The 56,527-nt window shown below is 49.2% G+C and carries 62 protein-coding genes, 1 riboswitch and 1 other annotated feature (1 of these 64 cut by a window edge); of the genes, 10 read left to right on the forward strand and 52 right to left on the reverse strand.

The features are described 5' to 3' along the window. Positions 1-52 precede the first annotated feature (52 nt). The 6 genes from mtrB to ADA01nite_RS05890 form a co-directional block, all read right to left on the reverse strand. Positions 53-280 carry a trp RNA-binding attenuation protein MtrB gene (mtrB, locus tag ADA01nite_RS05865; RefSeq protein WP_146809028.1) on the reverse strand — a complete coding sequence of 76 codons (228 nt, stop codon included), beginning with the start codon at positions 278-280 and terminating at the stop codon, positions 53-55. 267 nt (positions 281-547) lie between these two features. Next, positions 548-1,111, reverse strand: coding sequence for a GTP cyclohydrolase I FolE (gene folE, locus ADA01nite_RS05870; protein ID WP_146809029.1), 564 nt, complete (start codon positions 1,109-1,111; stop codon positions 548-550). A gap of 126 nt (positions 1,112-1,237) precedes the next feature. Continuing rightward, positions 1,238-1,510: a non-specific DNA-binding protein Hbs gene (gene hbs, locus ADA01nite_RS05875; protein WP_146809030.1), complete on the reverse strand. Its 273-nt coding sequence runs from the start codon at positions 1,508-1,510 to the stop codon at positions 1,238-1,240. A 249-nt stretch (positions 1,511-1,759) separates the two neighbouring features. Continuing rightward, on the reverse strand, positions 1,760-3,238 hold the full coding sequence (gene spoIVA, locus ADA01nite_RS05880) for a stage IV sporulation protein A (RefSeq protein ID WP_146809031.1): 1,479 nt from the start codon (positions 3,236-3,238) through the stop codon (positions 1,760-1,762). A 237-nt stretch (positions 3,239-3,475) separates the two neighbouring features. Next, a complete protein-coding gene (locus ADA01nite_RS05885) occupies positions 3,476-4,198 on the reverse strand; it encodes a YphF family lipoprotein (protein WP_146809032.1) in 723 nt (240 codons plus the stop codon). Then, positions 4,192-4,536, reverse strand: coding sequence for a 2Fe-2S iron-sulfur cluster-binding protein (locus tag ADA01nite_RS05890; protein ID WP_146809033.1), 345 nt, complete (start codon positions 4,534-4,536; stop codon positions 4,192-4,194). The genes ADA01nite_RS05885 and ADA01nite_RS05890 overlap by 7 nt, the downstream gene beginning before the upstream one ends. A 97-nt stretch (positions 4,537-4,633) precedes the next feature. Between ADA01nite_RS05890 and ADA01nite_RS05895 the strand changes: the two genes are divergently transcribed. Beyond that, positions 4,634-4,849 (forward strand): hypothetical protein, encoded by a 216-nt coding sequence (locus ADA01nite_RS05895; RefSeq protein WP_146809034.1) that lies wholly within the window; start codon positions 4,634-4,636, stop codon positions 4,847-4,849. On the opposite strand, the gene ADA01nite_RS05900 is transcribed toward ADA01nite_RS05895, so the two are convergent. Beyond that, on the reverse strand, positions 4,839-5,015 hold the full coding sequence (locus ADA01nite_RS05900; protein WP_146809035.1) for a DUF2768 family protein: 177 nt from the start codon (positions 5,013-5,015) through the stop codon (positions 4,839-4,841). The genes ADA01nite_RS05895 and ADA01nite_RS05900 overlap by 11 nt on opposite strands. Positions 5,016-5,151: 136 nt before the next feature. On the opposite strand from ADA01nite_RS05900, the gene ADA01nite_RS05905 reads away from it, so the two are divergent. Then, positions 5,152-5,673 (forward strand): hypothetical protein, encoded by a 522-nt coding sequence (locus tag ADA01nite_RS05905; RefSeq protein WP_146809036.1) that lies wholly within the window; start codon positions 5,152-5,154, stop codon positions 5,671-5,673. Between the two features lie 296 nt (positions 5,674-5,969). Here ADA01nite_RS05905 and ADA01nite_RS05910 read toward each other — a convergent pair whose 3' ends face one another. The 29 genes from ADA01nite_RS05910 to ADA01nite_RS06040 all read right to left on the reverse strand — a co-directional run bounded on the left by ADA01nite_RS05910 (position 5,970) and on the right by ADA01nite_RS06040 (position 35,174). Then, positions 5,970-6,236, reverse strand: a complete 267-nt coding sequence (locus ADA01nite_RS05910) for a stage VI sporulation protein F (protein WP_170230159.1) — start codon at positions 6,234-6,236, stop codon at positions 5,970-5,972. Between the two features lie 93 nt (positions 6,237-6,329). After that, positions 6,330-7,373: an NAD(P)H-dependent glycerol-3-phosphate dehydrogenase gene (locus ADA01nite_RS05915; RefSeq protein ID WP_371863540.1), complete on the reverse strand. Its 1,044-nt coding sequence runs from the start codon at positions 7,371-7,373 to the stop codon at positions 6,330-6,332. Positions 7,374-7,378: 5 nt separating this feature from the next. Continuing rightward, positions 7,379-7,972, reverse strand: coding sequence for a glycerol-3-phosphate 1-O-acyltransferase PlsY (gene plsY / locus ADA01nite_RS05920; protein WP_146809039.1), 594 nt, complete (start codon positions 7,970-7,972; stop codon positions 7,379-7,381). A gap of 22 nt (positions 7,973-7,994) precedes the next feature. After that, entirely contained in the window at positions 7,995-9,311 is a 1,317-nt protein-coding gene (gene der / locus ADA01nite_RS05925) for a ribosome biogenesis GTPase Der (protein WP_146809040.1), read from the reverse strand. Positions 9,312-9,406: 95 nt separating this feature from the next. Next, positions 9,407-9,601 (reverse strand): capping complex subunit for YIEGIA, encoded by a 195-nt coding sequence (locus ADA01nite_RS05930; protein WP_146809041.1) that lies wholly within the window; start codon positions 9,599-9,601, stop codon positions 9,407-9,409. A 2-nt stretch (positions 9,602-9,603) separates the two neighbouring features. Beyond that, a complete protein-coding gene (locus ADA01nite_RS05935) occupies positions 9,604-10,500 on the reverse strand; it encodes a YIEGIA family protein (protein ID WP_146809091.1) in 897 nt (298 codons plus the stop codon). A gap of 3 nt (positions 10,501-10,503) precedes the next feature. Further along, complete coding sequence (locus tag ADA01nite_RS05940; protein WP_146809042.1) at positions 10,504-11,133, reverse strand: YphA family membrane protein; 630 nt, start codon at positions 11,131-11,133, stop codon at positions 10,504-10,506. Positions 11,134-11,290: 157 nt separating this feature from the next. Continuing rightward, a complete protein-coding gene (fni, locus tag ADA01nite_RS05945) occupies positions 11,291-12,340 on the reverse strand; it encodes a type 2 isopentenyl-diphosphate Delta-isomerase (RefSeq protein ID WP_146809043.1) in 1,050 nt (349 codons plus the stop codon). Positions 12,341-12,361: 21 nt separating this feature from the next. Next, positions 12,362-13,540 carry a 30S ribosomal protein S1 gene (gene rpsA / locus ADA01nite_RS05950; RefSeq protein WP_146809044.1) on the reverse strand — a complete coding sequence of 393 codons (1,179 nt, stop codon included), beginning with the start codon at positions 13,538-13,540 and terminating at the stop codon, positions 12,362-12,364. A 221-nt stretch (positions 13,541-13,761) separates the two neighbouring features. Continuing rightward, complete coding sequence (locus ADA01nite_RS05955; protein WP_146809045.1) at positions 13,762-14,367, reverse strand: lysophospholipid acyltransferase family protein; 606 nt, start codon at positions 14,365-14,367, stop codon at positions 13,762-13,764. Between the two features lie 5 nt (positions 14,368-14,372). After that, positions 14,373-15,044 (reverse strand): (d)CMP kinase, encoded by a 672-nt coding sequence (cmk, locus tag ADA01nite_RS05960; protein ID WP_146809046.1) that lies wholly within the window; start codon positions 15,042-15,044, stop codon positions 14,373-14,375. 231 nt (positions 15,045-15,275) lie between these two features. After that, positions 15,276-15,467 carry a hypothetical protein gene (locus ADA01nite_RS05965; RefSeq protein ID WP_146809047.1) on the reverse strand — a complete coding sequence of 64 codons (192 nt, stop codon included), beginning with the start codon at positions 15,465-15,467 and terminating at the stop codon, positions 15,276-15,278. A 58-nt stretch (positions 15,468-15,525) separates the two neighbouring features. Further along, entirely contained in the window at positions 15,526-16,881 is a 1,356-nt protein-coding gene (gene ypeB, locus ADA01nite_RS05970) for a germination protein YpeB (RefSeq protein WP_146809048.1), read from the reverse strand. A gap of 179 nt (positions 16,882-17,060) precedes the next feature. Continuing rightward, positions 17,061-17,228 carry a hypothetical protein gene (locus ADA01nite_RS21925; RefSeq protein WP_170230160.1) on the reverse strand — a complete coding sequence of 56 codons (168 nt, stop codon included), beginning with the start codon at positions 17,226-17,228 and terminating at the stop codon, positions 17,061-17,063. Beyond that, a complete protein-coding gene (gene prsW / locus ADA01nite_RS05975) occupies positions 17,225-17,923 on the reverse strand; it encodes a glutamic-type intramembrane protease PrsW (RefSeq protein ID WP_146809049.1) in 699 nt (232 codons plus the stop codon). Before prsW ends, ADA01nite_RS21925 begins: the two co-directional genes overlap by 4 nt. Positions 17,924-18,085: 162 nt before the next feature. Next, positions 18,086-19,045, reverse strand: a complete 960-nt coding sequence (locus tag ADA01nite_RS05980; RefSeq protein ID WP_146809050.1) for an asparaginase — start codon at positions 19,043-19,045, stop codon at positions 18,086-18,088. Positions 19,046-19,152: 107 nt separating this feature from the next. Next, positions 19,153-20,145, reverse strand: a complete 993-nt coding sequence (locus ADA01nite_RS05985) for a YpdA family putative bacillithiol disulfide reductase (protein WP_146809051.1) — start codon at positions 20,143-20,145, stop codon at positions 19,153-19,155. A gap of 127 nt (positions 20,146-20,272) precedes the next feature. Further along, positions 20,273-21,577 (reverse strand): Glu/Leu/Phe/Val family dehydrogenase, encoded by a 1,305-nt coding sequence (locus ADA01nite_RS05990; RefSeq protein ID WP_146809052.1) that lies wholly within the window; start codon positions 21,575-21,577, stop codon positions 20,273-20,275. A gap of 423 nt (positions 21,578-22,000) precedes the next feature. Beyond that, positions 22,001-22,597: a genetic competence negative regulator gene (locus ADA01nite_RS05995; protein ID WP_146809053.1), complete on the reverse strand. Its 597-nt coding sequence runs from the start codon at positions 22,595-22,597 to the stop codon at positions 22,001-22,003. Positions 22,598-22,802: 205 nt separating this feature from the next. Beyond that, positions 22,803-22,940 (reverse strand): hypothetical protein, encoded by a 138-nt coding sequence (locus ADA01nite_RS21930; RefSeq protein WP_170230161.1) that lies wholly within the window; start codon positions 22,938-22,940, stop codon positions 22,803-22,805. Positions 22,941-23,071: 131 nt separating this feature from the next. Beyond that, complete coding sequence (gene yjbM, locus ADA01nite_RS06000; protein WP_146809054.1) at positions 23,072-23,872, reverse strand: GTP diphosphokinase; 801 nt, start codon at positions 23,870-23,872, stop codon at positions 23,072-23,074. A gap of 456 nt (positions 23,873-24,328) precedes the next feature. Beyond that, positions 24,329-26,644, reverse strand: a complete 2,316-nt coding sequence (locus ADA01nite_RS06005; protein ID WP_146809055.1) for a thiamine pyrophosphate-dependent enzyme — start codon at positions 26,642-26,644, stop codon at positions 24,329-24,331. Positions 26,645-26,667: 23 nt separating this feature from the next. Continuing rightward, positions 26,668-27,672, reverse strand: coding sequence for a 2-oxoacid:acceptor oxidoreductase family protein (locus ADA01nite_RS06010; protein WP_146809056.1), 1,005 nt, complete (start codon positions 27,670-27,672; stop codon positions 26,668-26,670). Between the two features lie 490 nt (positions 27,673-28,162). Then, positions 28,163-29,068 carry an NAD(P)/FAD-dependent oxidoreductase gene (locus tag ADA01nite_RS06015; protein ID WP_146809057.1) on the reverse strand — a complete coding sequence of 302 codons (906 nt, stop codon included), beginning with the start codon at positions 29,066-29,068 and terminating at the stop codon, positions 28,163-28,165. A 149-nt stretch (positions 29,069-29,217) separates the two neighbouring features. Continuing rightward, positions 29,218-30,885 (reverse strand): DNA repair helicase XPB, encoded by a 1,668-nt coding sequence (locus ADA01nite_RS06020; RefSeq protein ID WP_146809058.1) that lies wholly within the window; start codon positions 30,883-30,885, stop codon positions 29,218-29,220. A gap of 277 nt (positions 30,886-31,162) precedes the next feature. After that, positions 31,163-31,876: a LysM peptidoglycan-binding domain-containing protein gene (locus tag ADA01nite_RS06025; protein ID WP_170230162.1), complete on the reverse strand. Its 714-nt coding sequence runs from the start codon at positions 31,874-31,876 to the stop codon at positions 31,163-31,165. Continuing rightward, positions 31,857-32,522, reverse strand: a complete 666-nt coding sequence (locus ADA01nite_RS06030) for a CPBP family intramembrane glutamic endopeptidase (protein ID WP_170230163.1) — start codon at positions 32,520-32,522, stop codon at positions 31,857-31,859. The genes ADA01nite_RS06025 and ADA01nite_RS06030 overlap by 20 nt, the downstream gene beginning before the upstream one ends. A 22-nt stretch (positions 32,523-32,544) precedes the next feature. Beyond that, positions 32,545-34,134, reverse strand: a complete 1,590-nt coding sequence (locus ADA01nite_RS06035; protein WP_146809061.1) for a RecQ family ATP-dependent DNA helicase — start codon at positions 34,132-34,134, stop codon at positions 32,545-32,547. Further along, a complete protein-coding gene (locus tag ADA01nite_RS06040; protein WP_146809062.1) occupies positions 34,098-35,174 on the reverse strand; it encodes a YpbB family protein in 1,077 nt (358 codons plus the stop codon). Before ADA01nite_RS06040 ends, ADA01nite_RS06035 begins: the two co-directional genes overlap by 37 nt. 207 nt (positions 35,175-35,381) lie before the next feature. On the opposite strand from ADA01nite_RS06040, the gene ADA01nite_RS06045 reads away from it, so the two are divergent. The 3 genes from ADA01nite_RS06045 to ADA01nite_RS22815 all read left to right on the forward strand — a co-directional run bounded on the left by ADA01nite_RS06045 (position 35,382) and on the right by ADA01nite_RS22815 (position 37,606). Continuing rightward, positions 35,382-35,591: a ferredoxin gene (locus tag ADA01nite_RS06045; RefSeq protein WP_027417451.1), complete on the forward strand. Its 210-nt coding sequence runs from the start codon at positions 35,382-35,384 to the stop codon at positions 35,589-35,591. Positions 35,592-35,923: 332 nt separating this feature from the next. Beyond that, a riboswitch (M-box (ykoK) riboswitch) is annotated at positions 35,924-36,089 on the forward strand. Positions 36,090-36,373: 284 nt separating this feature from the next. Continuing rightward, a complete protein-coding gene (locus ADA01nite_RS06050) occupies positions 36,374-37,342 on the forward strand; it encodes a magnesium transporter CorA family protein (protein WP_146809063.1) in 969 nt (322 codons plus the stop codon). Between the two features lie 141 nt (positions 37,343-37,483). Beyond that, positions 37,484-37,606: a hypothetical protein gene (locus tag ADA01nite_RS22815; protein ID WP_281285989.1), complete on the forward strand. Its 123-nt coding sequence runs from the start codon at positions 37,484-37,486 to the stop codon at positions 37,604-37,606. A 45-nt stretch (positions 37,607-37,651) separates the two neighbouring features. Here the strand turns inward: ADA01nite_RS22815 and ADA01nite_RS06055 are convergent, their stop codons facing one another. Next, positions 37,652-38,443 (reverse strand): DUF92 domain-containing protein, encoded by a 792-nt coding sequence (locus ADA01nite_RS06055; RefSeq protein WP_146809064.1) that lies wholly within the window; start codon positions 38,441-38,443, stop codon positions 37,652-37,654. Positions 38,444-38,552: 109 nt separating this feature from the next. Here ADA01nite_RS06055 and ADA01nite_RS06060 point away from each other — a divergent pair, with 109 nt between their 5' ends. After that, entirely contained in the window at positions 38,553-39,050 is a 498-nt protein-coding gene (locus tag ADA01nite_RS06060) for an inorganic diphosphatase (RefSeq protein ID WP_146809065.1), read from the forward strand. Positions 39,051-39,150: 100 nt separating this feature from the next. Here the strand turns inward: ADA01nite_RS06060 and ADA01nite_RS06065 are convergent, their stop codons facing one another. After that, positions 39,151-39,639 (reverse strand): DUF1284 domain-containing protein, encoded by a 489-nt coding sequence (locus ADA01nite_RS06065; protein ID WP_371863541.1) that lies wholly within the window; start codon positions 39,637-39,639, stop codon positions 39,151-39,153. A gap of 275 nt (positions 39,640-39,914) precedes the next feature. Then, positions 39,915-40,157: a binding site (T-box leader), on the forward strand. A 100-nt stretch (positions 40,158-40,257) separates the two neighbouring features. Here ADA01nite_RS06065 and serA point away from each other — a divergent pair. Then, positions 40,258-41,841 carry a phosphoglycerate dehydrogenase gene (gene serA / locus ADA01nite_RS06070; RefSeq protein ID WP_146809067.1) on the forward strand — a complete coding sequence of 528 codons (1,584 nt, stop codon included), beginning with the start codon at positions 40,258-40,260 and terminating at the stop codon, positions 41,839-41,841. 109 nt (positions 41,842-41,950) lie between these two features. On the opposite strand, the gene ADA01nite_RS06075 is transcribed toward serA, so the two are convergent. After that, positions 41,951-43,078, reverse strand: coding sequence for an HAD family hydrolase (locus tag ADA01nite_RS06075; RefSeq protein WP_146809068.1), 1,128 nt, complete (start codon positions 43,076-43,078; stop codon positions 41,951-41,953). 159 nt (positions 43,079-43,237) lie between these two features. On the opposite strand from ADA01nite_RS06075, the gene ADA01nite_RS06080 reads away from it, so the two are divergent. Then, on the forward strand, positions 43,238-43,966 hold the full coding sequence (locus ADA01nite_RS06080) for an SDR family oxidoreductase (protein ID WP_146809069.1): 729 nt from the start codon (positions 43,238-43,240) through the stop codon (positions 43,964-43,966). A 27-nt stretch (positions 43,967-43,993) separates the two neighbouring features. Continuing rightward, positions 43,994-44,650: a peptidylprolyl isomerase gene (locus tag ADA01nite_RS06085; RefSeq protein WP_146809070.1), complete on the forward strand. Its 657-nt coding sequence runs from the start codon at positions 43,994-43,996 to the stop codon at positions 44,648-44,650. A 394-nt stretch (positions 44,651-45,044) separates the two neighbouring features. Here the strand turns inward: ADA01nite_RS06085 and ADA01nite_RS06090 are convergent, their stop codons facing one another. The 8 genes from ADA01nite_RS06090 to ADA01nite_RS06125 form a co-directional block, all read right to left on the reverse strand. Then, positions 45,045-45,323 (reverse strand): YgiT-type zinc finger protein, encoded by a 279-nt coding sequence (locus tag ADA01nite_RS06090; RefSeq protein WP_146809071.1) that lies wholly within the window; start codon positions 45,321-45,323, stop codon positions 45,045-45,047. 67 nt (positions 45,324-45,390) lie between these two features. Next, positions 45,391-46,002, reverse strand: coding sequence for a hypothetical protein (locus tag ADA01nite_RS06095; protein WP_146809072.1), 612 nt, complete (start codon positions 46,000-46,002; stop codon positions 45,391-45,393). A 138-nt stretch (positions 46,003-46,140) separates the two neighbouring features. After that, a complete protein-coding gene (locus ADA01nite_RS06100; RefSeq protein ID WP_146809073.1) occupies positions 46,141-46,374 on the reverse strand; it encodes a hypothetical protein in 234 nt (77 codons plus the stop codon). Between the two features lie 70 nt (positions 46,375-46,444). Then, a complete protein-coding gene (locus ADA01nite_RS06105; RefSeq protein ID WP_146809074.1) occupies positions 46,445-46,663 on the reverse strand; it encodes a hypothetical protein in 219 nt (72 codons plus the stop codon). A 257-nt stretch (positions 46,664-46,920) separates the two neighbouring features. Then, entirely contained in the window at positions 46,921-47,316 is a 396-nt protein-coding gene (locus ADA01nite_RS06110; protein ID WP_146809075.1) for a hotdog fold thioesterase, read from the reverse strand. Between the two features lie 13 nt (positions 47,317-47,329). Continuing rightward, positions 47,330-47,755 carry a MarR family winged helix-turn-helix transcriptional regulator gene (locus ADA01nite_RS06115; protein ID WP_246147240.1) on the reverse strand — a complete coding sequence of 142 codons (426 nt, stop codon included), beginning with the start codon at positions 47,753-47,755 and terminating at the stop codon, positions 47,330-47,332. A 235-nt stretch (positions 47,756-47,990) separates the two neighbouring features. Further along, positions 47,991-49,454: a sensor histidine kinase gene (locus ADA01nite_RS06120; protein ID WP_307724481.1), complete on the reverse strand. Its 1,464-nt coding sequence runs from the start codon at positions 49,452-49,454 to the stop codon at positions 47,991-47,993. Then, complete coding sequence (locus ADA01nite_RS06125; protein ID WP_146809077.1) at positions 49,442-50,155, reverse strand: response regulator transcription factor; 714 nt, start codon at positions 50,153-50,155, stop codon at positions 49,442-49,444. The genes ADA01nite_RS06120 and ADA01nite_RS06125 overlap by 13 nt, the downstream gene beginning before the upstream one ends. A 602-nt stretch (positions 50,156-50,757) precedes the next feature. On the opposite strand from ADA01nite_RS06125, the gene ADA01nite_RS06130 reads away from it, so the two are divergent. Beyond that, positions 50,758-51,162, forward strand: coding sequence for an acyl-CoA thioesterase (locus ADA01nite_RS06130; RefSeq protein ID WP_146809078.1), 405 nt, complete (start codon positions 50,758-50,760; stop codon positions 51,160-51,162). A gap of 234 nt (positions 51,163-51,396) precedes the next feature. Here the strand turns inward: ADA01nite_RS06130 and ADA01nite_RS06135 are convergent, their stop codons facing one another. From ADA01nite_RS06135 to ADA01nite_RS06155, 5 genes are all read right to left on the reverse strand, one after another. Then, positions 51,397-52,416, reverse strand: coding sequence for a Ger(x)C family spore germination protein (locus ADA01nite_RS06135; protein WP_146809079.1), 1,020 nt, complete (start codon positions 52,414-52,416; stop codon positions 51,397-51,399). A gap of 71 nt (positions 52,417-52,487) precedes the next feature. After that, positions 52,488-53,591 (reverse strand): GerAB/ArcD/ProY family transporter, encoded by a 1,104-nt coding sequence (locus ADA01nite_RS06140; RefSeq protein ID WP_170230164.1) that lies wholly within the window; start codon positions 53,589-53,591, stop codon positions 52,488-52,490. Between the two features lie 13 nt (positions 53,592-53,604). Continuing rightward, entirely contained in the window at positions 53,605-55,131 is a 1,527-nt protein-coding gene (locus tag ADA01nite_RS06145; protein ID WP_146809081.1) for a spore germination protein, read from the reverse strand. A 108-nt stretch (positions 55,132-55,239) separates the two neighbouring features. After that, positions 55,240-56,445 (reverse strand): DEAD/DEAH box helicase, encoded by a 1,206-nt coding sequence (locus ADA01nite_RS06150; protein WP_146809082.1) that lies wholly within the window; start codon positions 56,443-56,445, stop codon positions 55,240-55,242. After that, positions 56,442-56,527, reverse strand: partial view of an ATP-binding protein gene (locus ADA01nite_RS06155; protein WP_246147241.1) — the end only. The gene runs 1,741 nt beyond the window's last position; 86 of the gene's 1,827 nt are visible here — the last part of the coding sequence; the start codon falls outside the window, past its right edge; its stop codon occupies positions 56,442-56,444. The genes ADA01nite_RS06150 and ADA01nite_RS06155 overlap by 4 nt, the downstream gene beginning before the upstream one ends.

The raw sequence follows: 56,527 nt of genomic DNA on the forward strand, positions 1-56,527 counted from the left end.
TTTCCTCACAATTTTCACAGAAAAAAACAAGCAGATGCCTGCTTGTTTTTTTCTACTTGTCCACCAGCGTGTCAATCGTACCGTTGCTCGTCTGAATAACAGCCTTGCCGCGAACTTTAATCGCGGATGTATGCTCGGTGAACTGGGCGATCATAATCTCGCCCTTATCGAGTTTTTCAGAATGATGGAACCTTGTGGATTCACCGCGCGTCAATCCGATGACATTAACGCCATTCTCCAGTGCTTTGATGACAATAAATTCAGTCGACGTTCCGTTCATAAACGCTCCCCCTCTTTACTCTTCCCTAAGATGGCTACGGTTTTAACTATCGCGCAAAAAGGAAGCGCTGTCAACGTTTATCTATATAACCAAAAACTAATATACACGAGAGCAATGAGGAGTCCGATTGGCAAAAGCCACAACCAATACATTGTTTTCATCTTATTCACAGCGCATTCACCTCTGTTTTAACATGTGCGAAAGCGCTAGATTTTAAACACGTGCGCCGCCCACAAATACATGTGATTGACTTATTTTGTTCACAGATCACCCTTTGATTAAGCTGAATACTTCGGCACGTGAAGCAGGGTCCTGCGCAAAGATGCCGCGCACGGCTGAGGTTACTGTCTTGGACCCGGGCTTTTTGACACCGCGCATGGTCATGCACAGATGCTCTGCCTCCACGACCACCACAACACCATGCGGTTCAAGCGTCTCCATAATCGAATCGGCAACTGTTGAGGTAATTCGCTCCTGCAATTGAGGGCGTTTCGCTACCGCTTCTACGGCTCGAGCCAATTTGGATAGTCCCGTCACACGTCCGCCACGGGGAATATAGCCTACATGCGCTACGCCATAGAACGGCACCAAGTGATGCTCGCACATTGAATAAAACGGAATATCCTTGACGAGTACAAGCTCTTCGTGTTCTTCGCTAAACACGACCGAGAAATACTCTTTAGGGTCCTGTGAAAGACCCGTGAACACCTCTTCATACATACGGGCCACACGCGCCGGCGTATCGAGCAGACCTTCACGGCTCGGATTTTCACCTATCGCTTCTAGAATCATGCGTACCGCTTCTTCAATTTTTTTATGATTTACTTTCATAGCGAACCTCCGTAGCCCACAGGCAAAACTTTCGGACATAGATAGGAAAAAGAGCTGTACATTCGTACAGCTCCGTTTGCTTTGCCATAAATGGATAAATCAAGTCCAATGACGGTATGTACGCCACTATTGAATATCTTCCTTCAATGCTTTGCCCGGCTTGAAGGCAGGTACCTTGCTAGCAGCAATTTCGATTTCCTGGCCGGTTTGCGGGTTGCGGCCTTTGCGAGCAGCACGCTCACGCACCTCAAAGTTACCAAATCCGATCAATTGTACTTTGTCCCCGTTTTTCAAAGCTTCCGTAATCGCATCGAATACCGCTTCCACTGCTCTTGTTGCATCTTTCTTCGTAAGTTCGGTCGCTTCGGATACTTTCGTGATTAATTCTGTCTTATTCATGTCATTCACCTCCTCCCAAAGGGAGTTTTCTTGTTATACGTTGTTAACCAATTATAGGATAATTATACACAACTTAAGTATTTTTAAAGGTGGACAAGCTAATATTAATATAGAAAACGCTGTAATTCAAGGGATTTCACCCAATCTTCTCCTATTGTGTCCCCAGGCTTCCCTAAAAGAGAAAAGGCTTCTGCCTAATAAGGAGAAGCCGGTGTTCGTCTCGTTTACCTTATTCTTTTTCTGTCCCGTCTATAAGATAATCGCGATAAGTCCACCCGAACCCTCATTAATGATACGTTCCAGTGTCTCCTGCAGCTTGTAACGCGCGTTATCCGGCATCATGGACAGCTTGGCGGAAATGCCTTCATTTACAATCGAATTGAGCGAGCGGCCGAAAATATCCGAGTTCCAGATGCTTAGCGGGTTCTCTTCAAAATCCTGCATTAGATACCGCACCAGCTCCTCACTTTGCTTCTCCGTACCGATAATCGGCGCAAATTCGGATTCCACATCGACCCGAATCATATGAATCGACGGTGCCGTCGCTTTCAGACGAACACCGAAGCGCGATCCATGGCGGATAATCTCCGGCTCGTCGAGCTTCATCTCTTCGAGTGAAGGAGGAGCGATACCGTACCCGGTCTGACGTACCATATTGAGTGCACTTGAAATCTTATCATACTCCTTCTTTGCGAGACTGAACTCCTGCATAAGCTGGAGCAGATGATCCTTGCCGCGGATTTCTACGCCAACAATCTCCATAAGAATGCGGTCGTACAGCTCGTCATGGGCGTACAAATCGATTTCTGCCACTCCCTGGCCCATATTCATATCGGCCAGCGCAGCACGGTCGATGAATTCATATTCGCCGAAATAGCCAACCACACGATCCACGTCTCGCAGACGGCGGATGTCTTTCACCGTCTCCCGTACCGCTTCTTCGAAATTCTGGCGAAGCCAGTGGTCTTCGTGCAGTACCATCACCCAGGATGGAAGGTTGACATTAACTTCATGGACCGGGAACTCGAACAACACTTCGCGAAGGACGGCGAGTCCTTCCCGTTCATCCATTAAATCGACGCTCATCACAAGGACCGGCACATCGTATTTTTCCTCAAGAGCAGCGCGCAGAGCTACAGTTTCAGGACGACCCGGGTACAGGGAATTTACAATGATAACAAACGGTTTGCCCACTTCCTTCAATTCATTTATGACGCGCTCCTCTGCTTCTTCGTAACCGACGCGCGGAATTTCAGCAATCGTACCGTCCGAGGTGACAACCACGCCAAGCGTTGAGTGTTCCTGGATAACTTTGCGCGTGCCCAGCTCAGCGGCTTCTTCGAATGGAACCGGCTCATCATACCATGGTGTCGTTACCATGCGCGGACCGTTCTCGTCTTCATATCCCCGGGCACCTTCCACCGTATACCCTACACAATCGACAAGACGCACATTGATATCAAGTCCGTCGGTCACATGAATGGCAACCGCGTTGTTCGGCACGAACTTCGGTTCGGTCGTCATAATCGTTTTTCCTGCCGCGCTCTGCGGTAGTTCGTCCACGGCACGGACCCGCTCCGCTTCATACGGAATGTTGGGAATAACGATGGATTCCATAAAGCGTTTAATGAATGTTGATTTTCCGGTGCGAACAGGGCCGACCACGCCGATATAGATGTCTCCCCCCGTGCGCTCCGCAATGTCTTTGAAAATATCTACACGTTCCACCTGGATACCTCCTCGCGTTTCTTTCCCATCTACTTCTTGTACTATAAGGACACTACTCATCTTATGAGGGCGACGGAAAAAATAGACCTCGACTCGGCCTGAACGAGTACCACGAGAACGGTGCCGGGTCCCGCCATTATCGTCTGTGCACCCCACCCTGTCCTGCTTTGTACAAGATATGGTAAAGCGAGATAAGATATACCAGAATTATTTCAGGAAGAAAAGAAAAAGAAGTCATCATTCGCTCGGAGCAAGTTTTGGTTCTCCGTTGATAAGACGGTATGGAAACGATTTCACCGGCGCAAGTGGAGAGACATCGGCCAGTACATAACGAATATCTCCGGCCTGCTTCGGTTTTTCCGGCGCATTCTTCAATGCTAGCGCCAAATCAACGGAATAATCTACGCCCACTTGACCGCGCTCGTTGATAATGTAGGACATTGGCTGCCCGCTGAAATGGCTGAGGATCGACTCCTCGCCCGTGTGCAGTTTATCAAAATCAATCAAGTAATATCCGTCCCCCACTTTCGGACCAAGCGGAAACTCTTTTTTGTCGGCAAAATAACGGCTTACTTTCTCCTGCATGCTCTGAACGCCCTGGGATACGGTTAAATCGATCAAGCGAACTTCCGGCTTCGTCTCCGCATTCAGCAGGACGAACATGTAGTTTCCACCCGCTTCAAACGCAGCCCCGGGAATATACGGAATGTATTTTGGCACAATTTTTGAGAAATCGACCGGATACCGTTCGAATTCCGGCGTATCGGCGTCTTTCGTTACAATAGGCAGAACACCTGTTTCTTTCTGGTACTGATCTACTGCATCCTGTACCATCTTAATTTGCTGAACCGGCGGTGCCGCATTCTGCAGCATCTGAGCGCGCGGATACGCGCATCCGGAAAGCGCCAGCAAACACAGGGCCATAAGCCCCGTCATCCGTAACTTCCACTTCCTTACCATTCGCCTCTCTCCTGCCGCTGTTTTTCCAACTGGGTGCGCACAACGGACGCAAGCCGGCTTTCCGCAAGCTCCACTTGCGCTTCTCCCTGCACTCTTGCCTGACAGGCAAGCCGCATGCCGCATGCCAGATGCTCTTCGCCAATCATTCGCTTCTCTTTCTCCTGCGGAGGTGAAACAAAACTACCTGGAGTAACCCGCACTTTGCACATTGTGCAGGCCCCCTTGCCGCCGCAGCGCTGGGAGATGGCGATCCTTGCCCTGGATGCGGCTCGCAATATGGTTTCTCCGACACGGACCTGTATATGACGGTTCGCCGGCGCAAATGTAATTTTCACCATGGTAACATCCCCTGCTTCTTTATTGTTTTGCGGATAACAAGCATCGTTTTGGCCTACACTAAGCTTGATTCCATGCATACAAGGAGGCTTGAACATCATGCTAATGAGCCGCGAATGGATTAAGGTGGCGCTCGAAGGGACCTTCTTCTTCGGTATTGTGCTATTTACACCCGTATTCCTTCTCGCCAACACTGAAAATACGGCCGATGTCGTACTGTGGGCGGGAATTGGAATTGGCGTGTTGTACATTGTGCTCCTCATGCTTCACAAATACATCAAAGCCCGCAATACGGGACCGGGAACTAGAAAGTAATCAACACGGCCACCATAAGAAAAAACGCCACAATTAAGCTTGCATAGGCGACGGTAGACAGTGCGAATCTGAGCAGCCGCCGCTGCAGTTTACGCGCGAATACAATCGTAACGCTGGCAACAATCATCAAGCCGATTGCACTCAGCGCATAGAACATTAAATGCATGAGCACTCCCTCTTTGTCTGTAAAAATGATCCTGTAAATCGGATACTCACATTATAGCACAAACCGGGGACAATCGAACCTCTTACAGGACGAACGCATACTATAATGTTGACTATAGGATAAAGGGGGCGCAATCATGAACAGCCAGAAACGGCGAAGCCCGTATACGAAGAGATCCAGGCGCACGGCAGCGAGCGGGAAAAAGCGCAAAAAGGCCGCGCCCGTCGTTGCAAAAAAAGAAGCTGCAACGGCCATCGTGCCGGTTAAAAATAAAACGGACCTTCGGGCAGCTTCTGCCTTTATGAAAAATCTACCGTCCATTTTGACTAAATCTCCGGAAGAGATGCGCACATCCATTAATACTGTCAGAGAATGGTCAACCCAAATGCGCGGCACGATGGCCGAGATGGAGCAGACGCTCAGCACACTAACCAACCTTATTGGTATGTATGAGCGCTGGTCAAAGAGCAGTCAAAAGCGCGCGATGCTCAGGGCAGCAGAGCAGGGCAGCGGAGATACGGGAGAGAGGTCAGCACTCTCGTTTATCAAATCATTAAATAACGTCGATTTCCGCCAGATTATTTCCCTGCTGAACTCTCCGCTTGTGCAGGCATTATTGGAAATGGATGAAATTGCAACATCATCAGAGGAGGCCTGACCGTAGGGCCTCCTATTTTGCGGTACGAAGGAAAAGAGAGAAGAGAACGAGGGAATGATTTCAATGTGGAAAAAGGCGAATGCCTTTTTCTCCCCTGGATCTTATTTCCTCTTCCCTCTCCTTCTTTCCTCACAATTTTCACAGAAAAAGAAGGATAATGCCGGACAGCATTATCCCTCTTTTTTCCTTCTGTATCCTCGCGTCGTTTTCGAGAGCCCTTATTTTCGCGAATCATGCTATACTGTATGCTAATTTCAGCAAGCCTGTAACAGCGCGCCTCGCCTATTTCTCCAAGATTACAGTTTATTTTTCAGCAAGTTTGTCAACGTCTTCATATCTCCGCCCTGTACGTTATGTGTACGAATATACTTAATGATTTTTTCTTCCTTTTCCTTTGTTAAAGATACATTGGCGATCACGGCCAGCTGGCGAATCAGTTGAAGCAGCTTTTGATCATCATCCAGATCGCTTTTTTTCACGCCACCAGCCAGCTTTTCCAGCTTTGACGTGTCCACGTTTCTGCCCTGTAATTTATCAAGAAATTTTTTCGGGATGTTTACCATACCCTCCATCTCCCTCCTTTCATGATACAACAACAGTGTATGAGGAAGGGGAGGAAAAAGTGCGGCCTTCTGGCGTCATCGCCCATTTGTCCATCAATGATTATCAAAGTATTGAAGCGCCAACTCTTCTGTTTCGTGCCGGCGAACCCGTCCCATCAAATCGCTGACAGCGTCACGCGGTGCCTTTTGTCGGAATAGAAGCGCATGCAATTCCCGTGTAATCGGCATTTCTACACCAAGCTCACACGCTAACTGGTGGGCGGCTTTTGTCGTTTTAATCCCTTCTACGACCATGCCCATGCGCGCAACAATTTCGTCCGGTGCAAGCCCCTGAGCCAGCATCCTGCCCGCACGCCAATTGCGGCTGTGCTGACTGGTAGCCGTTACTACCAGGTCGCCCACCCCCGCAAGGCCGGTAAACGTCAGAGGATTGGCGCCAAGTTTAATCCCCAGGCGGCTGATTTCAGCCAGGCCACGCGTAAGCAGCGCAGCTTTTGCATTGTCTCCGAATTCAAGTCCATCGCTCACCCCGGCGCCCAGCGCGATAATATTTTTCAGCGCGCCGCCAATCTCTACACCGATGACGTCCGGATTGGTGTAGACCCGGAAACGGCTTGTAATGAACGCATCCTGTACTTCCTCAGCCACGCTCATTTTCTCGGCCGCAACTACAACAGTGGTCGGCGCTTTCATGCCGACTTCTTCGGCATGACTCGGCCCTGACAATACGGCAATCTGTTCATGAAACGAAGCAGAAACCTCTTCTTTGATCACTTCGCTCATCCGTTTAAGCGAATCGATTTCGAGTCCCTTTGCGGCATGCACAAGGATCGTATCTTTATGTAGATGCGGAGCAAGCGTACGGACAGTGTCCCTCATGGCATGGGAGGGAACAACGAGAACCACAAGCTCCTTGTCTCGTACTGCCCTCTCGAGCGATGTGTCCCCTTTGATACGTTCGGAAAGCGTAATACCGGGAAGGTACCGCTTATTCTCCCGTGTTTCGTTTATTTCCCGCGCAAGCTCTTCCCGTCTCGCCCAGAGTGAGACGTTTTCATGATTTTCCGCAAGCACTGTTGCCAGCGCAGTTCCCCAGCTCCCGGCTCCGATTACCGCAACGTTTCGCATTCTATCCATCCTCCCTACCGTTTCGACTGTCCAAGCTTCCGCTCCGTGCCCTGAAGCAGCCGTTTAATGTTTTCCGCATGGCGTATATAGCCAAGCGCCGCTATTATAAGCGTGCCTATAATATAGGCCAAAGAAGCCCCGGTAATAATGAGAATGACGGGAATCAACGTAAAAAAAACAAGCGAGCCAAGCGACACGTAGCGTGTTACTGCAATGACCGCAACGGTTACGACCACTGCAATCAGCGCCGGTACCGGTGTCAATGCCAGCAGCGTACCGATGGTAGTGGCAACCCCTTTACCGCCTCGAAATCCGAAAAATACCGGCCAATTATGCCCAAGAATTGCGGCAATACCGGAGAGTACGATCACCCAGTCGTTCCCTCCTGTTAACCAATGGGCTACCCCGACAGCGATAGCGCCTTTGGCCGCATCCAGAAGCAGCACCGCAATTCCCGGCCCTTTGCCAAGTACGCGCAGCGTGTTGGTCGCACCCGCATTGCCGCTTCCATGCTGCCGGATATCAATCTTTGCGATTTTTTTCGCGACAAGAATGCTGAAGCTAATCGACCCCAGCAAGTAAGACAGGATGATAACAACCGCTCCCATCCGGTCTCTCCCCTCTCCTTATTTATTCGGACTTGTTTCGCACGAGAATGCGAATCGGAGTCCCTTCCAGCGGAAAAGCTTCTCTAATTTTATTCTCTAAGTAGCGCTGGTAAGAAAAATGCATAAGCTCTGTATCATTGACAAACAAAACAAACGTCGGCGGTTTAACTGCAACCTGTGTCGCATAGTTGATGCGCAGGCGGCGACCTTTATCGCTCGGCGGTGGCGTCACCGTCGTTGCCTCGTGAATCAAATCGTTTAGCACCGGCGTCGCGATGCGCAGCGCATGCTGCTCTGCCACCTGGGCCACCTTTGGCAGAATCATTTGCACCCGCTGTTTCGTTTTGGCGGACACAAACAGAATCGGCGCATAAGAGAGATATTTAAATTCTTCGCGAATATCTGCAATGAATTTATTCATTGTGCGTTCATCTTTTTCTACCGCGTCCCACTTGTTGACGACAATGATAACACCCCGGCCCGCCTCATGCGCATAGCCGGCTACTTTCTTATCCTGCTCGATAACCCCCTCTTCACCATTGATAACGACCAGTACGACATCCGAGCGCTCCATGGCCCGCAGCGCCCGCATGACACTGTATTTCTCGGTCGACTCGTACACCTTGCCCCGTTTGCGCATCCCCGCCGTATCGATCAGCACATATTCCTGACCTTTGAACGTAAACGGCGTATCGATCGCATCACGAGTCGTGCCCGCAATGTCGCTTACGATAACGCGCTCTTCTCCGAGCAGCGCATTGACCAGCGACGATTTCCCTACATTCGGACGGCCGATAAGCGATACACGAATGACATCATCATCGTATTCATCATCATTATATTCCGGAAAATGCTTGATTACTTCATCCAGCAAATCGCCAATCCCTGTCGCATGCGCACCGGAAATCGGAAACGGATCACCCATGCCAAGCGAGTAAAATTCGTATACATCGTTTAAGCGCTGTGGATTGTCAATCTTGTTGACCGCAAGAATCACCGGCTTCTTCGAACGGAATAACATACGTGCTACGTCCTGGTCCTGATCGGTAATGCCGACGGTGCCGTCCACCACAAATATGATAACGTCCGCTTCATCTATCGCAAGCTCCGCCTGGTTGCGGATTGATTCAAGCAATTCATCATGATCATCAAAATCAATGCCGCCTGTATCAATTAAATGAAACGGTTTGCCGAGCCATTCCGCCTTGCTGTACAGACGATCTCTGGTTACACCCGGAACGTCTTCGACAATCGCCAATCGCTCTCCTACAATTCGATTGAATAGCGTCGACTTACCGACATTCGGACGGCCGACAATTGCTACTACAGGATTTGCCATAACATAACTTACCTCTCTTTTTCAATATCTCTACTATCATAGAATGAATTGTAAGGACAGGCAAGACAAACAAGGCGGAAGCGAGTCGCTTTCATTCAGGAGTGCTTCACGATAATCAGCGTGTCCGGAGTAATCTCATGGGCGATGCCGTCGAGAATTTTTTCAAGCGTAAAAGCAATTTGCTCCAATTCTTTTTCTTCGTCTGCATAAAAAACAGGGGCCCCTCCGCCGACCCGCTGTCGATTGATGGTGATGACCGCCAGAATGTATTTTTCTAATGAAACAGACATGGCTAACGTGTCCCCCTGGTCTGCTGATTGACGCTGGCTTCACGCGGCAGCCGAATGGCACTGTCCAGCACCGGCACCCGCTCTATTGTCTTAAGCACTTTACTCCTATCTTTCTCTTCCGGCAACAGGAAAATGCCTAACCTGCCGTTCTGCATATCACGTTTGATAAGCGGTACGAGGGCCGGCTCCCCCGAATCGCGATATACGCCGTGAATAGATGATACATCATGCAGAATGGCCTGACGCTGCCCGAGATTTGCAATGGTAACCAGACTATTGGGATTTTTCGGGGTTACCACGACGCCTATCCCATGTTCGCGAATTGCATCCCGATCAGATTGTAAGCCGATGTTCATAATATAGATATCATCGACGTACAGATTCGGGCCATCGAGAACAATATGTCCCTGTTTAATATCAGCGATTTGTCCGAGCACTTTGCCTGACATAAGCCACCTATTGACAGCAAACATGGCAATTCCGACTACAATCGCCCACCAGAAAGGGGCTCGAATAGCAACCAGTGTGACGATGAGTGAGGTGAGCATGACGAGATAATTGCGTCCTTCAAACACCTGGGCAATGCCTTCGATGTAAGAAACGCCGCGAGGAACAAGTTCCATGCTGTCGAGCTGCTGCAGCATATTCCGTTCCATATTCCGTACATCACGAAACTGTTGCGCCGCCAGGCCCAGGAACGTAACTGCTGTCCAATCCGGCTTCAAAATAGAAGGAATGACGACCGAGCCAATAAGCGCGGCAATGAAGCCAAGTGCAATATGAATAATCCGGCCATGGGGGTATGTGGGGTACTGTCGATAATCCGTACGAAGCATATACAGGCGGGCTGCTACGCCAAACATAACACCCATGACTACCGGGACGGTGTAGTTTCCCATCATTCATCGACTCCTTCTCACCAAAACTTTGCGTGCAAGTGCGCCGCTTGCATCTATACAGCGAAATACTGCGGCGTGCACCAAAAGACCTGTAAGCAGCGAAAAGACGAGCGCATCACGAAACGCAAATTCTCCCAGCGTAACAGCGTTAACAGATGAATAAACCAACACCTGCGTAACGATTTCCATCAGACACAGGCCAAGCCCCATGATGATCAATGCCTGGTCTGCCTGCCTGCTCATCACTACCGTGAGAACCACGGCAACGCCTGCAACAAGATAAACCTCATCCACAACGTGCAGTACAGGATCAAGCCTGATTATATAGCGGAGCAAGAATAGTGTAACGCCGGCCAACAATGCTGCCGCAAAACTGTAGTTCCGACTCTCTCGTTCCTGCCTGCCCCATAAGAAAAGGAAAAATACAATAGGAAGCAGAAACGTTCCCACACTTAGGGTTATATACGGACCGAATGGTATATACCAGCCGCTGGCCAGATAATGCGCAAAAAGCAAAGCATAGAATGTACGCAGTCGAATTTGTAAGCGGGAAAGTAAGCCGTCCAGTAAGCCCATCCACGCCAGTACGGCAATAAGCAGCAGACAAAAAGCCGATAAATATCCCGGATTCATAAGCACTATCTCCTTTTCGGTTTTTCTGTCAGTATTATTGCCGAAAAACCAGGCTGGCATAGCATATAAGTTTGCAAGATAGAAACGGGGAAGAGAACAAAGAAATGATTTCAATGAGGAAAAAGGCAGCCTCATAAAGCGAGAACTGCCTTTTTCTTTAGGAACGCTGCGCAAACACTTTGCAATTAATGCCCCGCTGCTCTGCCCAGTGATAGGTGTCTCCGGTAATGACAAGCGGGACTCGCTGCAGCGCGGCAATGGTCGGGGCACCAAGCGCAGTCATAATTACGCTCAACTCTTCATGCAGATTGTTCACGTACTCTATCGCTTCTTCCGTCCGTCCATCCACCGCATAGCGGAGAAAAACGCCTGCCATGCCGACGCAGGAGGCGCCCAGCGCCAGGCAGCGTGCAGTATCTAAGCCCGTCTGAATTCCGCCGGTCGCCATAATATCCGGACGCACCTCCAGTGTCGCAACTTCCAGCAGGCTTGCCGCCGTAGAGATGCCCCACTCGTTCAGCACGGCAAACGGCTGCGCGCGCCGCATGTTCTCAATCTGCGCAAAATTCGTTCCGCCACGTCCACCGATGTCAATTGCAGCCACTCCACAATCAGTCAACTTACACGCCGTTTCGCGCGATATGCCGAATCCGACTTCCTTGACAATCACCGGCACGTCCACCGCCTGAACAATCGCTTCAATACGCCGGAGCGCCCCGCTGAAATCCCGCTCTCCCTCCGGCATGATTAGCTCCTGCATCACATTCAAATGAATCTGTAGCCCATCCGCTTCAATCATCTCTACAGCACGACGAGCCATTTCTGGCGTCGCCTCTGCGCCCAGATTGCCGAACAGAATACCATGAGGATGCTCCCGGCGAGCTATCCGGTATGTCTCGACAAGCGACGAATCCCGAATCGCCGCCATCTGTGAGCCGACCGCCAGCGCAAGACCCGTCTCGCGTGCAATGATTCCTAACGATTGATTAATACTATATGTTTCGCTTGCCCCGCCTGTCATCGCATTTACAACAATCGGCGAACTCAATGCGAGTCCGCCGATACAAGTGCTCATATCCGTTTGTTCCATTGCGAGATCGGGCAAGCAATTGTGCACAAACTTCACATCCGACAGTCCGTGTGTGCCGGACTGTCCGGTTGTTAGCGCGTGCTCTACATGTTCGCGTTTTCGTGAAGTCCTCGACATTACGACCTCTCTATTATCAAATTAGGATTTAAACTTTTTGAGCAGATCGCCCATGCGATCGCCGATCGTTACGCCCATACCGACGTTGTTCTCATCCGCCTGGTATGCCGCAACTTCTTTCTTCGTTTCCTGCTTCTGCTTTTCATCCTGTACTTCACGAATGCTCAAGCTCATGCGCTCTTCTCCCGGATTGAAATCCAGAATCTTCACATTCACTTCTTCGCCTTCTTTCAACACTTCATCCGGTGTGCCGATGTGGCGATTGGCGATTTGAGAAATGTGAACAAGGCCTTCTACACCCGGAGCCACTTCGACAAACGCACCGAAGCTAACCAGGCGCTTCACTGTACCTTTCACAACATCACCGATTTTGAAATTATCTGCCGCCTGCTCCCACGGTCCGGCCAGCGTCGCTTTAATGCTCAAACTAATGCGTTCGTTCGCTTTGTCAACCTTCAGGACCTTCACGTTGACTTTATCGCCTTCCTTCAGAACGTCAGACGGCTTATCAACATGGGTCCAGGCAATCTCAGAAATGTGTACCAGGCCATCTACGCCGCCCACATCAACAAACGCGCCAAAATCAGTCAGACGCTGTACCGTGCCTTCGATGACCGCGCCCGGTTCCAAATTTTCAAGCACCGCTTGCTTTTGTTTGTTCGCTTCTTCTTCGAGTACGGCGCGATGAGAAAGAATCACTTTGTTCTTTTCTTTGTCGAGTTCAATTACTTTTACGGAAAGCGTTCTTCCTTTGTAGTCAGAGAAATCTTCCACAAAATGGCGCTCTACATGCGAAGCAGGAATGAAACCACGTACGCCGAGGTCAACCACAAGGCCGCCCTTTACGCTGTCAGCAATCACTGCATCGAAAACTTCGCCCGATTCGAACTTGCCCTGCAGTTCGTCCCACGCTTTTTCCGCATCGACCGCACGCTTGGAGACGATCATCTCGTCCTTCTCTTGATCAAGACGGATAACCTTTACCTGGATCTCCTGGCCTTCGGAAAGAACATCGGCTACTTTTTCGATATGAAGACTCGACACTTCGCTGATCGGAAGGATGCCCTCATACTTATAGCCCACATCAATCAAGGCTTGTTTCTCGTCTACACGGGAAACGGTGCCGGTTAACACCTGGTTAACCTCAACCCCTTCCAAACCCTGTTGACCATTCAATTCATTTTGATTTTCCTCTACCATAGACCATACCTCCTTGAAATAAAAGCCATTCAAACAATAAATGCTTCTTACCTCCTAAAAGAAACAACAAGCATTTATAGCAAACAGCAGCATATTTATCTTAGCTTACCAAAGTTGCATACACCATTGCTAGTGCCAAACCTGCTAAATTCTGGACTTCATACACACTCAGGTAAGCAAAATGCCTTATATTACAGGGAAAATAACACCGAAAGTTATGCTTACTTTTTATGTATATCCAACAGTTTTTGAATCTCATGCTGAATGATTTCGGCAGCATACTGGGTGCGCTCCGCATTTTCCTTGCCCGCTACCGCTTCGTTCAAATCAATCGGTTTTCCATAAATAATCGTTACACGTCCAAAAAGACGGTACGGACCGATGATTGCGACGGGTACGACCCGCGCCTTAGATTTGAGTGCAATCATCGCAGCTCCCGGCAGCATTTTGCCGACGGTCCCATCCCCTGACCGGTTACGCCTGCCTTCCGGGAAGATGCCGAGCACTTTCCCCTCGTCTACAATCTCAAGCGACTTGCGGATCGCCTGACGGTCTCCGGCACCACGCTTAACCGGAAAAGTTCCAAAGTCAGTAATAAGCCAGGAGATGACAGGAATCCGAAACAGCTCCGCCTTCGCCATGAAATGCACTTGACGGTGGGTACCACAGCCGAGCAGGATTGGATCCCAATTGCTAATATGATTCGCGCAGAGAACAAGTCCTTCCCCGTCCGGAATGTTCTCCTGTCCGATTACGCGCCAGCGGTACAGTCCTGCAAAGATGCCGCGGAATATGGCGCGAAAAAACGGATATGTTTTGCTTTCCATGCGACTTACGTCCTCTCCCCGATTTTTTCCCGATGCAGACAAACGATACGGTCTACCACCTCATCAATGCTACATCCGGTCGTATCAACCAGCACAGCGTCTTTCGCCTGTTTTAGCGGCGCTATCTCACGCTCACTGTCTTTACGATCTCTTTCTTCAATGTCACGCAGCAATTCACCGTATTCGGCCTTCACACCTTTCTGCTCAAGCTCCTGCAGACGCCGCCGTGCGCGTTCTTCGATAGAAGCGGTAAGAAAGACTTTCAGTTCGGCATCCGGCAGCACCGATGTGCCGATGTCCCGACCGTCCATTACGACGTTTTTACGGCTGGCAATCCGACGCTGCATATCCACCAGCTTCTCGCGCACAAGCGGATGCGCGGCTACCGTCGAGACACGCCGTGTAACCTCCAGGGAACGAATCGCTTCGGTCACATCTTCGCCGTCCACATATACACGCTGCATTCCGTCATGAATTTCAAGCGTTAAGTCAATCGTATCAAGCAAATCACGCAGACACTGCTCATCTTCAATCGAGCAGCCGCGCGTAAGGGCCGTAAGCGTTGCAGCCCGATACATCGCCCCGGTATCAACGTACAGCATGCCGAGCCGTTTCGCCACCCGCTGCGCTACGGTGCTTTTGCCGGCTCCGGCCGGTCCGTCAATTGCAATTTTCACAGTACTATCCCACCCTAACTAAGCAAAGAAGAAAGTAGAAGCTACAAGGATGGAACTTCCCCTCCAGCCTCTTGCTTCTTCATCTTTTATCTCTATTCATTTTCACAAAAAAAGCAGGACGTGCCTGCTTCTTTCCTTTTATTTGATTTGATGCGTAACTTTTTATTGCTATCATGCACTCACGTATGGTGATAACCATGCTATTCAATTATCTCCATAGTAACATAGGCCTTAAGGCGATGCAATGCCTTCCAGCCGTACCGTATCGACAAGCCAATAGCGGACCGAGTCATATGTGAGCAGAAACTGGCTTGCGACGAGCAACAACCACCCGGCCGCAATGGCTATAATAAGTCCTTTCTCCACCCAGGCGGCCAGGCGGGTGAAACGCTTCTCATAAGCTGTCTCTTCGGTTCGTTTCATCCGGACCCCTCCTTCCGTTTTCACCAGTATCGCCCGTCCCCCCGATCCCTATTCTTCCTTACAAGGCAACTGCCTTAATTTTCTCCGCTTTTACTTCATCTCCGGTCAGTGCATTAATATAGATGCGGTAGCGATCTTGTCCAAGACCGCCGTAGAATTCATAGGTGAACACTTCCTGCCCCCGATCGTCTTCAATGACGGCAAGACGCGTTTCCTCTATTTTCAAGCTCGGATTCACTTTCGCACGGGCCTGCGCCTCCGTAAGCTTTGGCTTTGGCAGCACACGCGCTTTATGATTTAGAAGATAACTTTCGCTCTGAAATCCCGGTACGCCGCCTTTATCAAGCGCTACCTTCACAGTGACCATATCCGGATACACGCGGATATCCCCTTGTTTGTAGACATACGTGAATACCGCAAGCCCTCCATATTCATCATAGGATACCGCCTCCATAGAAGGATAATTTCGCTCTTCAAGATACTTGTCCGCATAGTTCTTCGCCTGCTCGATGTTTAGCTTCTTTACGTTCGCATGAACGTCACGCTCGTCCAGTACCCAAACCACCTTACCGCCTTTCTTGGCCACTTCTACGTTAACCGGGGCAGGATCGGCTTTACGAACCATGTGCACGCTGAATGATTCGTACTCCCGCCCGCTCCCATTGTCCACCACGTTGATTTCTTTTAACTGTTCGGGCGTGATTCTGGTGAACGCCAATGCTTTTCGCTTCGCTTCTTCTGCAGTAATCGGCGTACCTTTAATGGCTTGAATCTTCATTTTGCGTGTCGCATTCAGGCTTCCGATGCCCGAACCGAAATCGACATCCTTATAGCCTTCAACGTTTTTATCGATAACTTTAAGGCCGTCGATAATGGTATTATCCTGAGGTCTTTCTTGCGTCGAAAGCGCCGATTCAACATCCATCCAGCGGAGCTGTTTGCTGAGAACCGCTGTCTGTACGGTCTGCAATTGGCTCTGAATTTCTTTGGAATGCCGATAAAGCGCCTGCAGCGTTTTGTACTCTTTGTTGCTTAACGGCTCTTTTTGAAGATCGCGAACTGCTGTCTGATAGCTGAAATCAGCCACATTGGCAAGAAACTTTTCCGTCTGGTTAAATGGCATAAGTGTCAGAGGGAGTTGTCCTACATCGCTTTGCGCAGAATAAGCAAGACGCCAGACATTCGTCAGACTCGGCGTTAGCTGTTGACGAGAATTAACGGCAATCGTTTTACCCAGCTCGTCCTGCAGCTTGTCTATATGATAGTTTAAATTGTGGAACGCACGCTGATACTGGTTTTCCGCTTTAATTAGCACCGAGTTTTTTTCCTGATTCTCCTGGTAACCCCACATACCGACACCGATAGCCCCTATGGCAAGAATCGGCGCCAGCACACCTGCGATTTTCCAATACATATCCGCATCACCTTTCCTAATTACGATCATTCTTGGTAATAGTGTGAGGAAAGAGATGCTTGTTTATACAAAAAACCACCATGGTTTTCAACGCAACCCCGTCATGAAAATCATGGGAAAGAGGGCTTAATTTTGTCGCACAAAAGAAAAGAGAGGAAAGAATTTCGCAGAAAAAAGCTTTACAGCGGTTCGGAATGAATATGGAAATTCCGGTCGTTGCTGCAGATGCATTGTTTAAACCCCGTCTCAATCTTCCCGTTGTTTTCGCGTATTCCGCGCAGCACATAGCGCTCGCCGCAGGTCAGGCAGTAAATGGTGACTTTATACCGTTCGTACTCGGTTGTCATATTTTTTCCGCCTCCTCTTGTTCATAGTGTCGCCCAAAAGCGGCAGCAATAGACCTGTCCAGCGCAGCACGGCTGCGGCGAATGGCAATCGCCCACAAAAACAGCATGAACGGAGCCATCAGCCACGGCCAAACCGTACCGCCTACCATCAAAATGAAATCGTACGTTCCGTGCAAAAGCACAGGAATCGCAAGGCTTAGTGCCAAATACATGCGCTTTCTGCGCGGAACAGACAAAAACTTCGCTTTGCCAAGGTAGTATCCCATCAATACACCGAACAATCCATGGCTCGATACCGGCAGCAGGGCCCGGTAAAATGCGGTAGACACACCATGCTCTAACAGATAGAAAAAGTTTTCAAGCGTCGCGAAACCGAGCGAAACCGCCACCGCATACACGATACCGTCATACGGCTCATCAAATTCCACATGCTTATATGCCGTATAATAAATAATGAACCATTTAAAAAACTCTTCGAGAAAGCCTGCCAAAAAATACGATTGCGAAAATACGCCGAGATGAAGTTCTTCCTGGAATCCGAACTGCACAACCATCACGGGAAAAACAAGCAGGATACCGATGATAAAACTTTTGACAACCATATGAAGCGGTTCCGTTTCATATTTGTCCTTTAGATAAAAATAACTCAAAATAGCAATACCAGGGGCCAGTGCTGCCCCCAAGGTGGATAACATAGCATTCGACTCCCTTTGTTCTCCGGATCTCCTTACCTCATCGTACCATGGAACATAGATGAAAGAAATATTATTGATGAAGGTTATCATGTCAAATATGCAGGACACAGCAAAAAAACAGCGCCTATGCTGGCAGGGTCTGTCGGACGATCTTTTGCCAGGTTAAAACGCACTTTTTATATCTTCTACATTGCTTGCCAGCATAACTGCTAACCGTATGCGGGCTTTCTTGCTGTCATAATCCTTGCCGAGTATCACACCTTTGCTGTACAGGTCATAGGCACTCCCTAAATAGTCGTATGTGGTGTGTACACGACCTTCTTCCGCGCTTGTGGTAATGACAATGTGAATGCCTTGGCGAACGGCTTCCTCGATTCCTTCCATCATCTTCGGCGCAACCTGACCACGGCCTACCCCTTCAAGTATGATACCTTTTGAACCTGCTTGAATGGCCGCATACACAAACTTACTGTCTGCATCAGCATAGCACTTGATAATGTCAACAGCAGGAATTGTCTTTGTAATCTTAAATATATCCCTGTTGATCGGCTTTTGGTATATGGATACACAATCATTGTCGATGATGCCGAAATAACCAAACCCGAATGAATGAAAACCCTGAATGTTGGATGCGTGGACTTTTTTCACGTAGCGAGCGGAGAAGATGCGTTCATTAAACACCACAACCGCTCCTGATCCGCGTAAATCGGCACTACAAGCCGTGTAAATAGCATGCCGTATATTTATGTAGACATCATTGCTTAAATCACTAAGAGAGCGCTGTGAGCCTGTCAGGACGACCGTACGTTCATCGTCTATGGTGAGGTCAAGAAAGTATGCCGTTTCTTCCATTGAATCTGTGCCGTGCGTTACCACGACACCATCGACGGACTGATCTGCAAGCACCTCTTCGATTTTTGCTTTTAATATCAAAAGCTCCATGAACCCAATGTGCATGGATGGAAGCTGAAATACGGATTCGACTTGCACTTCTATGTCGCCCGGCAGGTTGCATATCTCCGCTAACTCTTCACCGGTAATTTCACCCGATGCCAGCATGCCGCGCTCGTTTGGCTTACTGGCAATTGTACCGCCTGTTGTCAGCAAAACCACTTTTGGCATAAGTACCTCCACTTACTGTATGTATTGTGAAGCTATTCGTTTGTAAGTATACACAAAAAAGCCGACAAAAGCATCCGCTCTGTCGGTCCAGATAACTGTCTCGCTTTTTATTTAACCGTTAATCCCGCTGTCCGACGGGCAATTTCTTCGGCAAGGATACCGCCGTGGAAGCGACCGTTCTCGATAAAGATTACGTTCGCGTCGTTGCCCGCAGCAATAACGCCTGCAACAAACACGCCCGGCACGTTCGTCTCCATCGTCTCCGGATTGTGTTCCGGCTCTCCCGTTTCTTCACGAACCGTAACACCAAGCGCATGAAAGAATGTGCGATCCGGACGATACCCTGTCATCGCAAATACTGCATCATTTTCGAGTTTCATTTCCTGTCCGTCCTGCTCCACTATGATATGATCCTCATGGATACTTTTCACTTCTGTGCCAAACATCGCCTTTATCCAGCCTTTGTTCACCATCGATTCAAACACCGGACGCACCCAAGCTTTAATGGACGGTGAATATTCGCTGCCGCGATAAATCCAGGTTACATCGGCACCCGCACGATACAGATCCATCGCCGCATCAACCGATGAGTTCTTGCCGCCGATGACCGCCACCTTCATCCCCTGATACGGGTGCGCCTCTTTAAAGTAATGCGATACCTTCGGCAAATCCTCGCCCGGAATATTCATATAGTTGGGGTTGTCGTAGTAGCCGGTTGCAATAACAACGAAGCGGGTTCGGTACTCAGCGTGCTCTCCGTTCCTTTTGGTTGTCCGTACCGTAAATGTGCCGTCTTCTTGTTTGTCTACCGCATCCACTTTTTCGTACGTGTGAATGCGAAACTCCCGGCGCGCCGCCACTTCTCTATAATACGTAAGCGCCTCCTGACGGGTCGGCTTCTCATGCGAGATAACAAACGGGATTCCTCCGATCTCCAGCAGCTCCGGCGTGCTAAAGAAATTCATGAAAGTCGGATATCCGTAGATAGAATTAACGATACAGCCTTTCTCGATAATGAGCGGGTTTATCCCTTTATTCTGCAGCTCGGCCGCCGCTGACATGCCGCACGGTCCGGCTCCGATAATAATAACCTGTTCCATCTTTCCTCTCACTCCTATTTTCACAAAATGTGATATTTAAACTTCCTTACCTCTTCCTTTTTTCCTTCTCAATAAAAAATCCCCTACAATCCATATTGTAGAGGATTTTCTTCATCTATTTCAATTCTTATACCCAACCGCGGAACTGGCTCGCTTCCGCCATCTTGCGTACGCCTACCATGTAAGCGGCCAGACGCATGTTGACGCCGCGCGTCATATGCGTGTTGTACACATTGTCGAACGCGCGCACAAGTACTTCACGCAGGCGAGCTTCAACTTCTTCTTCCGTCCAGTAGTATCCCTGGTTGTTCTGCACCCATTCGAAGTACGATACCGTTACGCCACCGGAGCTTGCCAGTACATCCGGCACGAGCAGAATGCCGCGCTCAGTCAGGATGCGAGTTGCTTCCAGCGTTGTCGGACCGTTCGCCGCTTCCACTACGATGCTTGCTTTGATGTTATGCGCATTCGAAGCCGTAATCTGGTTCTCGATTGCAGCCGGCACAAGAATGTCGCAATCCAGCTCAAGCAACTCTTTGTTGCTGATCGTGTTGCTGAATAGCTTCGTTACCGTACCGAACGAATCACGGCGATCGAGCAGGTATTCAATGTCCAGGCCGTTTTCGTCATGAAGCGCGCCATATGCATCGGAAATCGCGATAACTTTTGCCCCGGCGTCATGCATGAATTTCGCCAGGAAGCTTCCTGCGTTACCGAATCCTTGCACAACAACACGTGCGCCTTTCAGTTCGATGCCTTTCTTTTTAGCCGCTTCTTCGATGCAAATAGTAACTCCTTTGGCTGTCGCGGTTTCACGCCCCTGCGATCCGCCCAGTACAATCGGCTTACCCGTGATGAAGCCCGGGGAATCAAATTCGCGAATCCGGCTGTATTCATCCATCATCCACGCCATAATCTGCGAGTTAGTGAATACGTCCGGTGCCGGAATGTCTTTCGTCGGCCCAACGATCTGGCTGATCGCACGTACATAACCGCGGCTTAAGCGTTCCAGCTCACGGAATGACATCTCACGCGGGTCGCAGATAATTCCGCCTTTACCGCCGCCATAGGGTAGATCAACAATGCCGCATTTTAAGCTCATCCAGATAGAAAGCGCTTTTACTTCATCTTCTGTTACTTCCGGGTGGAAACGAACGCCACCTTTCGTCGGCCCAACTGCGTCGTTATGCTGGGCCCGGTAACCGGTAAATATCCTTGTTTCGCCGTTGTCCATCCGCACCGGAATACGTACAGTCAACATGCGCATCGGTTCCTTCAAGAGTTCATACATCTCTTTCGGATACCCCAATTTGTCAAGGGCCTCAGCAATGACCGTCTGTGTAGACTGTAACACATCCAGATTCTCTTGCGGTTGCGCTGCGCTCCCATTCGCAGTCGCTGTTGATTCGGTTACCACGTCTTTTTCTCCCATGTTTTACCACCTCAAAAAATGTTCATCAGTCTGTCAAGACATAGCAAGTATACCTCTTTCTCTTACGTTTTGGAAGGTGTAAAGCTGGCTTTTTCTTTATTAAAATAAATGAGAAAAACTCGCGGGCGTTGCCGCTCGTCCTTTTTCCTCAAAGAAGCCAAACAGCCGCTTTGTGTCGCTCCGGTCGGACCGACAAAACATCCGGGTCGTTCAGGGAGGGAGACAGTTGCCGGTCTTTGTCTCCCTCCGCTTCACACGCTCCACAAGGAAAAAGGAACGTTTGGCACACGCCTCGCGAGTTTTTTCTCGCTTACGAATGGAGGGAAAGTATATTTTGCTTTATCACTGTAAAGCGAAATATACTTTCCTATACCACGAAAAAACGCACGGCTGAATACCATGCGCTCTATCTGTATACTTATATTAGTCAAAATAACGGCAGAGAACCTTTACCGCATCGCTCTCCACTACTGCTTTGCCGTACTCCTGCAGGACGTGCTTGGTCAGAGTTGAAGCCTCTCCGTATTCTGATAACACTGCAATAAAATCGTCATATTCTTCCTTTTCCATATCAACTTCTTCGAATACGAGGTAGTAGCGTCCGTTATATGCGTATGCGCTGCCCCCGTCAATCACCTTGGAGTTAATGCGGTGAGCCAGTTCAATCAAATGCTCGAAGTCCTGGAACACATACACCACATCATCGCTCTCCTCCAATGTGACTTGCATTTCATATATATCATCGTAGTCCAGATCCTCAGCGTCATCATGCGCCTCGGTCTTGCCGCGTGTTACGATTACGACCATGCCCTGAGCCGGCAGGGAGAATACTTCGACCGCTACAGGTCCATTCACTGTAAAGCCAACTTCATCTTGGGCCTGATCCATCATGTCATTGAAAAGTTCATGCACTTTTGGAATATCACGCCACATATCATCCTTTTCAATTCCCCGCTCGATCAGGTCATCGAATGTTAAGAAGATCCTTATTTTATCCTGATTCAAACGTTCAACGCGCATTATGACCCCTCCCTCCGCAAATTCGGTGGTAGTATTTAGAATACGTTGCAGGATTCTTTTTTGTTCAAAAAATAATAGGATTTTTTCTAATGATAACATGGAGTCAAAGCAAGGTACAAGGCCTTAGAAGACAAAAAAAGGCCGCCTCTTATCTCAGAATGCGCGGCCTTTCTTCTCTACACTCGCGTGGCGGCATTTTTTCGTCCTATAGTTCCAGCATAGAGATTCCCCATACCATCGCAATTGCAATTAAAGCCCCAAGAATGAAGGACAGCAGCATCCCCGCACCATAGGAATTCGGCTCGTCTTCGCAATATTTTCTCGTTTCATCTTGACTCAGCATCGGCTTATCCTCCTTGAATGAGTGCATCCTCTTCTTAGTATGGGCAGTCCGGCTCTATTCTATATCCTCCTCTCCGTCTTTGTACGTTTTTCCTTGATTACAACGGAGGAAAAGCAAAAGAACACTCGATATTAATCGAGTGTTCTCACCTCCTGAATCTTCGCCTGAATCGTACGGGAGAGCTGTCTCAGCTCGGCCACGTCACCTCGTGCCCGCATCTGGCGAAACCGGTTCTGAAATTCTGTCGCCTCTACAACGAACCCGCGCTGATATAAATTTTGGATTCCCTGCAGAATACGGGAAACGATATTTGATTTGTATTCGAACATCTGTTGGGCATCACGGATTTCATCGCGAATTTCGGACATTTCCGTATCCAAAAGATACGAAGCTTCAGCCGTTGTGCGCAGTCTCTCTCTTATATCCTCAGGAATATTGCCTTCGTATTTATAATTTAACGAATGTTCGATGGTTGCCCAGAAATTCATCGCCAATGTCCGTATTTGGATTTCGGCCAGTATTTCTTTTTCGCCCTGTGCAGTATGGACAGGGTACCTAATAATAATATGATGGCTACGGTAGCCGCTCGGCTTCTGGTTTTTTATGTAATCCTTCTCGTAGACGATCGTCATATCTTTGCCGTTGCGCTGGCGAACCAGTTCCACAACCCGGTCAATGTCCTGTACAAACTGGCACATAATCCGGATTCCGGTAATATCTTCCACTTCCTCAAGACGATCCAACGGAATACCCAGCTTGTTCGCTTTTTCTAAAATGCTTGAAATTTTTTTGATGCGACCTGTTACGAATTCGATAGGCGAATATTCATTTCTCTTTTTTAATTCTTTGCGAATACCCCTAAATTTCACTTTTAATTCCTCAACCGCTTGCTCATAAGGAATCAGGAATTCTTCCCAGCTTCTATCATCCACCAGACTGTCTTCCCCCTTCAACTGCCGCTATCCTTCTGTATTTTACCATATTCTCCTCAAAAAGAAATCGTGAAATTCAGCCTGCTCCCTCTCTATATACTATATAGATAAAACACGAAAAATATTACAGATAAACAAAACCACCATGGCGTCTCAGCCGCACCCCCGACATGAAAATCATGAGAAGGGACGGCTGACTTTTGGGGTATGAAAGAAAAGAGAGAAAAGACCGAGAGGATGATTTCAATGGGAAAAAGGCGAACGCCTTTTTCTTCCCTGGATCTTATTTCCTCTTCCCCTTCCTTCTTTTCTCATGATCTTCACAGAAAAAAGACCCGCCACTGTCTCTCTCTTCGAGAGGCCCAGATGTTTGGCGGGTGTTCAGGCAGCAAAACGCGAGCTTTTTCTCCTTCCCGGCGGAAAAAACAGCGAACCTTGCGCCTTGTCCTGACTTTCTTATAGATATTCGTTTTCGTGCTTGGCTTTCAGTCGATTCCAGCGGCGGTCGACTTCGTTAGCGAAGGAAGCAAGCATTTCCGCATACTCCGGCTTGGTGAGGTGCTTCGTCTTGCCCATCATTTTGAGCCAATCCTTCACTTCAATCCGTTTCTTTCTTGCGTCCGGGTCGTACGTAATGGTCGTCACACCCCTCTCCACTTCATACAGCGGGAAGAAGCAGGAATTGACGGCGGCCTCAACAATATTTCGACCCTGTTCATCGGCGGATTTCCAGTTGAGCGGACAGGCGATAAGAATTTTTCCGTATACCATGCCAACGTTCTGTGCATACCATTGGGCTTTGGCTGCCTTTTTTAGCAAATCCTGCGGGAATGCTTCCGTACCCGTGAATACGTACGGAATGTTAGTGGCCGCCATAATTTGCGCTGTGTCTTTATGGTGGAACGCTTTACCGCCCTGCATCTTGCCGACATTGGATGTCGACGTCATATGACCCATCGGAGTCGAATACGACAGCTGACTGCCGGTGTTCATATATCCCTCGTTATCATATTCAAGAATAATCATCTTATGGTTGCGTAGCGCCGTACCGATTGCCGGTCCCATTCCGATATCCATACCGCCGTCGCCGGTAACCATAACAAATGTAAAGTCATCCGCTACCTGGATTTCACCGCGACGTTTGCGCTCGTGGAACATCTCTACCACACCGGACAGCGTTGCCGCTCCGTTCTGGAACAGGTTATGAATGTATGTCTGCTTATGCGAGCTGTATGGATATCCAGTCGTTACAACCATTGCGCAACCGGTTTGGAACAGCACAACAATATCGCCTTCAATACCTTTAAAGAACAGTTCCAATCCCGGAAAAATCCCGCAGCCCGGGCAAGCGCCATGCCCCGGCGCAATGCGCTTCGGCTTCCCTGTGAGCGCACGCAGCGGCGGAATTTTCACGTCCAGCTTGCCAGTTTCTTCGTTCGGTGTCACGTGAATCAGTCCTGATTTGAACGCATCGCCGTGCAGCGGCTTTAATACCCGCTTCGGTGCTGCTTCCGGATTGCCCGGCGTATGTCCGAAGTAATCGAACGGAACCGGCGCATATCCCAGCTCGGCCGCCTCCATGGCCAGGGCGAAAAACGCCTCTGCATCATCATGGTAGAAGTCCTTGCCGCCGACACCGAAGATCCGGCTCACTACAATCGTTTCGTTGCCTTTGATTTCCTGCAGCGTCGCTTTTAATTCGTGTGTAAGATTGCCGCCATGTCCGCCGTAGGAATCGGCACGCTCCCCGATCATGATGGCCTTGAGGTTTTTACAAGCCTCTTGAATTTCTTTCGCCGGCCACGGACGAATCATGTTCGGACTGATAACCCCGGCTTTAATGCCTTTGGCACGCAGCTGATCAGCCACATCTTTCGCCGTCTCGGCCGCGGAGTTAAGCAGAAATACCGCTACTTCCGCATCTTCCATACGATAGAGATCGAGCACTTCGTATTTGCGCCCCGAAATCTTCTCATATTCTGCCGCTACCTGCTTAAACACTTCGCCGGCGCGGTACATTGCTTCAGATTGCTGATAGTTGTTGTTGATTAAATCAGGGTCATTCATGTACGGTCCGATGGTCACCGGATTTTCCGGGTCCAGTGCATGCACGTATCCGGACGGCACCTTGCCCACGAAATTCTGTACTGTCTTCCGGTCGGCAAAGTAGTTCACACGGCGCTTTTGGTGTGACGTGAAAAAGCCATCGTATGCTACCATTACCGGAAGGCGCACATCCGCATGCTCGGCTACGCGCAATGCCATGATGTTCATATCATATACCGCCTGCGGGTCACGCGCCAAAAGAATCGGCCAACCGATATTAAGCCCGTAATATAAATCCGAATGGTCGCCCCGGATGTCAAGCGGACCGCTGATTGCACGGGTAACCAGGTTCATTACCATCGGGAAGCGCGTACCGGACTGTACCGGAAGCTGCTCGATCATGTATAAGAAACCGTTTGCGCTGGTCGCGTTAAACACACGTCCGCCCGCTGCGGCCGCACCGTAACAAACCCCGGCTGAACCATGTTCCCCATCGGCCGGAATCAGCACGATATCATGCTCGCCGCGCGTCTTCATCGCGTCAAGAAACTGCGCCACTTCCGTAGACGGCGTAATCGGGAAATACCCCATTAAGTGATAATTGATTTGAGCGGCCGCCATCGCCGCCATTTCATTGCCGGATTCAAACGTCAGCTTCTGCTCCGGCATCGTTTCTTTCGCCGCACTATCCAATGCCATTTTTTCTGTATTATATTCGATTGCCATTCTAATCCATCCCCTCTTCCTGATTAATTAGCGGCCAGAATAAATTTTTGCGGTACACGATGCTCTTCGGCATAGCCAATTTCTTCTCGCATCTCGGTCAACGCTTCCACCGGACAGGCCTGCACACACTTCAGACAGCCTTTGCAGTACTGATAATCAATGCCTGACAAAAACATCTGGGGACGCCCTTTCTTGTCAGTGCCCTCTTCCCATACAAAACAAAAATCCGGGCAAACCGTATCGCAGGCTGCGCAATGAATACACTTCGAATCGTGATATTCCGGCAGGAAGCCCTGGCGGCTTGCGCTCAAATCTTTCAGGATACTGTTTCCGGGATTCACAATCACTCCGCCAATCGGCTGAGTTTCATAGCCAAGCAGCGGCTCGGGTCGGACGAATTCCTTGCCTGCCGATCCTTCCGGCACTTCATAGGATTTAAATGCTACTTCGTTATAGCCGCGGTCAAACGTGCGCAAGTTCGGCTCCACCAGGTGCGGATATTTCTTCTCGAACGTTTTGCGAATAACGGCGCGCATTGCTTCCGGATCAAGGAAGTCACAGATTCTGAACAGCGCACCGAGCATGGCGGTGTTGACCTTTGTTTTCTCTTCAACGGCAATGCCGAGCGCGTCGACGAGCGCCAGCGTACCGTATTCAAGATGCAGTTCTTCCCTTACTTCATCGAAATCACGTGTGGTATTAACCAGTACGATACCATGTGCGTCCAATCCGGACACGACATCTACCGTTTTGTACAGCGCTTCATGAAACACTCCGACCACGTGCGGCCGCTCGATCGGACTGGCGGCACGAATCTGCACGTCCGGATCGCTAAAGCGAATAAACGCTTTTACCGGCGAACCCTTTTTCTCCGAACCGTACGAAGAAAAGTTCATTCCGTTAAGCCCCAGTCCCAGCACACCGGCTTCCGCCAGCATTTTCCCCGCCAGGTTGGCTCCCAACCCTCCGATAGATTCCAGACGAATTTCATAAAAACCAAGTTCGTTCTTCTTTGGAAGTATCGACATTTCTATTCCTCCCCATCTCAACATACATAAACAGACAATCGCTCTGCCTGAAACACATCTTTCCCCCAGAAAAACCCATAGTCCGTATAACCAACTATAAAATTAGAATTGTCTTGCATTTTAGATTCAAATAAATTATAACAGGTGTATTTTTTTAAAGCAACAGTTTGTCATTGTTTTTCTCTAAACTCCCCTTATTATTTTTAAAGCGCTTACTTTATTGATAAAATTGAATTTATAATTCTCCCTCATATCGAGGTATTTATTTTACAGTTATAATACAGAACTAAAAAATATTATAAAACAGATATAAATTAACACTATTTATACGTTGTATAATTGACAAAAGAAAAAGTCCGGCGCTGCCGGACTCTGATTTTACCTGAATCTTCGAAAACTGTAATATAACAATGAAATAATGTACTTATACAGAAGCTGTTTTGACACTCCACACGACTAAAGGTGATGTGATGGTTCCGCGCCAAGCTTTTTATGCTTCCTGCAGGCTTTTATGAATCCATATCGCGGCCTGGGCACCATCACCAATCGCTACCGTCAGAAGTTGAGAATGCGCCGCCACATCTCCCGCAGCCCAGACGTGGCGCACATTTGTTTCTTTTGTTCGGCCATCCACCGGGATGTGCCCATTCTCCAATCGTTCTACGCCAAGCATGGCGGCAACGTCAGATTCGGCCTTATTGCCGCCAAATGCGATGAATCCCTTTTCCGCTTTGACGACTTGACCGTTCGCTATACGGATGCCGGATAGGACACCCTCTTCTTTGCTCTGCACCTCAAGCACGGGACCGCTGACTATATTCACGCCAGTCTTGGCACACTCCTCCTTCCAATGCTCTGATACAGACTTCCCTTCGGGCTCATGGTTGATATAGGTTAAGTCATCCGTCCAGTAACGAAGCGCGCAGGCCATGGCCGCTCCGGCGTTCCCTGCGCCCAATACGACGGCTTTCGTATCGCGAATTTCATACCCGTCACAGTCCGGACATACATAGATCGCCGTGCCGAGTACACGACGCAGCCCTTCGATATTATCCGGGATTCTATCAGTCAGGCCGGTGCTAATCAGCACCCGCTTGGCCGTTACTTCTTTTCCGTCTTCGAGTTTTAATTTAAACCCTTCCTCCCTTTTTCGTGCGCCGCTTACTCTTCCGTCCATAAATTCGACTCCGACCTTCTGGGCCTGAACGCGCCCTCTCTCCCGAAGTTCCGGACCGCTGACCCCGTCAGGAAACCCGAGAATATTACCATAGCGCCGTGCCAGGCTTGAACGTCCGCCTTCTGCGTCAATCACGATTACACGATGCATATAGCGGCCGAGCTGCAGGGCCGCCTGCAAACCGGCGATGCCTCCTCCAATAATCGCACAATCATACATAGGGTAGTTCTCTCCTCCTCATGGTACGCAATAAGTTCCTCCTTTTGGTTTGCCCATTCTGCACCGCTTTCACAAGGAGAATTCATCGAAAAATTTGTGACACAATGACGGGCAGAAGCATTTATCTCTTGCCCGTTTCTTTGCTCTGTTTATGAGGATGTTTGTTTGAGAACCTGCAAGCGATACTGGTATCCCTGTTCAACCAAAAACATCTGGCGCCTGTGCGCATACTGTTCTTCTTTTGATTCCGCCGAGACGAGCGAGTAGAAGTGAGCCGTCCGGCCATCCTTTTTCGGACGTAAAATCCTTCCCAGCCGCTGCGCCTCTTCCTGACGTGAACCGAACGTACCGGAGACCTGCACGGCCACACTTGCATCCGGCAAATCAATCGCGAAATTCGCAACACGTGATACGACGAGCGTCCTGATATCGCCGCGCCGAAACTTTCGGTACAGCACTTCTCGCTCTTCCTGGGATGTTTTTCCTGTAATCAACGGCACATCCAGCTCGCTCGCCAGCGCTTCCAATTGCGATACGTAGTGGCCGATAACAAGAACTTGTTCCCCTTCATGCCGTTTCAGCACATCTTTGACCACCGGAGTCTTGTCCGGGTTTTCGGCGGCGATACGAAACTTCCGCCGCTCGCTCACGCCCATGTACTCTGCCTTCAATAAGCCTGACAGCGGTACACGAATCTCGGTGCATACCGCACTTGCAATGAATCCCTGCTCCTCGAGCTGCCGCCATGGCAGTTCGTATTTTTTGGGACCGATGAGACTGAACACATCGTCAGCGCGGCCATCTTCACGCACCAGCGTAGCGGTCAAGCCAAGGCGGCGCTTCGCCTGGATATCAGCGGTCATGCGGAACACCGGGGCAGGCAGCAGATGCACTTCATCGTAAATAATCAACCCCCAGTCGCGTTCATGAAAGAGCGACAGATGCGGAAATTCTCCCGACTCCGCCGTCCGGTGTGTAATCATCTGGTATGTGCTAATGGTGACGGGACGTACCTGTTTTTCCTGTCCGGTATACATTCCGACCTGTTCTTCGGTCAGTGTGGTACGAGCCAGTATTTCGCTTTTCCATTGCTTCACCGATGTAGTACTGCTGGTAAGCACGAGTGTCGCCATGCCGAACCGTACCATCGTCTCAATGCCAACCAATGTTTTGCCGGCGCCGCAAGGGAGCACAATCACCCCGTTTCCTCCGGATGTACTGCCTCCTGCGTAGAATGCATCCACCGCTGCTACCTGATAATCACGAAGCGCAAAGCCCCTCTGTTTGCAAAGCTCCATCTCCACCCGCTCTCCGTCTGTGTAGCCTGCCATATCCTGAACCGGATAGCCGAGTTTTAACAGGGATTGCTTAATAACGCCACGCCAGGCAAACGGTACGATTACTTCGCGCTCGCACAGCCGACGCTCGATTAAGTTAGCGATCGATGCATAGCTTAGAATATCCTCCATGATTTGTGCTCCGGCCGCCGAAAGCACAAGCTCGCCCTCACGCACAAACAACTGCAGTTGACCGAAGCGCGACATTGTCCGGACAATCTCACTTTTTACGGGAGCGGGCACAGGGAATTTGGCATACCGCTCCAGCACATTAAGCACCGTGTCAGCATGCAGGCCAAGTGCGGCTGCGTTCCACAACGACAGCGGAGTTAGACGATAGGTATGAACATAATCAGGACTCTTGACCAATTCAGCGAACGGTGTCAGAGCATCGCGAACCTCACTGTACTTTGGATGGCGCACTTCCAAAAGCAGCGTGCGATCACCCTGGACAATTAGCGGATTTTCCATCTGCGACATATTCCATTCTCCTTCTCTTCCAGAACTTCCTTTTGGGTGTAGTGTATCCAAAAATATAACTACTATGGCTTTTTAGCCCAATCCCGACATGAAAATCATGAGAAGGGCGGCTGACTTTTGGGGTAGGAAGGAAAAGAGAGGAAAGAAGGAGGAGAGGATTTCAATGGGGAAAAAGGCGAACGCCTTTTTCTTCCTTAGCTCTTTTTTCCTCACTCTTCTCCTTCTTTCCTCACGATTTTCACAGAAAAAAACAGGCGCCAGACGGCGTCTGTTTCTCTTACCGGGGCGGGATTGGCACCTTTAGTACCGTACCGGCGTATAAATTCTGAATCCCGTTGTAACGCGCAAGATAAAATTGATATTTTCCCGTTCCGTAATACATGACAGAAATTTTATATAGTGTATCGCCTTTTTGTACCCTATGACGCAGAATTCGCTTTTGCGCCTTCGCCGGGGCTTTTTTTGCAACAGGCGCCGGTTTTGCTGCGGAACTCTGCGGTGCTGTCGCTTTGGCAGAAGATGTCTGCGGCGCAGCAGGAGGCTTTACGCTTCCCGAAGTCTGCGCCTGCGATCCGGCCGGATTCTGAGACGAACCCGGATTCGCCGGGGCCGGTTTGGCCTGCGGTGAAGGCGCAGGAGAAGACGGTGTCTTCGTCTGACCGTCTTTGGCCGGGGCTTGCTTTCCGGTTTCAGACGCTTTCGATTGGGTCTGCGGCTGGGCCGTGGAAGGCTCGCTTCGCGCCGCGTACCACAAGAAAACAAGGCCGCCTATCACGAGCAGCAGCAAAACGCCGGCAATATAATAATACGGTGTAAGATTTAAAGGCGGCTTTCTGTGCACGGTACTGCGCGGCGGCAGCGTACCGGTAGGTATTTTATTCGGCCGTTCTACCTGTGGCTCTATCGCGCTTTGTTCCGCTTCATTTTGCCGCTCTACCAGCTTTCGCAGCGCATCAGACTGATCCGAATGGTTACGTTGTTTCTCGCTCATCGGCATCCCCATTTTCTTTGTTTTCATTTCTCTCTTCTCTATTCGCTTTTTGTAAGGATTCTCCTTCCTTTGGCGAGAAAAACCATCCTTTTCTTACAAAACATCCAAGAATAAAATCAACTAAAAAGTGGGTCCACACTACAGCCCAGACGGTTCCCGTCTTATCAAACAGCCACCCGAACAGCATGCTGATTAAAAATACGACGGCCATCATCACCCACTTCTTGAGATAGCGCACATGTACAAGCGCAAATAACACGCTTGTCCACCATACGCCCAACCCCGGCTGGATAACAGCACGGAACAGAAATTCTTCCGCCAGCGCTACCACCAGGCATACCAGTGCGATGTGCCAGACAGGCAAATCACGGAACAACAGCTCGTTTAATCCTCCGTCATCAAACATCTCCGGCGGCAGCCAGACAATCAAGACAATCTCCACTGCCACCACCAAAAGCGCAAGCAGTGTACCGTACACAAATACATCTGCTATATGAGGGGCAAGAAATCGTCCTATCCAATCAACCCCCGGACGAATATAAAAAAAATACAGCCCTGCAAGTCCTATGACAAACAAAATCGCCTGGGAAATATATACGTTTAGCGCCAGCGTTCGACTATCCAAATGTGCATATCGCGGATCCATTTTGCTCTTCCCTTCTTTGGTGTCAGGAAACCGGAAGCAGAAGATCCAGCTCACGCCGCCAGTCCCATCGTTCCTGTGGCTGCACCGCATCCGGCATCTGTCGTTCATAGAGCTTCATATCAATACCGCACCGGTCACAACAACTGGCAAGCGCCGTCCGGTGCTCCTGAGAGAAGTACCTTCCCAGTGCTTCCCTGCGGCATGTCGCTTTCGAAAGCCAGTTCCGCATCTCCTCTAATTTATCATATCTTTCGTTACGGCGGCGGAAAACCGCACCGACAAGCTCCCCGCACTGTTCCGGGAATGACGAAGAGATTTCGAACTCCCACCCTTCTTTCGAGCGGCGGGGTCGATGTATCCATTCCATCCGTTCCATATGATAGAGCAGAATGGACAAATGCTGAACTTCAAGCGCCCACCGCTCCAGGGCTTCCTGTTCGGTTAGCTGTATAGTTTGGCCGCGATGAGGTTTAAGGAATGCTGTAAATCCACATATCTGCTTCTCGCCCGGATACTCTTCGGCGATAAGCTGCCCGGGCAGCACTCCGTCGTCAGGCGTCGATAAGAGGCAAGCATACCCAGGTGCGCCGTCCCTGCCTATACGCCCCACTTCTTGCAAGTACGATTCAATATCCGGCGGAACATGGTAATGCAATACAAAACGAATATCCGATTTGTCGATTCCCATGCCGAATGCGTTCGTGGCGAAAACGATATCCAGTTCATTATTTATGAATTGTTGCTGAATCAACATCCGGTCTTCCGCCCCCATGCCTCCATGATAAAACGCACAGCGCCCGATATTGTGCTCCTGTGCCTGCAAAAACGCGCGTTCCGTGCTGTTACGCGAACGGAAATATACCAGGCCCGGACCTTTCAACGTCCGCAATTTCTCAAACAGAACCGCTTCCTTCTCCCGTTCATCGGAGAGAAATGCTACATCATAGCAAATATTCTCTCTGTTGATCGACTGCAGCACAATATGGTCTGCAGGAATTGCAAGCTGACGGCAGATGTCCCGCTGCACCGCTTCGGTCGCCGTCGCCGTGAGCGCCAGCACCGGCGGATTTCCCAGCTGCCGAATACAGGCATGCAGCCGCTGGTAATCGGTGCGGAAATCATGGCCCCACTGAGAAATGCAGTGCGCTTCATCGACGACAAACAATGAAATTGGGATATGCACGAGCTGCTCCATGAACGCTTCCTGCTGCAGTTTTTCCGGGGACACGTATAAAATCTTCACTTTCCGTTCCATAACCTGGCGCATCTTCCAACGCTGTTCTCCTATCGAAAGTGTGCTGTTAATATATTCCGCATGCTGAATGCCCCTGCGCCGCAATTGGCGCACCTGATCCGCCATCAGCGAGATCAACGGCGAGATAACGACAGTCATCCCGGGGAACAGCAGTGCGGGCAATTGGTAGCACAGCGATTTGCCGCCACCGGTCGCAAGGATGCCGAGCGCATTCTCACCCACAAGCGGATAGCGCATAATATCAAGCTGTCCGGCCCGAAATGCATTATATCCAAAATAACGTTTAAGCGCTGCATGCAGCGCCTGTTCTTGTGCTTGTTCTATGGTTGTCCACCTCCCCTGGGCGCACGCACGGATGCAAGGCGAATCTCAAGATAGCTATATTCTTCACCCGCCTCCCGTCTGATTTCCCCGATTTTCTTTGTTCCCTTCTCCCGCATAATTGCGTGAATTCGATCCATCTTCTGCCGGGATACGAACCGACTAATATCGAAGGAGGGGTCGGCAATGGCAATTTCAACCAGATGATCCTCGATTGTGCCGGGTTTAAGCCTGCGCCGCTTTACAATCTCTTTAAATGAATAGCCCATATCGAGCAACGCCTTTGTCTGCTGTGCCGTCCGGGTCAACATCGCCTCGCCCGCCCGGCTGTCAGCAAGCTCCGACAACACCGGATAGGCACCGGAAGCCAGGCGCGCAAGCTGCTCTGCGGCCAATCTAATGATATGCAGAGCCGCGGCTCCTTCATCCGTTCCAATCGCGTCTGCCAGTTGCCTGTATGTCAGGCCTGCTCTCGCTTTTCCACTTAGGCGGCGCAGGATAATCTGACGCTCTTCCTCCTCTACTTCTCCCATCCAGCGAGCGATCTCTTGCTTCGTTTGTAATGCCAGGCTGCGCTTGTCCGCATATGACATAATAACCCGTTTTACTTCCTGCTGCAGCTCCCGCTGCTCCACTACAGGATAAAACAATGTCTCCTGGGCGATAAGATGTGAAAGCGTTTGAATAAAAAGGGAAAACTTCTTCCAAAAGCGCACCGCCCGCACTTTTTCATGGACGGAAGCAACCGCCGAGAGACAAGCCTCATACCGAAACTCAGCATTCAGCTTCCGCAACTCTTCTTTCCCTGTCATGGAACAGTAGACCTGCTCTTTTTCTCCCTGGTGCACCTCGATCCATCCGCGCTCGATAAGCGCATCCAAACGACTCCGCACAGCCTCGCCGGACACGTTTCTCATTATGCCGTACAGCATCGATGTGCCAAAAAGGGCCGCGTCGGCGATGACCTGGTTGTTTTTGCGTCCTCTGAGCAAATGTACGATGGCCTGCGATGTCCGCTCGCCGCGAAAACGTGCGGCGGCCACGAGAAACAGGCCTTCTTCAAATCGATTCTCCATCTCTATGTTTTCATTCCTTACATTCGGGTAAGTAGTTACTGTACCTATTTATAGTGTAGCGCTCTCCCGGGTGGAGAGGAAGAGATGTTTTTGCAGCCTGTTCATTATTTTTTCTTAACCATCTTGATATTCATAGGTACAATGTTTACAATGGGGGAGGAGAAGTAGACAACATCTTTTCTTAGTAATTGTGGAGGTGAAGATAGAATGACTACATGGGTTGACAAAGACACTTGTATCGCATGTGGAGCTTGTGGCGCAACAGCTCCAGATGTATTCGATTATGATGATGAAGGTCTGGCTTTCAACAAAATCGATGACAACTCTAACACTGCCGAAATTCCGGACATCTTGTTCGATGATGTTCGTGACGCAGCTGAAGGTTGCCCGACTGATTCCATTAAAGTTGAAGAATAGGAACCAGGCTGCTGCAAAGCCTGGGACTATCCGAAGTATTCATTCAAAGCCTAACCGGTCCGGTTAGGCTTTTTCGCTGCATGTCATCTCCTTATCTTTATGTTCTTCTACACTGACGAACATGCTCTTTTCCCCGTTTTACAACCGCGATGCCGCCCATAATCGTAGTCATCACAATCCCGCTGATTGTCACGAGAAATGCAATCTATCCGAAGATAAAGTACCCGACAAGTTCTCCCCAATCGATATCTCCTTTTAAACCGGTATACAAGAAAAGACAATTGACAACTCTTCTAATTGCCTATATCCTAAAGTATGTCATAAGTATTCATAAGCATTCTCGTTAGGCGAGGCTCCAGTTCAAACACAGGCCACTGCCCGGAAACGTCGAGAGACGCCAATGGGTAGAACAGGTATTGCCGGATTAAGGCTCTACTTAAGGTGGCTGAGTCATTACTCTACGTTGTTCTGTGCCGAAGCTCAACCAGGAGAATACGCGGAACGTACGGATTTTGTTTTCGTATGCGTTCCTTCTTTGCGTTTACGGCTTGAACGAATGAAGCCTCTCCTGGGCATACGGGAGAGGCTTTTTTGTGCAAATGAGGAGAAAAGAAAGAGGAGAAGAGGAAAGAAGAGCCAGGGAAGAAAAAGGCGTTCGTCTTTTTCTCCATTGAAATCATCCTCTCGTTCGCTTCTCTCTTTTCCTTCGTACCGCAAAAGTCAGCCGTCCTTCCCTGAAGTACAAGTAGTACTGACTATCATAAGGTTAAGGAGGGATACCCTTGATCAAAACCTATTTTTACAACCATTCTAGTCAGGAGATGCTCCATGATGTGGACTTAAATAAAATTGATGAATTTCTCCATTCCAATGAGGACTTGCTCTGGATTGATTTGTTTAATACAAGCAACCAAGAACTCCACTACGTCGCCAAGCTGTTTAGCTTTCACCCGCTGGCAATCGAAGACTGCCTGCAGCACAGCCCACGCGCAAAAGTAGATGACTACGAGGATTACCACTTCTTCGTGTTTCATGCGCTGCGCTATCATGAAGAAAGCGATAATGAGATTACGACACTTGAGCTGAACGTTTTTATGGGACCGAATTATATCGTAACCATTCATAAGCGGCCGATGCCGTCGATCGGACGTATTGCCGCCGCTTGTCTGCAAAGCAAAGAATACATGAACCGGGGGGCAGACTATTTGCTCTACTCTATCATTGACGGGATTACGGACGAATACTTCCCGATTCTTGATCGGATCAGTATCCGGATTGATGAGATTGAAGACGAGATGTATGAATACGACATGGAGCTTGTAACGGAAGAGTTCCTGGCGCTCAAGCGGACACTGATTCTCATCCGCCGCGTTATTCTGCCGCAGAAGCGGGTGTTCGCTACAATCAACGGTCAGTGGCTGTTCCCCATTCAAGAGGATAACGTACCGTTCTACATTGATTTGAAAGACCACCTGGAGCGGATCGCCGATTCCACGGAAACATTTAAGGACCTGGTAAACAGTGCGCTTGATACGTATTATTCGATTGTCAGCGCGAAAACGACAGAGAACCTGAACATCCTGACGATGATTTCCACCATCATGCTTCCGCTAACATTCGTGACCGGATTTTTCGGCATGAACGTGCCGTTGCCGTTTCAGGATTCACCGTATACGACGCTCGTAATCTTCGTCATGCTGACGGCGCTTTCGTGGTGGATGTGGTGGTACCTGCGCAAGAAATTTATGTAACATCCCCCTGCTATAAGATCGCCAAACGGTTAATAGAATTCATTTGTGTGATTTGCGTCTATTTTCAAAAAAATGTTGCGCAAAGTCAAAACTATTGAGTATAATAAAATTAACTAAATCCATCAGCCGGGAGGCATACGCATGAAGAAGCCACGAAGAACCGGACGCATTGAAAAAGTAACAGAATTGCTGTATCTGATGGGCGTCTTAACGCAGGAAGAACGGGAGCAAATCAAAAAAACATCAACCAGACAAACGAAATAATAAAAGGAGCGGAAAATTCCGCTCCTTATTTGTCTCCCTTCGCCTTTATCGCCACCAAACAGCGACCAAGCCGCCGATCAGGGACGCCATTAGGTTCACCATATCGTTCGTACACCATGCATACCCCCTCATTACACGTGTCGGCTGCTGACAATGCTCCGTCCGCTCCGTCCCTTTGCCGCACGCTTCACAGCGGTACATCTGCTGCCATGTTGCTCCGATTGCACTATCCACAAGGCTTCCGGTCAGGCCGCCCAATGCACCGCCCACAAGATACAGTAATGGAAACTCTCCTTCGGCAAGCCATGTAAACAAAATCGCCATCACGCCGATAAATATACCTCCCAGCAAGGAAGCAAAAAAACCCAGGCCGCTAATTCCGCCCGATGTTCCCGGCTCTACCTCGCGCCACGTGAAAATATGACGCGGTTTACGTCTGGCAAGCACGCCGATTTCCGTCGCCCACGTATCGCTTGTTACTGCTGCCATCACACCAATATAAAACGCATACCACATTTCTTCGCGACCAAGGAAAAATGCTCCCGATACCGCAACAAGCCCAAGTCCGCCGTTCGCCGCAACCTGCAGCCAGTCCCGTGTGCCTGTTTTCGCAAACAGGTTCTCTACTTCCCGCTTCGCCTCTTTCTTGCGGTGCGACAGCAGGCTGGATGAAACAAAAAACGCAATGAGCAGACCGTACCACCGAATATCGCCAAGCGCATACATCAGCGTACCGAGCAAGATTGCTGCGGCGGCCCCGCTTGCCGAAAGCGACCGCTTCCAATACGCCACACCGGAAATCAGCAGACTTCCTACAAATCCGATGAGAAAATCCATTCCCATCCTCCTCTCTTCTCAGGATGTGCTTTTCTTATGAAATGGAACTTGCTATAATGAAGCAGAATCCCCCACGGGACAAGAACGATTAAAAAGAGGAGGAGTCTTCATGGCTTTTGAAAACAAAGTTGTTGATGTATTCGTTGAAATTCCGGCCGGAAGCCAGAACAAATACGAATTCGATAAAGAAGCAGGCGTATTTCGTCTGGACCGCGTCCTGTTCTCTCCGATGCACTATCCGACCGAGTACGGCTATCTGGAAAACACGCTGGCGCTTGACGGCGATCCGCTGGATGCGCTTGTGCTGACCACATTCCCGACATTCCCGGGCTGCGTTATCTCTACCCGCATCATCGGTGTACTCATTATGTCTGATGACAAAGGTCAGGATGAGAAGCTGCTGGGCGTACCGGTTGACGACCCGCGCTGGAACGATGTGAAATCCCTCGATGATATCCCGGCTCATATCACGAAGGAAATTTCCCACTTCTTCGAGCGTTACAAAGACCTCGAGAACAAAGAAACAAAAATTGAAGGCTGGGAAGGTCCGGAGAAAGCGGCACAGCTTATCGACGAGTGCCTCGCCCGTTATGCGGAAAACAAATAAGCCTGATTGTACATACGAAAACCTCCCGGCCGGGAGGTTTTTCCGTGTGGAGCGTGGGGCCCGAAGGGGGAAAAAGAGCGGCAACGCCCGCGAATTTTTCTTATGCTCTATCCGCTTTCGTCTCCCCTGTAATTCCATGCGCTTCGCGCAGGCTCCGGATCCCCTCTTTGCATACGCCTTCGGCAAGCCATGAGCAATCCGCACATAACGTATCCAGATCGTCCGGCTCCACCATTCGTGCCGTACGCCGCACCAGCCATTCCTTACGGTAGGTTCCTTCCGGCTCCAATTCCAGATGGCGAATGACATTTGCATCCATTCGCTTGACAGAAAGGTCGGAATCCTCGTCCGCTTCGCATTTCGCCTCTCCCCTGTGTGGACAGGCGCTGCACGCTTCATCGAAACCGATCGTCACTTCAAGCCAAATATCGCATTCTGGATCGCGGACTTGCTCCACAATCTCCTGCATCTTCGCTATAAATGAAGGGCTGTATCCCATGCCCTGGAAACCATGCACGCATAATAGGTGGTGGCCACGCAGTTTTCTAATCTCCACTCCTTTGCCCTCCTTTACTCTGTATCTTATCATGGCATCTCCCTGTTGTACCACGCAAGGGAATTTTTCGCGCAATTTTTTGAAAGCGGATTCCCGTCCTTCCCCCTTACTTTCATAATTTTTTTACGATATAGGAATACAAATCAGCTTTACATCCTTGCAGCAACTTGATAGAATAAAAATAAAGATTTAAGCTAAACCCGAACATTGTTATGAATAAAAATAAAAATGTTAAGTTTTTAGCTGAAAAATGCTTGACCCAGTTTATTTTACATGTTAAATTATTATCAGACAACAAACAATATACATAAACAGCGAAGACGGAGAGAAACTGCGGTTGCGATTCTCCAGAGAGCCGGTGGTTGCTGCGAACCGGTGAATCCCCTGTCGTTTGAGCGCTCCTGAGCTGTCAGGCTGAACCGGAAGAAGTAGGTCTGAACGGAAGCCCCGTTATAGGCATCGGTCCGTCACCAGCGGACCGGTTGAGGCTGCTGTTGTGAAACAGCAGTGAATGAGGGTGGTACCGCGAAACGAAGCTTTTCGTCCCTCACTGCAAGTTGCAAGCTTGTAGTGAGCACGAAAGGCTTTTTTATTTACCAAAAAATATATTCCAGGGAAAAAGGCGCCATGCGCCGCGGAGGTGTAGATACTATGTTTAAAGTTTTAGTAAGCGATCCATTAAGCGAGTTTGGTATCCAGAAGTTGCTCGACGCAAAAGATGTTCAGGTGGACCGCAAGACCGGCCTCTCCGAAGCCGAATTAATCGACATTATCGGAGAATACGATGCGCTGCTCGTACGCAGCCAGACGAAAGTGACACCTGCTGTAATTGAAGCGGGCACAAAGCTCAAAGCGATTGGCCGCGCCGGTGTAGGTGTCGATAACATCGATCTGACTGCTGCTACCAATGCGGGTATTGTCGTAATTAACGCACCGGACGGAAACACAATCTCTACGGCCGAGCACTCTTTTGCGATGATCATGGCGCTCGCCCGCCGTATCCCACCGGCCTATAAGAAGCTGATCGAAGGCGAGTGGGACCGTAAATCGTTCACCGGAGTGGAATTGAACAACAAAACACTCGGCATTATCGGTCTCGGCCGTATCGGAGCCGAAGTAGCTAAACGCGCCAAGGCTTTCAATATGACCGTCATTGCCTACGATCCGTTCCTGACCCAGGAACGTGCCGATAAACTGGGCGTAAAATTCGGTACGCTCGATGACGTCGTAACACAGGCTGATTTCATTACTGTGCATACACCGCTGACAAAAGATACGAAATATATCATCAACACAAAAGAGTTTGAAAAGATGAAAGACGGCGTACGTATCGTAAACTGTGCACGCGGCGGCATCATCAACGAAAAAGCGCTCTATGAAGCGATCGTAAGCGGCAAAGTGGCCGGGGCGGCCCTTGACGTATTCGAACAGGAACCGCCGGTGGATAACCCGCTGCTTAAACTTCCGCAGGTTATCGTAACGCCGCACCTCGGCGCTTCCACCGTGGAAGCACAGGAGAACGTGGCGATTGACGTATCCGAAGAAATTCTGCACATTCTGCGTGATGAGCCGTTCAAAAATGCGGTGAATCTGCCGTCTATCCCGGCAAATGTGATGGAGAAAGTTAAACCGTACTTTGAATTGAACGAAAAGCTAGGATCTTTCATTGCGCAAATTGCAGTAGGCGGCCTGAAAGAAGTCGTCGTAACTTATTCCGGCGATTTGAATGACATCGATACGGCGGCGCTGACCCGCACAACGCTTAAAGGCATCCTGGCCTACCATTTAGGTGCGGCAGCTAACTATGTCAATGCGCCAATCCTTGCAAAAAACCGTGACATCCATGTAACAGAGCAAAAGTCCACATATGGCGGAGGCTTCAACAACCTTGTTACCGTCACGTTGAAAACAAGCCAGGAAGAAAGAACGGTTGCCGGTACGCTGCTGAACGGCTACGGCCCGCGCATCGTAAAAATCGACGGCTACTCCATCGACCTTGTACCGCAGGGCAATCTGCTGCTCGTACACCACAATGACCGTCCGGGCGCCATTGGCCGTGTCGGTACACTTCTCGGCAATAATGACGTCAACATCGCGACGATGCAGGTGGGACGCCGCGATGTGGGCGGTCAGGCAATTATGCTGCTAAGCGTGGATAAAGAAGTGAGCCCTGACGTTCTCGACACGTTAGGCGAGCTAAATGAAATTAAAAGTGTAACGCAAATCGAGTTGTAATTTACCTGGCAAAACTGCTCGATGTCTTCTTATATTAAGCGGCTCAACACTTAAGAAAGCAAAAACCCGGTATGTAGGCCTTCATGGACCTGCATGCCGGGTTTCATTTTTACAAAATAGTTAAAATCTGCGTCATGTCATCGAGGATGTAGTCGGCTTTTAGTTCTTCAAACTTGGCGCGCGCTTCCTGGCCGGTCAAACCGGTTAGCGTCGCCGCGAACTTGCAGCCAATGCTGCGGGCCGCCATATAATCCGCTACAGAGTCGCCCACCACAAGAATCTCTTCGCCGTTTTCAATCGGCAGCGCTAAACCGAAGCACTCGTCGTCATGGCAATCCATGCCGAGCATCCCTTTGATATAACAGTACGGCTGCGGTTTGGCGAGCGGTGCACGATCCGGATAGCGCTTCTCCGCATCCAATACGTCACTTGCGGTTACAACACGGTTCGGATTGAAATATTGAAGCAATCCCATCGCTTTAAGCGGCTCCACCGTTTCGATGCGCGGACGTCCTGTTCCGATGCCAAGCTCATAGCCGCGACTTTTCAACTCAGCCAGCACTTCGGCCATTTTTGCCGGCTCTACAATCGGAATTTCGTCGTCCAGGAAGCCTTTTTTACCTTTCTGGTAGGCTGCACGGCCAATCGAGTCGGCGACAAGACGATCGCCTAAGTACCATTCCTGGAATGTCTCCTGGCAGAGGTCCCACAGTTCGCTGTTGCGCGAGAAAATGGTCGTCTCGATGCCTGTCTTCTCACGCACCAGGTCATTCAGATACAGAAGCAGTGCCTGCTTCTCCGCCGTGCTCTTCTCAAAGTCCGCGACAAACGCGGCATAGTCCACCGTAAAATCTATCCCCTGCGCCAGCTCTTTCACCCTGGCAATGGCTTCACGGTGAATTTGTGACGTCAGGATGCCTCGTACTTCTTCAGACTTCGTTTTGTGCAACTCAGCCAGCAGACGTACTAATTGGTAGGAAAATGCCAGATACACCATATCCCAGTTAGCGTTAATCCCTCTTGTTTTAATGAAATTTAATACTTTATCGTGATCGAACACTTCGGCGCGTACACGGCGGATGACACTTTCTTCCGGCGCCGGCTCGAACGCATCACCGGCAAGGCCGATGTATTTGGGGCTGTACAGCATCTCCCACACCGTCAGCGCCGAAGCGTCAAAGTAACGCTCTTCACTTAATAAAACTCCGTCTACGTCAAATAAAATGGTACGAAACATTTTTTCTTCCCCAGCTCCTCCGACTTGTGTAATATGCAGTTGCTTGCTAATCGAACTCAACACGAACATTTTAACATATTTCTAATAAAATAATCGCCTTTTTCCGTAAATTTCGTTCAGATAAAACTATGGTAAAATAAAAGCCAGGAGGCGATAACAATGGAACTGCAATCCATACATAACAAAGTTGTGCTAATCACAGGCGCAAGCAAAGGTATCGGGCGGGCCATGAGCCTGCTGTTTGCGGACAAAGGGGCCACCGTCTATGCGATCGCACGCAGCGAATCGCAGCTGAAGGAGCTGGCAACTGAAGCCGATAATAAACAGGGGTGTATTATTCCTTCTCCGTGCGATATTAGAGACAGCAGCGCCATCGAACGTCTTATCGGACAGATCGTACACGAAGAAGGGCGAATTGATGCACTGGTTAACAATGCCGGACTCGGCCATTTCGGCCCGATACATGAACTGACAGAAGCGCAATGGGATGAAATGATGGACGTCAATTTGAAAGGCGTATTTCTCTGTACGAAGTACACCGTCCCCCACATGATTCAGCAGCAGGGCGGCCATATCGTCAACATCTCCAGCGTGGCCGGCACGGTTACGTTTCCGGGAGGCGGAGGATACTGTACGTCGAAATTCGGCTTAATGGCATTCACCGATGTACTGACGCAGGAGTTAAAACCGCACAACGTAAAGGTGTCCGTTATTTGCCCGGGTTCCGTACAGACGGAATTCGGCCAGAGCGCTCCGAAAGAGTACGCGCTTCGTCCGGAAGAGGTGGCGTACATGGCGTATCAGATGATTGCAGCCCCGGAACACGTGATTATGAATCAGTTGATTATGCGTCCGGTTGTGCCGCAGCATCTGCAAAAGGGAAAATAACATAGAGAAAGTTAGAGGACAAGAAAGATGAAAAGAAAGCACCTTGCATTACTCACCCTGGCGCTTGCAGCAGCGCTTACTACTACAGCATGTTCTTCCAATCAGGGGCAGCAAAGCTCCCCTGCCACCGGACAGGAACAGAAGCAGCCAGTCAAACAGTGGGACAAGGCTCCGGCCATGCAAATCGATCCAAACAAAACATACATTGCGCATGTGGAAACAAACAAAGGCAAGTTCTCGATTGAGCTGTTTGCAAAAGATGCGCCCAAAACCGTCAACAACTTCGTTTTTCTCTCCAAAGAGAATTTCTATGACGGCGTCATCTTTCACCGGATTATGAAAAATTTCATGATCCAAACAGGGGACCCGCTCGGCAATGGCATGGGTGGACCCGGCTATCAATTTGAAGATGAACTGCCGTCAAAACATAAATACGAAAAAGGCATTGTCGCCATGGCGAACTCCGGTCCGAATACGAATGGCAGCCAATTCTTCATCGGCAACGGTGAAGGCGTGGAAGGATTGAACAGTCAGCCGAAATATACCATATTCGGCAAAGTTATCGACGGAATGGACACGATCGAGGCTATCTCCAGCACGCCTGTCGCCCAAAACCCGCTCGGCGAATTCAGCTCACCTGTAGAGAAGGTGTTCATTAAAAGCATCAAGATTGAAGAGAAATAAAAGAAGATAAGGCTCTCTGCACGCGGGTTTCTTTTCCCTAAGGAGTAATGCTGTCCGCTTGGCCGGTCTCCGGGCTGACCTATCAAACATCTGGGCCTCTCGAAGAGGGAGACTGTGATAGGTCGTATCCGCCCTACAACCGGTAAAGCTAAGCGAGGAAAAGAAAAATGCTTAGCAGAGAGCCTTTATCTTCTTTAATTGCTTACTCTCAATTACTTGATGTCTTTTCATCATTTCCTCTTTACAATAGCTACTGTGCAGCGTGATACACAGATGGGCTTGTCTTCTTCGATGGTAGAATCGTATTTGAGTGTACTACATACGCATGCGGCGAGAAGGTATAGGGGATCAGGAGTAAGAAACACATAGCAAAACAGCGCCCGCAAAGGCGCTGTTATTGTTTAAACCTTCGAAAGTCAACCGTATCAGGTAAACGACCTTCTTCCATCAAATCAGCAATTGCAGAAAGCATCATTGAGATTTTTCCAGGTTCATATTCTTCATCACAATCCGGTTCATCACATTGATAAGTAGGGACGTTATGGATGACGTATGTTTGACCATCATTTCCGATCCATCTAACAACCTTTTCTTCTTTTTTCATAGACCCTCCGCACTCACATTCCATAGTTTGTCGTGCCTCCTGTCTCTTTCTAAAAGGTGCAACTGTCATAACGCATCCCTCCCTACAAAGTATTAATGCTTATATTCATATATACCACTACCTACATGGTATAAACTTATTCTTCGTTCTCTTCATAGTCCTTCAACAAAGCCAGTTTAAACGCTTCCAGTTGCTCCATCATTCCGGGCTTGTCCATTATCTGCTCCTTCAACGGCTGCAAATCGTCAGTCACAGTTACGACAACCACTTGTTTATGACCTCTTTTACGGAATGAAATAGAAATGTCGAAACGTTCCTCTTTGCTGTAAGTAACTGTGTACGTTAGCCTTGGATGACCTTTCCATTCCGCTTCCGGGTGTACCATGTCACTTTCTTTTATAAGGCTGATAATTTTATACATACTTTCAGATTTTGGACGCCTATTCTTGTCCGCGCTTCCGTCTATTCTTTCTGAAATGCGCTCTCTTGCGTGTTTGGTGAGTTCGACGATATTTTCATCATAAAGTGTTATCTCGTCCTTACCTATTGTTCTCGTATTTTTTTCATTTAATACATGATCGGGTTGGTCGTCTTCTAATTCTACCTTAATTCCGGTATCACGATTTCTCCATCCTCGCTGCGTATCTTGGGGCGCGGTATCTATGATTTTTCTTTTCTGAGCGTCCGATAGTTTAAATATATCTCTAAAATGTATTGTTTTATCGGCCATTGCAATAGGGAAACGCACACTTAGTTCCTCTTTTCTCTCCCGTGTACTACTTTATACTACTTTAAAATAACTTTACACATTGTACCTGTATTTGTAAATAATATTTTAATAGAATAACCATACCTATTTAAGCAAAACCGCATGTCTTTTGCGACACTAAAAGTCAATTTCATCCAATAACTTGTCGATTGATTCAATACGTTCGTTGTTCAATTGTTCTTTCTGTCTACACTTCGAACACAGGACGTTTGTACACTTTTTCCCGTCAAGCAGATAGTTCGGGTCTATATTCAATGTGTCCCACACTTGCATTTGTATTCGCCCATACGCGACATAGAAACGTAGTTGACTAACTCGCACCCGCGCTCTTGCAGCCATGCTGAGAAACAAGCTGCTTCCTCTTGCCTGATACGTTCCTAGCGGCAGGTCGGGTATTTCCCTTCACGCTGTTTGAAGTTGCCTATTGACGTATTCCAATCATGTCCGTTCGAGCATCGGATTGTGATTTTGCTCTGCTAATTGAGGTATAGCCCATCGACAAAGGTGAAACCACTGTTTCGATTCCGAAGTTTTTAAGCAGGTTGATATAGCGTTTGTAGTACCCTTGTTTGTATAATTTACCTACCTGTAAGAAACGGAACAGGTGGACCCGGCTATCAATTCGAAGATGAACTGCCATCAAATAAAACAATCACCATCCAAGAAAAGTAGACAGAGTGAAAGAAAGAATATAGATAGCGCAAGAAAAAAGGCTTCCCGCTAAGCATTTTTCTTTTCCTCGCTGAGCTTGGACGGTCGTAGGGCGGATACGACCTATCACTGTCTCCCTCTCTGAGTGACCGAGATGTTTGATAGGTCAGCCTGAAGACCGGCCAAGCGCTCATTTCAGCTTCTTTTGGAAAAGAAACCCGCGTGCGGGAAGCCTTTTTTTCTTCGTTACTTTTTCCGTTTCACCACGGCTATTGTACAGCGTGATACACAGATAAGCTTGCCTTCTTCGTCGGTAATCTTGATGTCCCAGACCATGGTGGTGCGGCCTTTGTGCAGCGGCGTCGCTACAGCGGTCACGATGCCGTCCCGCTTCGCCCGGATGTGATTGGCGTTAATCTCAAGTCCGACCGCTGTCTCATTCTCCTGGTCAATCAAATTCCACGTCCCCATGCTGGCCACCGTCTCCGCGAGTACGACTGAAGCTCCGCCATGCAGCAGGCCGAATGGCTGGTGCGTTTTGGCATTGACCGGCATCGTCGCCGTCACTCGCTCCGGTGTCATTTCCCCTATCTCGATTCCCAATGTGCCGACGAGTGTATCTTTTATGTCCTTCATCAACATTCTATCATCTCCCTCACTCATTCTTTTTTTCATTAAATCCCAGACGAACCAGCATGCTTTTTAACAATTGTGTTTCCTCTTCCGTAAAATCGGCGAGGATGTTCTGGTTGCTCTGTTTCATCGCCTCTGTAAGCGATTTCTCCAATGTGCGGCCACGCTCTGTTACGTAAATCCTGTTCACTCGCCGGTCTTTAGGATCCGGCTTTCTCTCCACCAGTCCCTGGTGAGCCAATCGATCCAAAAGGCCGGTTATTGTCGCCGAATCAAGCCTTAACCGTTCTCCCAACTCGGCCCCATGCTGCCCCTCTTTCTCCCAGAGCAAGTGCAGAAGTGCATACTGGACCGGTGTAACTCCGTACGGCTGCAGTATGGTTTTGCTTGTTTGATACGCGCGCTGCTGGGCTTTACTAAGCAAAAATACGATGCAGTCTTCAAGCACAATCTGACACCCCTCCTGAATTTTCTTCCTATTCAGAATATAACACATAGCAAGTATCTTGTATACAACTAATTTGCATAAAAACAACCATGGCGTTTCAACCGCAACCCCGACATGAACATGATGGGAAGGGCGGCCAACTTTTATGGTGCAAAGGAAACAACAGAAGAGAACGAGGGGATGATTGCTTTGAAGAAAGGGAGTATTTCACAAGTGTAATATTCCCTTTCTTGCTCTAGCTTTGCTCCGCTTTCGTTTCGGCAGGAAGCCATACGGTAAACGCCGTGCCTTCACCCGCTTTGCTTTTAACGGTAATCGTACCCTGATGAAGGGTTACCAGCTCTTTAACGATCGCAAGTCCAAGTCCCGTTCCCGTCTCTTTACGGGAACGCACCCGGTCCACTTTGAAGAAGCGATCCCAGATGAATTCCAAATCGTGCTCGGAAATGCCAATACCCGTATCTTCTACGGTCACCCCGATGCCGCCGTCCCGCTCTCTCGCTCTCAGCGTAATCGATCCCTGTTCCGTAAATTTTAAGGCATTGCCCACCAGGTTAATGAAAATCTGCTCAATCCGGTGCGGATCGGCGATAATTCCCGGCAGCGGCGCCGTCATATCCAGGCGCAACTCAAGATTGCGCTTGGCAGCCTCTTCTTTGAACATAAACACAATCCGCCGCAGGAATGAGTCCATATCGATCGGACGCTTCACCAGATTCACCTCATGTTTCTCAAGGCGCACCAACTCCAGCAAATCATTGACGAGCCGATTCATGTGCATGACTTCTTTGTACATGACATCATAATATTTCTGGCGTGACGCTTCGTCAACGACCAGCCCGTCCTGCAGCGCCTCAAGAAACCCCTGCATCGCCGTCAAAGGAGTCCTGAGTTCATGTGACACATTAGCGAGAAAGTCCTGACGGGTCTGTTCAAAGTCGGCACGCTCCGCCTCTACAAGCTCAAGAGTCCCGGCCATCCGGTTAATCGTCCGTGCCAAATCTCCGATTTCGTCCTGAGACTCCACTACGGCGCGCTGGCTGTAATTCCCTCGTTCAATCTGCAGCGCCACGTCATCAATCCGCTTCAGCGGACGGGAGATCGTCCAGGAGAGATACGAGACCATAGCTGTGGAGAGCAAAATTCCAAGCAGTGTCGCCCACAAAATCATCTCCCTCATATTGCCGACCGTTTCTTCGATACCTTCTACCGGTGCGTGCAATACGATGCCGCCAAATACCTTGTCTTTTTGGCCCCACGGTACAACCACCGACATCATCGGTTTACTCAAACCTTCAAATCGCAAATTCTGGACAACGTCCTTCCCCTCCATGACCTGCTCGACGATCGAGCGGGCTACGGATTTGCCGATAAACACTTCATCCTGTGTCGAAGTGGAAATAATCCGTCCCTGCTGATCAAATACCCAAATGCGCGTATCGAACGTCTGGTCAAGAAACGCCAGCATCGCCGTTGTCTGGTCAGCTTGAACCGGATAATCTTGAATGGCAAGGTTTACTTTTTTCGCTTTACGGAGCAATTCTTCCTTCGTTCCATTGTATATGTAATTTTTGGCCAGCACCGACATGGAGAGGCCAAGAGCGCCAAGCCCCAGCAGCACCGTTACCATGTAGCTGAGCAGGAGCTTACGAAAAATGCTTTTGTTAATGCCGAACCATTCTCTCATTAAGCGGAGCACGACGCTTCCACCTCGAACTTGTAGCCCACGCCCCACACCGTATGAATGCATTCATATGGCAGCCGCGCCAGATGCTGACGTATTTTTTTGACGTGAACGTCCACCGTGCGAATATCGCCGAAAAAGTCATAGCCCCAGATTTGCTCGAGTAACTGTTCCCTTGTAAATACACTGCCCTGTGAACGGGCCAGGAACACAAGCAAATCGAATTCTTTCGGACGGAACTGCACTCTTTCGCCCGCGACGGTCACCTGGCGTCCCTGCAGATCAATCTGAAGGTCCTGGAACTGAAGGACATTGCTTTGTGCCGCATCCTTCTCCTCCGTTCCCCGCGGCTGCATCCGTCGGAAAATCGCTTTAATTCTCGCGACAAGCTCCCGCGGACTGAACGGCTTTGTGACATAGTCATCCGCGCCCAGCTCAAGGCCGAGCACCCGGTCGAATTCTTCTCCTTTTGCTGATAACATAATAATAGGCGTATCCATCGTTTTGCGAATTTCCCGGCACGCCTCGTATCCATCCATTTTTGGCATCATTACATCAAGAATAATCGCGTCCGGCTTCTCCGCCTCGGCGAGCCGTACCGCTTCGTCTCCATCATGCGCTTCTACTAAATCAATTTGCTGCTGGGCAAAGTACAGACGAATAATCTCTAGTACGTTCGTATCATCGTCAGCAACAAGCACTTTCGTTCCGTTCATCGCTATCTTCCTCCTCCATTCCGCACGCGCACTTTATACGGAATACGGCATTGCAAACTTTATCTATTTGTTATTCCATTAGTATATCACATTTTCTGCGCATGTTTTGCAAGCCGAAGGCATCTATTTATATCATTCGCTACAGAAAAACCCGTCATGTCCGTGCTGGAGGAAGGAATTTATGTTTTTACTCATTAGAATAACCGGTACGTTTGTACCGGTTATTCATAGGAAGAAGAAGCGTGAAGCTTATATTGTTTTTTTAAGTTATTAACATGTAAGTAATTGGTTGGTTTCTTATGCTATAGACGGCAAAATTTTGCTGTGGTATCGTACAGGCGTTTTGCTCGTTTATTGGTCTTTTGATGTCATTCCATTTCCTTCAATTGCTTTAGCAGCATACCGTCCTTAAAGCTCTTGCTCACCTCCCGATAGCTATACTTTACTCAAAAATTGTAACCGTACCGTGTCTTTCTTAAGAACTTTTTTTGATAAAAATATGATCAATTTGTGTTCGTTCCCCGGGTAAGCAAAACCCGAGTTGGCATCTCTTTTGAAAGAAGGTATGATGAAGAGAAAACGGATACACAGGAGGAATGCATATGGATGCTTCATTGGAGATTGTTGTTCGTTCTACTGAAATTGACGTCAACGGCCATGTCAACAATGCCAAATACCTCGAATACCTGGAGTGGGGTCGGGAAGAATGGTACGAGCGGGCAAACCTTGCCTATGACAAGTTTCTCGACTTAGGGATCCAGACGGTCACCGTCAACATCAACATTAATTACCGAAAAGAGTGCCTACAAAATGACCGTCTTACGATTACGACCAGACCGGAGCGGCTCGGCCGGACAAGCTATGTGTTAAAGCAGGAAATACATAACCAGCGCGGCGAGCTGGTTGCAGATGCCCTTGTAACGAGTGTCACAATGGATAGCCATACGCGCACAAGCCGGCCTGTACCGGATGAACTGGCGCGCTTATTCGCTCATCTTGCTTCATAATCCGGCTTATATAAGAAAAACTCGCGGGCGGTGCCGCTCGTCCTTTTTCCACACAGAAGACAAGCGGCCGCTTTGTGGCCCTTCGGTCGGACCGGCAAAACATCCGGGTACCTCGAAGAGGGAGACAATTGCCGGTCTTTCCCTCCCTTCAGGCCACACGCTCCACACGGAAAAAGCAACGGTCGGCACACGCCTCGCGAGTTTTTCCTCGATTACAATGGAGGAAAAGTATTATTATCGAAGAAGCCCCAGGCGGGTCAGTTTAACTTCCATCTCGACGTTTACTTTGATATGCGGATATTGTGCCTGCCACCACTTCGGGCTATAGCTGGAATACACGTTTTTCGCTTGCACATAGTTGCCCAGTCCCAGAGCATCCGAATTTGCCTTTTGCAGAATACGCATGGTTTCCTCTCCCTGTTGCTCCAGATGGCGGGCCACTTTTTCCTCCAGGTTCCGTAGCTGCTTCCTTGTTTTCACCTGAACTCCTTCATATTCCAATACCTGCCCTTTGACTTTCGCTTTAATATGCAGCGTGAGCTTTTTGGTCTGCGGATTGTAAGAAACGCTTCTTATGCGTGAGTTTTTCACGAACGACAAGGTAATTTTTGTTTTTTTGTCCAGCACCATGTTTAAATGATCCCGGTAGTTTACGCCGTCAAGCATCATGTATGAAGGCACAAGCTCCGCAGGCAGCCTTCCTGACATTTTCGAATCGCTGAACAGGGCCAATCCGCTTAATTTTATCCCCTGCTTTTCTACAATCATGTAAGGCACCGCCACAGCACGCCCCGGTGTTTTCAAATCACGAATAACGCTGCTTAAGCGGAACCTCGTCGTTCCCTGCACCCTTTCCTCCTGATGCAACACATTGTAAGTATACAGGCCTGCCCCCTGTTTGTCTCTCACATCGGCTTTCAGCGCATCGGCTGCCTTTCCTTTTACCACACCCACAAACATCATCGAACCAATGCTCGGATCACGGTAGAGAGGATCAACAATGTCCTTTATTCCACGGCGGGCGGTCTTCTCCCCGAATAAAATGACTTTAAGCTGTCCCGCTTCGACTCTTTTTCCGGAAAGATAGCTTAATTGTTTTCGTGCGTTTTTTTCGCTGCGTGCAACAACGGTCAGCAGTTGGGGCGAAAACCTCCCTTCCGGAATCATGCCCGGGAGCGTAACCGTAATTTGTAATTTATCAGAGCCGATTCGATCATACCCCGCCATTAAAACCAGACCCAAATCATCAAGCACTCTTCAGTCAACCGCAGTACAAGCGCCAAGCAGGACACACCCTAGCAGTATAAGCGTCCGAATCACAAGTTTCATGTCTTCTTCGTTCCTTTCCTAAAGTAAGACAGGACGACGAATGCCGCCGTATAGACACCCAGCACATACACCCAGATGACGCCCAGATATAACAGAACCTGGTCAATATCGAGAAAACGATCCGGTATAAAGAGCAGCGTCAGGAAAATCAGTAGCGTCAGCGTGCCCGGCTTGCTTAAGAATGACCCTTTTCGGATATGCTGGATGCTTTGTCCGCAGATAAGAATAAAACCGGTAACCGAAAGAAGAATCAGCATACTCCATGTACTCAGTCCGATGATTTCGACACGTTCAATAAACGGAAGCTGCACCAAACGGAACATATCCATCGTAGGATAGGATTGATGCTTCAACATATCGCTTCCATACATTCCCGTTGCCCCGACGATAATCAAAAAATAAACCAATGTAGTAAACCAGTGGCCCAGAGATGCATACAGTAGTGCTTTTTTCTTGGGCGCGATAAGCGGATAAAAGAAAAAGACGATTTCAAAGCCGAAATAATCCAGCATGATATCTTTTGTGGCTTTTGCATAGTCTTTTATTTCATGCTGGAAAAGCGGGAGCATAAATTCCCACTGAAAATTCAAGTAGGGATAAATCAGAAAAATCATAAGCCACACCGTAGAAAGAAGAACCACAACGCTAAAGCGGGTCAAAAGAGAAATACCGCCGCGCAAAATGAGATAACACGGATAAAGAAACAACAGATACAAAAAGACCGGGGAGCTGGCGGTAAAAATAAAGTCCTGGAGTATGCCAATGAAATCACGCAGCAAGAGCACTCCGAGCAGGAAATAGTACACCCCGATAAGGATGGAAAGAAACGAATTCAATGTTTTGCCGAACAGGATATGCCCGACTTCCAAAAGCGATAAACTCTGATATTTCCGAAGCACATAAAATATACATACCATAACGAACTGGACGAGAAGTGCCGCTAAAATAGCCACAATCCAACCTTCTCTTCCCACATCTTCAGCCATCACACGCGGCGCCCGCAGAATCCCAACCCCTACCTGCATGGTATTGACCAGAAAAAATAAATAAACCGGGTCAATGGAAAACCCGCCCCCGTATACGCCTCGACTCTTCTCCATGTACCACACTCCTTCAGCTAGGCTTGTTGCCGTTTCCACGACGGACATCCTGTGCACGATTCAAAGAAGACCTGTTTAAAAACAGCGAAAATGGAAACCGAATAACACTGTCTTTCCAGTCAGCTACACGGATAGGGATGAGCGGTGACAGGTATGGCGCGCCAAGAGAGCGCATTTCCAGCAGGTGAAGCATAACGACTACAAATCCGATAACAATACCAATGATTCCAAAGAATGCAGACAGGATAATAATCGCATAGCGAATGACACGTACCGCATTTGCGAGCAAATATGACGGAATCACAAAAGAAGAAATGGTGGAAGTGGCAACCGCAATGATGAGAAAGTTACTTGTAAATCCTGCGCTTACCGCAGCCTGCCCGATTACGATACCGCCGACAATACCGATGGTCTGCCCGATTTTGGTCGGCAGGCGCGCACCCGCTTCGCGCAGGAACTCGATGGTTACTTCCATAAGCAGCGCTTCATACAATGGAGGAAACGGAACTTTCGACCGCGTCCTCAGAAGCGTCATCAACATATCGCTTGGAATCATTTGATAATGAAATGTAGCTATCGCCACATAAATGGCTGTAAAAAACAGGGCGGCAAACAGCCCGACCATGCGCAAAAAACGGAGCAGCGAGGCGGACAGCCAGCGGTTATAATAATCGTCAGGCGACTGCAAAAATTCCCAGAATGTACTGGGGGCGATCCATGCATAAGGGGAGCCGTCCGCGAGCACGACAATCTTGCCGTCCAGAAGCGCCGATATTGCCTTTGACGGCTGTGTGGAAGAAACAAAGTTAGGGAACGGGGAATACGGATTGTCTTCTACAAATTCGGTCAATTCCGCAATGTCCGTAATGCCGTCGCGCTGTATGCTTTCAAGCCGCCGCTTCATCTCGCCCACATTCCACGGATTGGCCAGCCCTTCCATCCACAGAACACCGACCATCGTATTCGTCCGTTTACCGACAAGCAAAATATCGAAGCGCAAGTCAGCCGACCTCATACGCTTGCGAAGCATGCCTACGTTCGTCATCAACGATTCAATGAAGTTTTCCTGTGGTCCGAAAATGGTCGTCTCATTTTCCGACGGCTCCACAGACCGTTCCGGGGCACGAAACACATTCACCGCGATCGGAAACCCTTCGTCATGCAGGACAATGGCCCAGCCCTGTACAAGCTTTGTTATACAAGCTTCAATGTCCTCCACCTGTTCTGTTTCGCTGCCGCCCAGCATTTCGTTCATGGCTTTTACTTCACCGCGTATAAAATGGGCGGACAACGGCCGGATTACATACGTATCTATATATTCCGGAAGGACAATCGTACTCATATAACAGCAAATCACCGACTCTAAGCGGCGGTGGCAAAAATCCGTCATTTTACACAAAGTAGACAAACGTGCAAAATCGGCTTCCGCTCCTTTTCCCATTTTTTTTGACATATGGTCTATCATGTCGGAAGAGGAATGGGAAACATTTCCGTGAGAATAGACGCGGTGCTGAAAGATTCGTTTAAGAAAACGCAGCATGCTCTCCCCTCCTTTTGGCTTCTGTTACTTAGCTTGGATGATTAGGCAAAAATTATCCGCTCACACAAACAAAAACAGCCGGCCTCATTCGAGGTCGGCTGCACTCATTTATTTCCTGTTATGCGTCTTTTTGAATTTGGTATTTTGTTTTTTCTTTAATGGCGGACGGGGGCGCCGCTCCTGCGGCGATATAAGCCGTCCTTGAAACAACACGCGCTCCGGCATTTCAATATGAAGCTGTTTGGCGAGCTTGCCGGCCATAAACTTTTCTTTCGGCTCAAGCAGTGTCACCGCCATGCCACCTTTGCCCGCACGGCCAGTCCGGCCTACCCGGTGGATATAGCCGTCCGTATCAAGCGGCAAATCAAAGTTAATGACATGCGTAACATCGTCAATATCAAGTCCACGCGCCAGCAGGTCAGTCGTTACCAAACATCGGATGTCACCTCTGCGGATGCTATTCATCGCCTGCTCGCGTTCCGCTTTTCTCGTTTCGCTGTGAATGCCGGCGATGGACACTCCCTTGGCAGCAAGCCAATTCGCAATGTCGGCTACCTGATGCAGTTTTTTGACGAAAATCAGCGCACGTTCCGGGTTCAGTGCATGCAGCAAACGACGCAGCGTTTCAAATTTCTCCCGCTCCGGTGTCACAATGAAATACTGTTCGATGAGCTCCGGCAGGCGAGACTTCGCACGAATTTTAATCACCTTTGGCTCCTGATCCGTCCACTTCCTGCCCCACTCTTCTACCAGCGGCGAAATCGTGGCCGAGAAGACGGATAGCTGCCGATCCCGTGGCGTTCGCTGCACAACCGCTTCCACTTCGCGGATCATGCCGGATTCCAGCATCTGATCGGCCTCGTCAATGACCACCATCTTGACTTCGTGCACTTTCAGCTTTTTCTTCTCGATTAAATCATAGATGCGACCTGGCGATCCGACGATAATGTGTGGTTTCTGTTTCAGTTTTTCCATCTGGCGCTTGATGTCCACACCGCCCATAATAATTTGAAAACGAATGTCGGTTGCGTTGCATAATTCATCAAGCACGTGGCGAATCTGCACGGTTAATTCGCGGGTAGGGGCCAAGATTAGCGCCTGGGTCGCGGAACTGTCCGCTTGAATCCGCTGCAGCAGCGGAAGCAGATAAGCAAGCGTCTTGCCCGTGCCTGTCTGTGATTCGCCTACCACACTCCATCCTTCGAGCAGAAACGGAATGGCCTGCTGTTGAATCGGTGTCGGCGCCTTGATATTCATATTCGCAAGCCCTTTTAACAAAAAAGGGGCAAGCGTACTTTCGGCAAAAGTTTTCATCCGTGCTTCCCTTCCTCAGGCTGAGTCGGCAGCTGGATGGAGAACGTTGTGCCCTCGCCCAGCTTGCTGCGTACGGTAATCG

Origin of the sequence: Aneurinibacillus danicus, assembly GCF_007991215.1 — a bacterium.
Taxonomy (GTDB): domain Bacteria; phylum Bacillota; class Bacilli; order Aneurinibacillales; family Aneurinibacillaceae; genus Aneurinibacillus; species Aneurinibacillus danicus.

Excerpts from the sequence above, each read along its gene's own strand:
- mtrB (WP_146809028.1), bottom strand. The coding sequence starts at position 280 with ATGAACGGAACGTCGACTGAATTTATTGTCATCAAAGCACTGGAGAAT.
- folE (WP_146809029.1), bottom strand. The coding sequence starts at position 1,111 with ATGAAAGTAAATCATAAAAAAATTGAAGAAGCGGTACGCATGATTCTA.
- hbs (WP_146809030.1), bottom strand. The coding sequence starts at position 1,510 with ATGAATAAGACAGAATTAATCACGAAAGTATCCGAAGCGACCGAACTT.
- ADA01nite_RS05885 (WP_146809032.1), bottom strand. The coding sequence starts at position 4,198 with ATGGTAAGGAAGTGGAAGTTACGGATGACGGGGCTTATGGCCCTGTGT.
- ADA01nite_RS05890 (WP_146809033.1), bottom strand. The coding sequence starts at position 4,536 with ATGGTGAAAATTACATTTGCGCCGGCGAACCGTCATATACAGGTCCGT.
- ADA01nite_RS05895 (WP_146809034.1), top strand. The coding sequence starts at position 4,634 with ATGCTAATGAGCCGCGAATGGATTAAGGTGGCGCTCGAAGGGACCTTC.
- ADA01nite_RS05900 (WP_146809035.1), bottom strand. The coding sequence starts at position 5,015 with ATGCATTTAATGTTCTATGCGCTGAGTGCAATCGGCTTGATGATTGTT.
- ADA01nite_RS05905 (WP_146809036.1), top strand. The coding sequence starts at position 5,152 with ATGAACAGCCAGAAACGGCGAAGCCCGTATACGAAGAGATCCAGGCGC.
- ADA01nite_RS05910 (WP_170230159.1), bottom strand. The coding sequence starts at position 6,236 with ATGGTAAACATCCCGAAAAAATTTCTTGATAAATTACAGGGCAGAAAC.
- ADA01nite_RS05915 (WP_371863540.1), bottom strand. The coding sequence starts at position 7,373 with ATGGATAGAATGCGAAACGTTGCGGTAATCGGAGCCGGGAGCTGGGGA.
- plsY (WP_146809039.1), bottom strand. The coding sequence starts at position 7,972 with ATGGGAGCGGTTGTTATCATCCTGTCTTACTTGCTGGGGTCGATTAGC.
- der (WP_146809040.1), bottom strand. The coding sequence starts at position 9,311 with ATGGCAAATCCTGTAGTAGCAATTGTCGGCCGTCCGAATGTCGGTAAG.
- ADA01nite_RS05930 (WP_146809041.1), bottom strand. The coding sequence starts at position 9,601 with ATGTCTGTTTCATTAGAAAAATACATTCTGGCGGTCATCACCATCAAT.
- ADA01nite_RS05935 (WP_146809091.1), bottom strand. The coding sequence starts at position 10,500 with ATGGGAAACTACACCGTCCCGGTAGTCATGGGTGTTATGTTTGGCGTA.
- ADA01nite_RS05940 (WP_146809042.1), bottom strand. The coding sequence starts at position 11,133 with ATGAATCCGGGATATTTATCGGCTTTTTGTCTGCTGCTTATTGCCGTA.
- fni (WP_146809043.1), bottom strand. The coding sequence starts at position 12,340 with ATGTCGAGGACTTCACGAAAACGCGAACATGTAGAGCACGCGCTAACA.
- rpsA (WP_146809044.1), bottom strand. The coding sequence starts at position 13,540 with ATGGTAGAGGAAAATCAAAATGAATTGAATGGTCAACAGGGTTTGGAA.
- ADA01nite_RS05955 (WP_146809045.1), bottom strand. The coding sequence starts at position 14,367 with ATGGAAAGCAAAACATATCCGTTTTTTCGCGCCATATTCCGCGGCATC.
- ADA01nite_RS05965 (WP_146809047.1), bottom strand. The coding sequence starts at position 15,467 with ATGAAACGAACCGAAGAGACAGCTTATGAGAAGCGTTTCACCCGCCTG.
- ypeB (WP_146809048.1), bottom strand. The coding sequence starts at position 16,881 with ATGTATTGGAAAATCGCAGGTGTGCTGGCGCCGATTCTTGCCATAGGG.
- ADA01nite_RS21925 (WP_170230160.1), bottom strand. The coding sequence starts at position 17,228 with ATGACAACCGAGTACGAACGGTATAAAGTCACCATTTACTGCCTGACC.
- prsW (WP_146809049.1), bottom strand. The coding sequence starts at position 17,923 with ATGTTATCCACCTTGGGGGCAGCACTGGCCCCTGGTATTGCTATTTTG.
- ADA01nite_RS05980 (WP_146809050.1), bottom strand. The coding sequence starts at position 19,045 with ATGCCAAAAGTGGTTTTGCTGACAACAGGCGGTACAATTGCCAGTAAG.
- ADA01nite_RS05985 (WP_146809051.1), bottom strand. The coding sequence starts at position 20,145 with ATGGAACAGGTTATTATTATCGGAGCCGGACCGTGCGGCATGTCAGCG.
- ADA01nite_RS05990 (WP_146809052.1), bottom strand. The coding sequence starts at position 21,577 with ATGGGAGAAAAAGACGTGGTAACCGAATCAACAGCGACTGCGAATGGG.
- ADA01nite_RS05995 (WP_146809053.1), bottom strand. The coding sequence starts at position 22,597 with ATGCGCGTTGAACGTTTGAATCAGGATAAAATAAGGATCTTCTTAACA.
- ADA01nite_RS21930 (WP_170230161.1), bottom strand. The coding sequence starts at position 22,940 with ATGCTGAGTCAAGATGAAACGAGAAAATATTGCGAAGACGAGCCGAAT.
- ADA01nite_RS06005 (WP_146809055.1), bottom strand. The coding sequence starts at position 26,644 with ATGGCAATCGAATATAATACAGAAAAAATGGCATTGGATAGTGCGGCG.
- ADA01nite_RS06010 (WP_146809056.1), bottom strand. The coding sequence starts at position 27,672 with ATGTCGATACTTCCAAAGAAGAACGAACTTGGTTTTTATGAAATTCGT.
- ADA01nite_RS06015 (WP_146809057.1), bottom strand. The coding sequence starts at position 29,068 with ATGTATGATTGTGCGATTATTGGAGGAGGCATCGCCGGTTTGCAGGCG.
- ADA01nite_RS06020 (WP_146809058.1), bottom strand. The coding sequence starts at position 30,885 with ATGTCGCAGATGGAAAATCCGCTAATTGTCCAGGGTGATCGCACGCTG.
- ADA01nite_RS06025 (WP_170230162.1), bottom strand. The coding sequence starts at position 31,876 with ATGAGCGAGAAACAACGTAACCATTCGGATCAGTCTGATGCGCTGCGA.
- ADA01nite_RS06030 (WP_170230163.1), bottom strand. The coding sequence starts at position 32,522 with ATGGATCCGCGATATGCACATTTGGATAGTCGAACGCTGGCGCTAAAC.
- ADA01nite_RS06040 (WP_146809062.1), bottom strand. The coding sequence starts at position 35,174 with ATGGAGAATCGATTTGAAGAAGGCCTGTTTCTCGTGGCCGCCGCACGT.
- ADA01nite_RS06045 (WP_027417451.1), top strand. The coding sequence starts at position 35,382 with ATGACTACATGGGTTGACAAAGACACTTGTATCGCATGTGGAGCTTGT.
- ADA01nite_RS22815 (WP_281285989.1), top strand. The coding sequence starts at position 37,484 with ATGAAGAAGCCACGAAGAACCGGACGCATTGAAAAAGTAACAGAATTG.
- ADA01nite_RS06055 (WP_146809064.1), bottom strand. The coding sequence starts at position 38,443 with ATGGATTTTCTCATCGGATTTGTAGGAAGTCTGCTGATTTCCGGTGTG.
- ADA01nite_RS06060 (WP_146809065.1), top strand. The coding sequence starts at position 38,553 with ATGGCTTTTGAAAACAAAGTTGTTGATGTATTCGTTGAAATTCCGGCC.
- ADA01nite_RS06065 (WP_371863541.1), bottom strand. The coding sequence starts at position 39,639 with ATGATAAGATACAGAGTAAAGGAGGGCAAAGGAGTGGAGATTAGAAAA.
- serA (WP_146809067.1), top strand. The coding sequence starts at position 40,258 with ATGTTTAAAGTTTTAGTAAGCGATCCATTAAGCGAGTTTGGTATCCAG.
- ADA01nite_RS06075 (WP_146809068.1), bottom strand. The coding sequence starts at position 43,078 with ATGTTTCGTACCATTTTATTTGACGTAGACGGAGTTTTATTAAGTGAA.
- ADA01nite_RS06080 (WP_146809069.1), top strand. The coding sequence starts at position 43,238 with ATGGAACTGCAATCCATACATAACAAAGTTGTGCTAATCACAGGCGCA.
- ADA01nite_RS06085 (WP_146809070.1), top strand. The coding sequence starts at position 43,994 with ATGAAAAGAAAGCACCTTGCATTACTCACCCTGGCGCTTGCAGCAGCG.
- ADA01nite_RS06090 (WP_146809071.1), bottom strand. The coding sequence starts at position 45,323 with ATGACAGTTGCACCTTTTAGAAAGAGACAGGAGGCACGACAAACTATG.
- ADA01nite_RS06105 (WP_146809074.1), bottom strand. The coding sequence starts at position 46,663 with ATGGCAGTTCATCTTCGAATTGATAGCCGGGTCCACCTGTTCCGTTTC.
- ADA01nite_RS06110 (WP_146809075.1), bottom strand. The coding sequence starts at position 47,316 with ATGTTGATGAAGGACATAAAAGATACACTCGTCGGCACATTGGGAATC.
- ADA01nite_RS06125 (WP_146809077.1), bottom strand. The coding sequence starts at position 50,155 with ATGAACGGAACGAAAGTGCTTGTTGCTGACGATGATACGAACGTACTA.
- ADA01nite_RS06130 (WP_146809078.1), top strand. The coding sequence starts at position 50,758 with ATGGATGCTTCATTGGAGATTGTTGTTCGTTCTACTGAAATTGACGTC.
- ADA01nite_RS06140 (WP_170230164.1), bottom strand. The coding sequence starts at position 53,591 with ATGGAGAAGAGTCGAGGCGTATACGGGGGCGGGTTTTCCATTGACCCG.
- ADA01nite_RS06145 (WP_146809081.1), bottom strand. The coding sequence starts at position 55,131 with ATGCTGCGTTTTCTTAAACGAATCTTTCAGCACCGCGTCTATTCTCAC.
- ADA01nite_RS06150 (WP_146809082.1), bottom strand. The coding sequence starts at position 56,445 with ATGAAAACTTTTGCCGAAAGTACGCTTGCCCCTTTTTTGTTAAAAGGG.